Genomic DNA, 42442 nt, shown 5'->3' on the forward strand with positions numbered 1-42442 from the left:
ACGATCTGGCTGCACCCCGACGACCTGCCGCTGTGGAAGATGACCCACCGCGACCGGGACCCCGACGAACACCTGACGGACGGCCAGGTGATCGAGGCGGCCGGGGCCGACCTCACCGTCCTGCACACCCCCGGTCACGCGCCGGGCGCGGTCTGCCTCCACGACCCCGGGCTCGGCGTCGTCTTCACCGGCGACACCCTCTTCCAGGGCGGGCCGGGCGCCACCGGCCGTTCCTACTCCGACTTCCCGACGATCATCGACTCCATCCGCGACCGCCTTCTCACCCTGCCGCCGGAGACGAAGGTCCTCACCGGCCACGGCGACGCCACCACCATCGGCACGGAGGCCCCGCACCTTCAGGAGTGGATCGCCCGCGGTCACTGATCGGCGCCGGCAGAGGGACGTAGCCGACAGAAAGCCGACACAAAAGACGACAGAAGATGTCCGGCTTCCGCGCCACCCTCGACGAGGACACCGCGGGAAGACGCACAGGAGGCCGGGCATGTCACGTCCACGTCCACGTTCACGTTCACTGGAAGGCAAGGTCGCGCTGGTCGCGGGAGCGACACGCGGCGCCGGCCGCGGCATCGCCGTGGAGCTCGGCGCGGCCGGCGCCACCGTGTACGTCACCGGACGCAGCACACGCGCCCAGCGCTCCGAGTACGACCGCCCCGAGACCGTCGAGGACACCGCCGAGCTGGTGACCGAGGCCGGCGGCCACGGCATCGCCGTCCCCACCGACCATCTGGAGCCCGACCAGGTTCGCGCCCTCGTCGAGCGCATCGCACACGAACAGGACCGCCTGGACGTCCTCGTCAACGACATCTGGGGCGGCGAGAAACTCTTCGAGTGGGACACCCCCGTGTGGGAGCACGACCTGGCCGCCGGCCTCAGGCTGCTCCGCCTGGCCGTGGAGACACACGCCGTCACCAGCCACCACGCCCTGCCCCTGCTGCTGCGCCGGCCCGGCGGCCTGGTGGTGGAGATGACCGACGGCACCGCCGAGTACAACCGGAACACCTACCGCGTCAATCTCTTCTACGACCTCGCCAAGGCGTCCGTGCTGCGCATGGCCTTCGCCCTGGGCCACGAACTCGGCCCGCGCGGCGCCACCGCGGTCGCGCTCACCCCCGGCTGGCTGCGTTCGGAGATGATGCTCGACCACTTCGGGGTGCGGGAGGAGAACTGGCGGGACGCCCTGGAGCAGGTGCCTCATTTCGCCATCTCCGAGACTCCGCGCTACGTCGGCCGGGCCGTCGCCGCCCTCGCTGCCGACCCGGACGTGGCGCGCTGGAACGGGCAGTCGCTGTCCGGTGGCGGGCTCGCCCAGGTGTACGGCTTCACCGATGTGGACGGCAGCCGCCCCGACGCCTGGCGGTATCTGGTCGAGGTGCAGGACGCGGGCAAGCCGGCGGATGCGACCGGTTACCGGTGAGGAGACTCGGGCGGCCGGTACGGACGGCAGCGGCATGCACGCGGCCGGCACGGACAGCAGCGGCGCTCACGCAACCGGTACGGACGGCAGCGGCGCACGCGCCCCGTGGCCCGGCGGCAGCTCCAGGTCCGAGCGCACGGCGGCGTAGTAGCCCTCGCGCGCGGCGCGCTGCTGTGCCAGGAGCGTCTGCCAGGCCTCCGGCTCCCGCCGCCCCTCGCGCACGAACCGCTCCATCTCCAGCACCACGGCCACCCACACCCGGGCCTTCTCCACCGCCTCCTTGCTGCCCAGCATGATCAGCGTCTCGCCCGAGGGCTCCCGGGCGACGGCCGCCTCCGCCAGCAACGGCTGGGCCTCCGCCATCGGCAGGGGGTGCGGATGCGGGTCGGCGCCCAGATGGGAGGCCACCCGGTAGGTCAGCGCGACCGTCTTCTTCAGCGAGCGCGCGTAGTCGGAGTACACCGAGAGCCGCCGCTCCTCCCAACGTGCCGTCCGCTCCCGGAGGAACCGCGCCCGGTCGCTGCGCACGACCGCCGCATACGAACCCAGCGCGCCGATCACGACGCCGATGAGGGCGGGGAGTTGCTGTATGAACGCGGACATGACCGTACGGTATCTGCCCAAACGATCGCCGCGACGGTAGGTTCTGCCCATGACGGACACGAGGCGGTTCGAGGGACACGGAGTGCTCGTCACCGGCGCGGCCCGCGGCATCGGCGCGGCCATCGCCAGGCGACTGGCCGAGGAGGGGGCGCGGGTCCTGGTCACCGACGCCGACGCGACCGTGGCGGAGAAGACCGCGGCGATCCTGCGCGAGGGCGGACTGGCGACCTGGGCGTACCGCTGCGACGTGGCCGACGGGGACTCCGTGGAGGCGGCCGTCGCGCACGCGGTCGACGCGTTCGGCAGGCTCGACGTGCTCGTCAACAGCGCGGCCCACTGCACTCCCGACACCCCGCTCTTCGAGGACGGCACGGACGAGGACTGGGCGCGCGACCTCGACGTCACCCTCACCGGCGCCCACCGCTGCTGCCGCGCCGCCCTGCCCCACCTGGTGGCGTCCGGCCGGGGTGCGATCGTCAGCATCGGCTCCGTCAACGGCACCCAGGACTTCGGCAACCACGCCTACAGCGCCGCGAAGGCGGGCCTGGTCTCCCTCACCCGCACCCTCGCCGGGCACGCCGCCGCCCGGGGCGTCCGCGTCAACCTCGTGATGCCGGGCACGGTCCGCACCTCGGCGTGGGAGGGACGGGACGCCGAACTCGACCGGATCCGCGGGCTGTACCCCCTGGGGCGCATCGGAGAGCCGGACGACATCGCCGCCGCCGTCGCCTTCCTCGCCTCACGCGACGCGGCCTGGATCACCGGCACCACCCTCACCGTCGACGGCGGCCTCACAGCCGTCAACACCGGCTTCCGGACCGCCCTTCGCCCCTCCTGACAGCGACCCCCTGACGCCATGGCCGCGCGGGCATCCGGCCGGCGGCGCCGGGTGCCGAAGGTCACTGTTTCGTTTCGGCATGAAGCGGCTTACAACCGATCTCGCCCCATAGCTATCTATGTGTCCGAGAGCGCGGACACGCGAACGCACCACGGGGGAGAGAAGGACCACGATGAGGAACATCGGCAGGCGGGGAGCCGTCGTACTCGGCGTCACGGGGATGGTCGCGCCGCTCACGCTCGCGCTCGGCGCAGCACCGGCACAGGCGGCGAGCTGTACGACGAAGACCGGGCCGTACCAGAAGCAGGTGGAGAAGTTCCTCGGCCGGCCCGTCGACGGCCGGCAGTCGGCCGCCGACTGCACGGCCATACGCGCCTTCCAGACCAAGCACGGCATCACCCCGAACATCGGGTACGCGGGTCCGGTCACCTGGGGCGTGATGGATCTCATGAACAAGCAGAAGGCCGTGGGGAAAAAGCCCAACAAGGACGGCAAGTGCCCGACGAACAAGGGCCGCATCGCCTGCGTCAACCTCACCCTGCAGCTGAGCTGGATCCAGGACGGCGGCAAGCTCGTGTACGGGCCCGTGCCGGTGCGCACCGGCCGCAACGGCTACGAGACCCGCACGGGTCTGAAGAAGATCTACTGGCGTGACATCGACCACGTTTCGAGCCTCTACAACGTGCCGATGCCCTACAGCCAGTTCTTCGACGGCGGCCAGGCGTTCCACTCGGTGGGCCTCAGCATGTGGAACCCGCCCGGCTCCCATGGCTGTGTGAACATGACCACGAAGGACGCCAAGAAGTACTGGTCGCTGCTGAAGAAGGGCGACGACGTCATGGTGTACGGCCGCAAGCCCGGAACCTGAGGTCCGGGGCGGCGGGTTGCGCCGGTTTCACGTGATGAGCGACACGGTCCGGAATGTCCGTATGGCGTGCACTTACTCACAGCGCCTTCACGTCGAGCGGCATATGCTTCACAGCATGTCCACCACTGTTGAAGCCGCCTCCGAGCGATCGGCCGCGGAGGTCAACGAGGAGATCCGGGCCCTGTGGCGCCGGTCGGGCGGGACACTCACCACCGAGCAGCGCGAGCTGTACCAGCGCCTCGTCATGGAGTGGGCCGCGGCCGCTCCGCACGCGGACAGGGCCGCCTGACCGGCCTCGTGGGGCACCCCCGTCGAACGCGGAAAAGGGTGCCCCGACCTCAGCGCACCGACCTCTGTGACCCAGCGCACCGACCTCTGTTCGCACGGACCGCAGCCGGTCCGTTCCGGCGCCGCCTCCGGCATCGTCCCCGTCAGCCCCACGTGGCCGAGTAGTACCGCTGGTACGCCTTCCTGTCCTGCTCCGAGCGGATCCACCGGGTCGCCACCAGCGCGATCAGGCTGCCGGCGATGACCAGCAGCCCCGGGCCGACGTTCCTTGGGTCGGTGAGCCGGGTGAGCAGCGTCACCCCGGTCGTCGCGCCCGTCACCGGCGCCGACGCCCCGGGGGATACGGCGCCGGGCGCGATGGCGCTGTGGGTGGCCGGGGCGGACGGGGTGGACGGGGCGCCGGAGGAAGCGGCGCCCTGGCCGGCACCCTGCTGCGGCGCCGACACGATCAGTTTCACACCCAGCGCCGTCAGCGCCTTGGTCACCGGCTGGAAGAACGTCGTACCGCCCGTCGTGCAGTCGCCGCTGCCCCCCGAGGTCACCCCCAGAGCGATCCCCTCCGAGAACAGCGGGCCACCGCTGTCGCCGGGCTCGGCGCACACCGTGGTCTGGATCAGGCCGGTGACGGTGCCCTCCGGATAGTTCACCGTCGCGTTCAGCCCCGTCACCTCACCGTCGTGCAGCCCGCTGGTACTGCCGCTGCGGAACACCCGCTGCCCCACGGCCGGATCACCCGCGCCCGTGATCCGCACCCCGTTGCCCCCGCCGATCGCCACCACGTCCGCGCCCGGCCCGGCACGGCCGGAGTCGTACTTCACCAGCGAGAAGTCGCTGCCGGGGAAGCTGTCGCCGACCGTCGTGCCCAGCTGCCGGCTGCCCTGGCCGTCCGCGAACCAGATGGAGCCGGTGGGGCCGCAGTGACCGGCGGTGAGGATGAAGTCGCCGCGCCCGTCGGTCACATTGAAGCCGGCCGAGCAGCGCCCGCCGGTCGACAGAATGGGCTGCGCCCCGTTGAGGCGGGTGGTGAACCGGCCCCTGGCGCGCTGCATGTGCACGAACGAGCCGATGCCGTCGGCGACTTGGGACATTCGCGCCCAGTCGCCGGTGGAGACGGTGCTGTCCGCCTCGACCGTCACCCGGTTGGTCCGGTAGTCCGTCACCCACGCCGTGCCGGGCACCCGGGGCGCCGCGCGCAGGGCCGCCGTGGCCGACCTCAACTCGTCCATGCTGTGCCGCACGACCCTCGCCTCGGCCCCGGCCCGCCGGACCTCGGCCGCGGCACCGGTGTCCGTGACGGCCACGACCGGGCGGCCGTCGGCGCCGATCCAACTGCCCGCCGTGCGCGCCGTACCCAGCCGGGCCACCAGATCGGCGCCCGTCGAGGCGGCCGTGGCGGCACCTGTGGCGGCGGCTGACCGTACGGAGCCGGGCGCGGCACCGGCGGTGGCGGGGGCCTCGTCCGCCATCGCGGCCTGCGCGACCATCGCTCCTCCGAGGAGGAGTCCCGCCACGGCCGTCAGCCGTGTCACCCGCCTCACGACCCGTCGTCGTGCGTGCCTCATGCGTGGCTCCCGAACACCGAACACTCCCAACACAGCGCGGCGCACCGGTCCTTGGGCGCCCTCCCTCCATACGTGTCGCGGCCGGCCGGCGTTCAGCCCCGGAGGAGTCCCTGCCGTCGTGCGCCCGCGTCGTTCCAGGCGGCGGGCGAGGCCGCCTGTGCCGGGCGGACGAAGCCGCCTATCTTGGGCGCATGAACAGGATCCCGAACGACCCGACCGGTGAGCCGGATCCCCTCGGTGCCCAACTGGCACGGCTCGCGGCCGGCAAGTACCTGCTGCTCACCAGCTACCGGAAGAACGGCACCCCGGTCGCCACCCCGGTGTGGGTGGTGCGGGACGGCGACGCGCTCGGCGCGTGGACGGCGGCCGACTCCTGGAAGGTCAGGCGGATCCGCAACCGCGCCGACGTCCTCGTGGGCCCCTGCGACCTGCGCGGCCACCCGACGGGCGATCAGCTCCCGGCGACCGCCGAGATCTGCGACCCGGCCACCACCGCCCGCTACCGGGGCCTGATCGCCCGCAAGTACGGCCTCGTCGGCCGCCTCACCCTGCTCGGCAGCCGGCTGCGGCGGGGCGAGCGGGGGACCGTCGGGATCCGGGTGACCCTCACGCGCTGACCGGCGCGCGAGGGCCACCCGGGACGGCACGGCCCCGTCCCTGCGGGAGGCCCCGCCCTGGCAAGAGGCCATGGTCCGACGGGAGTCGCCCGACGGGACAGGCCCTACGACGCGTCCAGCACCGTGCCCGTCAGCAGCGCGCCGCCCTCCTGCGGTTCCCAGGAGTCGTCGGTCAGCTGGAAGCGCACCGACTCGGCCGGCTCCTTGACCCGGTCCTGAACCGTCGGGACCGTCACCTCGGTGCTCACCTCGCCCGGCCGGAAGCCCGCGACCAGATACAGGCCCTGCACCTGGGACAGCGGGCGCTCCGGGTCGGGCGACTCGCCGGAGACGTCCCGCAGCCACCCCGCGTCGACGTCCTTCGTGGACAGCTCCGGACCCTGGGCGACGGGCTGTACGAGGAAGGCCGCCACGATGTCGGTGTCGGCCGGCGCCGACAGGCCGATCCGCCACTTCAGAGGCTTCCCCTCGGTGACCCGGTCGGCCAGGGGCGTGACCGTGACGGTCGGCCGCGGGTCGTCGTTCTCGACCGTCACCCCGCCCCGGTGGGAGCCGACCACCGAGGTGTGCACCGCCTTCACCACCACGTCGTACGGCAGATCCTCACCGAAGCGGGTGTTGCCCGCCACCCGCACCGGCACGTCCACGGCGTGGCCGCCCGGCCGTACCGTCACCAGCCGGTCGCCGGCCTTGCCCGTCACCGGGTCCAGGACGTACAGCCGTATCTGCCCGGTGCCGTGGCCGGAGACCCGCACCGGCACCCGGTAGGTGCGCACGCCCGAATCGCCCTCCTTGACCGTGAGGCGGCCGATGTCGACGCGGGGCAGCGCGGCCGCCCGCACCGCCGGGGTGCCGGGGCGCCAGCCCCAGGCGTCCATCAGCCAGGCACGGCCCGAGCCGCTGCGCGGTGTCAGCTCCAGCGCCGCGATCCTGCGCAGGTCGAGCCCGGCGCGGGCGGCGGCGGTCAGCGGGACGCGCAGCTCGCGCGCCCAGTAGGAGGCGGTCCGTTCGGTGCCCGGCAGCCCGTCGACGCGCACCCGGCCGAGCACGGCCCGGCGGCCGGAGGCGTCGGTGAGGGCCACGTCCAGCCGGGTGCCGGAGCTGTTCGGCGGCACGAAGAGGCGCAGCGCCAGGCTCCCGGAGCCCTTCAGCGACACGGGCGCGGCGTACCGTATCCGTGCCGTCGATCCGGCGGCGGACCAGCGCAGCGCGACCGCGCGGCGGCCGGTCTCCCGGGCGGTGTCCCACTGGGCGAAGTGCGGTGACAGGCCGGTGGTGCCGGAGCCGAGGCAGGCGGCGGACGGGCTGGGGTCCACCGCCGAGCACAGCCGGCCCCCGGTCACCGAGACCGGCCCGTCCGGCAGTAGGCCGCCGGTGCGGCCGGCGCCGACGGCGTGGGTGAGCACGCGCGCCGGGTCCGCGGACGGCGCCCGGAAGCCGGAGCCGTCGAGCAGCGGGCGCACCCGGTCGTCGCCGGCGACGAACAGCCGGGCCGCCGCGGCGATGTAGGTGGCGCCGGCCCGGTGCTGCTGGTCGGCGGTCAGCCGGGTGCGGGTGCCCGGCGAGCAGACCGCGTCCCGGTGGTCGGGGTCGTCGTAGAAGTCGTCCTCGGCGGGCGCCTGCGCCCTGCCCGGGGTCCACTCGGTGTTGAAGAAGTTGTGGTCGGCGCCGATCACATACACCGCGCTGTGCAGGGCGGTGCCTCGGCTGACACCGCGGGTGCCGTCGACGTACACCTCGCCCTGCAGATCGGAGACGTCGCCGTCGCAGCCGGGCAGGATCGTCGTGGACGGCACGTCGGCGACCGGATTCTGGCCGAAGATCGTCGGGCCGATCAGCACGGTGCCGCTGATGTGCCAGCGGGCGGGTCCGTGGTAGCCGTCCTGGTCGGCGGGCGGCGGGTAGAGGCTGTCCATGGCCGCCCGGTTGACGCCCTCGCCGCCGCGCGAGTGCCCCACCAGCAGGACCCGCGACAGGTCCGCCGTCGGCGCGTGGCGCACGGCGTCGGGCGCGGAGGACAGGTGGGCGGCCCAGTCGGCCCACCGGGCCAGATGCTGTCTGACGAGCGAGGAACGGGCCTGGGCGCCGCCGTCCTCGGCCGCCCAGTCCTGTCCGTTGATGCCGTCGGCCGAGATCGACACCGTCACATAGCCCTGCGAGGCCAGGAGCCGCTGGTCCTGGAGATAGCCGCGGTAGCTGGGGATCGGCCGCGTGCCGGCCGGACAGGGCCAGTCGCCGGTGGCCTCCTCGCTGTGCGGCTTGTAGCAGGTGGCGTGGCGGCCGTGCAGGAACAGCGCGAGCGGCCGGCGGCCCGCTGCGCCCTGCGGCGCGACCACCACGCCCCGCATCTCGACCGGAGCCGAGAACCCGGGCAGCCGCACCGACTTGAGGCTGTACTCGCCCGTCACGGTGCGGTACGGGCCCGGTCTGCCCGGGTCGACGCCGTTCGCGGGGAGGGGCGCGGGCGGCTGCGCAGCCGTGAGAGAACTCCGGCCGGGTGCGTGCGCCGCGGCGCCGGGCGCGTCCAACCGCCGCCCGGCGGCGCGGACTTGCAGGCCGTGCAGGTCGGTGGTGCGGGCCTTGTCCAGGGCGAGGCGGAAGGTGCGGCCGTCCTCGCCGGGCCTCGGCCGCCCGATCAGCCGGTCGCCCGCGTAGAACTCGACACGCGCGTCACCCATGGGCACCGGAGTGGCCGAGTGCCACTCCAGCTGTCCGACGGCCCCATCGCCGGTGACGCGCCAGCCCGGCGGAAGCGCGCCGCCGTCGGTGCTCGACGCGAACGGCCGGTCGGCATGGGGTGGTTGAGGCTGTGCCGATGCGGGCGCCGTCCCCGCCATGGCGAGCAACGCCACGGCGGTGACACCTATGCACCGGGCACGGATCCGGGCACGGATCAATGGTCCCCTCCTTGGAATCCCCGGCAGGCGCGCACGTCCTGCCGCGCACGAGCTCAGGCGCCCCGTCGGTCCCGAGGGCCGCTCGCGTCCCGGAGGACGGGGTTGCAGTGCTGTGGGTTGCCTGTGAAGGGGAACGGGGCGGCGCGGGCGACACGATCACGCCAACCGGTCGCCAACCGGCGGTTCGGGCCCGGTGGTTGCGGTTGTCCGACGTGGGACGGGCGGGCAGGTGGAGCCCGGATGACACATATGTTCCGCGGGTTGTTTCTCCGCGTGGTGGCGTTTCGCGGGATGTGCGTCCGGCTACGTTGTGGGCGCCGCGGACAGGGCCGGCACCACCGGCCCGCCGGTGTCGCGGCGGGTGTGACGGCGTCGCGGACGTGACGGAGCTGGTGGAGTGAAGGCAATCCTGGCCCGGAGCCGGGGGATCGGCGAGTGGCTCATCGCTCGTGCCGGCTGGTGTCTGGCCGGCTCCCTGGCGCTGTACGCGCTGACCGTCGTCACGCATCCGTCCCACCCGCTGGACCTGCGTGTCTACCGCGAGGCCTCGCCGCACGTGCTCTCGGGCGGTCTGTACGACTACGTGGTGCGCACCGGTCCGCCCATCCCCGAGCTGCCGTTCACCTACCCGCCCTTCGCCGCGCTGCTGTTCCTCCCGCTGGCGCACCTGCCCTGGGCGGTGCTGGTCGCGCTGTGGCAGGCGGTGTCCCTGGCGGCTCTGCTCGTCATCACGGTGTGCGCCCTGCGACTGCTGTCCCCGGGCCCCGGCGCCCGCGTCCGGGACCTCGCCCTGCTCTGGGCCGCCGCCGGACCCTGGCTCGAACCCGTGCGGCACACCCTCGACCAGGGCCAGGTGAACCTGCTGTTGGGCGCCGTCGCCCTCGGGGGACTCGCCCTGTCCCGTACGGCGGCGGGGCGCGGCGCGGCCGTGGGTCTGGCGGCGTCGGTGAAACTGACGCCGGCCGTCGGCGGACTGTATCTGCTGGCCACCCGGCAGTGGCGCGCTGCGGCGTGGGCGGCCGCGACCGGCTGTGCGACCGTGGTCCTGGCCTGGTGCGTCGCCCCGGACGCGTCGGCACGGTACTGGTCGGACCTGGTGACGGACACAGGGCGGGTCGGCCCGGTGTGGTCGGTGCGCAACCAGTCCCTGCGCGGAGCACTCACCAGGCTGCTCGGCCCCGACGTGACGGACTCGGCCCTGTGGTGGGCGGCGCTGGCCCTGGTGACCCTCACGGCGGCCTGGGCCCTGCACCGCCGCGTCCGACGGCGCGACCTGCTCGGCGTCCTCGTCACCGTGGAGCTGTACGGGCTGCTGGTGTGCCCCATCTCCTGGAGCCACCACTGGATCTGGTGCGTGCCCGCCATGATCTGGCTGGCCCACGGCCCCGGCCGGCGGCGACCGCTCTGCCGGATCGCCCTCGCCCTGTGGGCGCTGGTCACCGTCACCCGCCTGGTGCCGCTGCTCATCGGTGCGGAGGACCGGCGGGCGCACCCCGGTCCGTACCCGGAGCTGCTCGCCTGGCCGGGCAGCGTCTACGCCGTCTGCGCGGTGCTGACGTTCCTGGCCCTGGCCCTCGGACCCGCTCAGGAGGAACGGCGTGCCGGCGTCCCCGGACCGGAACGGTCGCGGGACCTGCCGCACCCGAGGGTGCTGTTGTGACGGCGGCGGCCGCCGAGGGGCCGTCAGCTCCAGGCGCTGTACGGCTCGTCGACAAGCTGGAAGACGGGCTCGCCCCGTACCGGGTCCTTGGCGGTGGACAGCCGTACCCGGTCGCCGCCGTGGATGCCGATCAGCGGCCCCATGACCCGCCCCCGTACCACGAAGCCCTCGCTCATCTCTATCAGCGACACGTTGCGGGCGGCCGGGGTGTTGCGGTGCACCACCGTGGAGTGGCGGACCGTTCCCGTGCCCGCGCTGCGCTCGGTGCGCAGCTCACTGCCCCGGCACACCGGGCACAGCACCCGGTGGAACATGGCCGTCCCGCACCAGGTGCAGCGCTGGAAGTACAGGGCGTCCTGGTCACGGGCGCCGGGCTCGAGGAGGCCGGTCGCGGAGCCCGCCTTGGAGCCGGCATCTGCGTGAGCGACGCTGCCTGAGTAGTGGTACACCGCTGGTCAACTCCCTGCGCTCGGCCGGAATCCGGCGTGCCCGGACCACCCGTGCACACCCGTGCGCGGCAGCCGTGCCACCGTGCACGGCCAACAGGTTATGGCACTCAGTGCCAGACGTAAAGGTACTCCGTACCAAAATCTGGCTCGCTCGCGGTACGGAGTACCGCAGGACGGGGAGACGGGGGCGAGGCGGCCGGGGGACGGTGGGGGCAGGTCCGGGATCGCTGGCACTCAGTGCAGTGCGCGGAGGTGGCCCCGAGGGCCGGGCGAGCGCTCCGACCTGCCCGCAGTAACCTTTCCTCGCCTTCCTTCCACCGGACACACCACCCCGGGAGTCCCGCATGCCGTCCGCACGCCCACGCCTTCTGTACGTCACCGACCTGGCGTATCCGGCGCGCGGACGCCGCTACTGCGACGAGGACATACGGCTGACCGCCCGCCTCCGCGAGGAGTTCGACCTGGCGCTGTGCCACCCGCGGGACGCGGCGGCCCTGATGGACACCTTCGACGCCGTCGTCGTCCGCAACAGCGGACCCGTGCTGGAACACCAGGCCGCCTACGACGACTTCCGGACCCGGGCACTGGCCGGCGGGATCCGCGTCTACAACCCGCTCACGGGCCGGGCCGACATGGCCGGCAAGCAGTACCTCCTCGACCTGAGCGCCGCCGGGTACCCGGTCATCCCGACCGTCGACCGTCCCGAGGACCTGCACCGGCTGCCCGCCGCGGACCGGTACGTGGTCAAACCGAAACTGGGCGCCGACTCCATAGGGCTGCGCATCGTCACCGCCGACCGGCTGCCCGTCCTGGTCGACGGCACCGTCCTCGCCCAGCCGCACATCGACTTCGCCCACGAGATCTCCTTCTACTTCGTCGACCACGACTTCCAGTACGCCCTGTACGCCCCGGACCCCGGGCGGCGCTGGGAGTTGCGGCCCTACGAACCCACCCGGGACGACCTGGAGTTCGCCCGGCGCTTCATCGAGTGGAACTCCCTCGATCACGGCATCCAGCGTGTGGACGCCTGCCGCGCCCCGGACGGGGAACTGCTGCTGGTAGAACTGGAGGACCTCAACCCGTATCTGTCGCTGGACGCACTCGACGACACGGGCCAAGACGCCTTCGTGGCCGCGATGACGCGTTCCCTGCGTGGCTTTCTCGCAACCGCGGGAAAGGCGTAGCGAACGGGCGGGCGCGGCCGTGATGTGCTGAGCTGGTGCGGTCGGACGGGCGCGGAGATCGCACGGGCGCGGAGACCGGTACGCGGCGGACGGAGGGCTACGACATGACGGGCGTGGACGCGTTCCTGGGGCGGCTCGACCCCGAGGTGTACGTGGTGACGGCCGCGGCGGGCGGGGAGCGGGCGGGCTGCCTGGTCGGGTTCGCCTCGCAGTGCTCCATCGATCCGCTGCGCTTCGTGGTGTGGCTGTCCAAGGTGAACCGCACCTTCCGGGTGGCCGGGCGGGCGGACCGGCTCGCCGTGCATCTGCTGGCCCGGGATCAGTACGCCCTCGCCGAGCTCTTCGGCGGCGGCACCGGCGACGACGGCGTGGACAAGTTCGCTCACGTGCCCTGCACCCGGCGGCAGGACGGGGCCGTCGTCCTCGACGACGCTCCGGCCTGGTTCGTCGGCCGGATCGTTCTGCGCACCGACGGCGGGGACCATGTGGGTTTTGTACTGGAGCCGGTCGAGTCCGGGGGACGGGCCGGGCGCGACGAACAAGAGGAACCGGGCGAACAGGGCGAACGAGGTGAACCCCCCGAAGCAGGCGAACAGGGGGGACGCCGTGTCCCGTTGCTACGGCTGACGGACGCGGCCGCCATCTCGCCGGGCCACCCGGTGGGCTGACCCGGCCACCGGGCGGATCGGGAAAGCCCGGCCGGGCTACGCCGGTTCCGCCGGGACCCGGATGTCCAGGACGCAGACGTCGTCCCGCCGCTCGCCCTTGAGCATCGCGGTCAGCAGCGGGCCGAGGGAGCCGGGTGCGTCCGTGCGATGGACGGTGGTGGCCTCGGCGAGGCGTTGCAGGCCCTGGTGGATGCTCTCGCCGGGCCGCTCGACCAGGCCGTCGGTGTAGAACAGCAGCCGGTCGCCCGGCTCCAGCCGGCACTCGGCCTCCTCGAAGTGCGGAGTCTCGGCCGCTCCCAGCAGCACCCCGCGCGGGCGTTCCAGGTAGCGGGCCTCGCCCCCGCGCAGCAGCAGCGGCGGCAGATGGCCGGCCTGCGCCCACAGGAGCCGGTGCTCGTCCGGCTGGTACCGCGCCAGCACCATGGTCGCCGTGCCGTGTGCGTCGCGGGAGTGCAGCAGCAGAGTGTTCAGCCGGGCGAGCGCGCCGGTCAGCGAGGAGCCCGTGAAGATCATGCCCTTGGCGGTGAACCGCAGCTGGGCCATGGTGGCCACCGCGTCGATGCCGTGCCCGGCGACGTCCCCCACCACGAACAATGCGTCTCCGCCCGGGAGTTCGATGGCGCTGAACCAGTCGCCGCCGACGTGGATCCCGGACTCGGCGGGCAGATAGGCGAGGTCCACCCGCAGCCCGGCCAGGCGCACGGGCCGGCGCGGCAGCGGCAGCAGCGCGTGCTGGAGCCGGCCGGCCAGCATCCGCTCGGCCTGGAGGATCCCGTGCTGCGCCAGCATCGCCCGTTCGCTCTCCACCAGGGCCAGCTCCGCGCTGCGCTGCGCGGTGAGGTCCTGCACGAAGCCATGGACCTCGGCCGGTGTGCCCTCGGCGTCCGCCACGGCCTCGGCGACGGCCCGCAGGTGCCGTATGCCGGATGTCGCCCTGATACGGAACGGCACGTCGAACGGCTTGCCCTCGCCGAGGAGTTCCTCGACGGCCCGGACGAGCGCGGGCTCGTCCTCCGGCAGGGCCAGCTTCGGCAGTTCCTCCAGTCGCACCGGGCCGTCGACAGGGTCGCGGTCGCACAGGGCGTAGACCTGGGACGACCAGATGGCCTCGCGGGTGACCAGGTTCCAGGTGGCCCAGCCCAGACGGCCGAGGCGCTGGAGATCCGCCAGGCGCTGCTCCTGCCGGTCGGAGGAGTCCTGGCGCAGCCAGGTGACCAGCAGCCCGTCGCCCACGCGGGTGGCCCGCACCGAGTACGTGGACAGCTCCTGGGCGCCGGCCACAAGCTCCTGCTGCGCGTACGGCTCGCTCTCGTAGGGCTCACCGGTGTCCAGGACGCCCAGCCAGCCCTGCCACAGCGGCTCCTCGGCGACGGCCGGCCAGCACTCCAGGATCCGCCGCCCGGTGAGCTCGCGTCCGCCGCGCCCGGTCACATCGACGGTCTGCGGGGTGGCGGCGTCTATGCGGTAGTCCTCGACGTCACCCGAGGCCGAACGCAGCGGGGTGAGCAGCAGGGTGGTGCCGGGCAGCGCCTCGATCAGGGCGCGGACGGCGTCCGGGGCGCCCTCGGCGAGGTACTCGGGGCGGGCGTCGAAGGCGCGCAGCCGGCCGGCGCACAGCCGGGCGGCACCGCGCAGCAGTTCCCGGACGCGCGGGGTGAACGGCCCGTCCTGGGAGCGGAGTACGCCTATGGCCACGTGGGACGGGCTCCCGCCGACCACCGGCAGCCAGGCACGCGAACGCCACTGCTCGACGGGCTCGCCGATCAGCAGGTGCCGCTCGCTGTCCTCCGCGAGGTTCTCCAGCCAGCGCGGCTCACCGGCGTCGAGCGCGTCCAGCGCGGTGACCCCGCTGAGCGGCGGCACGTGCCGCCACTGGTCCGCCAGGGTCTCGTCGACGCCGGCGTGGCCGATCAACTCCAGCCCTCCGGCGGGCAGCCGCCGGTAGAGCATCACCGCATCCGCCCCGACGGGCTCGGCGAGATGCTCCCGCAGGCAGTGGGCGAGGTCCTGCGGGGTGCCGGCGCGGACCAGGGCCCGGCCGAGCACCGCGAGGACGGCGGAGTCGCCGCCGGGTCCGCCTGTCGCGGGCGCGACGACGGTGCCAGGGGACGGGGCCGGGCCCCGCGAGCTGCCGAGGTCGGGGTCGGCCGGGGCGGCGGAGACGGTCGCCGGGGAGCCGGGGGACGGTCCGTCACCGGCGTGGGTGAGCGGAGGCATCAGCGTGCCGAGCGTGATCCAGCACTCCTCCACCAGCGTGCGGCCCGCGGTCTTGGCACGCTGGAGCAGCTCCTCCTGCGCGGCCTCCGGGGAACAGCCGGTCAGCGCCATCAGCGCCCCCTTGGCCCGCTCGACCACGGCGGAGGTCGCCACCCGCTCCTGCAGTCGGTCCATCTCGGCCCGCTGCCTGGCCACCATCCTTGCCAGCGCCGCCGTGTCGGGTGCGGGGCCGGAGTCCGCGGAGAAGCCGGAATCGCTGGTCACGGGACGAGCATTGCACATCGGAACCGGTCCGATCGCAGGATTGTCGGTCCGTATTCGTGCGAGAAAACGGCGAGGAGGGATTCTCAGCGACCGCCGCCGCGCCCCACCAGCGCCTCCGACACGGCCCGGACGCTGCGGGCGATGTGCTGGAGCTGCAGCAGTTCCGCGGCGTACAGCTTGATCGTGTGCTCGATGACCGACTCCGGCATGCCGAGCCGGGGCAGGTCGGCGCGGGCGGTCTGCAGGGCGGTGCGGGCCACCCGGATCTCCTGCTCGACCTGGATCTGCGCGTGCCGGGCGAGCAGGACGGGGTGGCGCACCAGCGCGGGGTAGCTGCCGTAGCGTGCGGGCACCAGTTCGCGCAGCCACCTGGTCGCCGAACGCTCCCAGTCGTAGCTTCCGGGGGCCTTGACCTGGCAGGGCCAGTCCGGGCTGGTGCGCGTGGTCGTCACAGGCATGATCATCGCTTCCGGGTGTGCGGCGTCGTGGAGGGTGGTCCGACGAGGGCGAGGCGGCCCCGGCCTAGGGGATGACCGGGGCCGCCGCGGGCGCACGCGCAGGCGGTGCCCGACCGGACGCCCCGTGGAGCGCGCCCGGAGTGGGCCGGCCGCGATCCGTGAGCAGTATTTATATATGCCATCCGCTTTGCAAGACGTATGAAAACATTCATGCCTGCTTTGAACGGCATACTCCCCAAACGTTCCGATCAGTTCCGCGAACGATCACTCCGCGGAAAGCGAGAGACGTCCCGAGGAAGAGACGGGCGGCGGACGGGCGGCCCCCGTGACGGAGAACGGTCAGTCCTTGAGGAAGAACTGGTGCTGGTCCGCGAGCTGCTCGTACTCCTCCAGCCGGGCCTGGGTCCGCTCCGGATCGGCGTCGGTCATGGCCTGGAGCAGGGCCGCGCACATCACACCGGGCCCGGCGTAGGAGTCGAAGACCAGGCGGGAGCCCGTGCCGGTGGCGAAGGTGACGTCGGCCTCGTCGGCCACCGGGCCGAGCGCCAGGTCGGTGATCAGCGCCACCTTCAACCCGGCGCTGCGGGCGACCCGGACGGCGGTGAGGGTCTCGTGCGCGTGCCGGGGCATGGAGAAGGCCAGCACCCAGGTGCCGCCGGCCTCACGGGCCTGGAGCAGCGCGTCGTAGGCGACGCTCCCGCCGAGGGTGACCAGCCGTACGTCGGGGTGGATGCGCCGTGCGGCGTAGGCGAAGTACTCGGCGAGCGAGACGGAGATGCGCAGCCCGAGCACGGTCAGCGGGGTGGACCGCGACAGCTCGCGGCCGACGCTGATCACACGGTCGGGGTCGGCGAAGTCCCGGCGCAGGTTCTCCAGGTTCTCGATCTCGGCGTCGATAGCGGCCTGGAGTTCGTTGCCCCGGTCCTCCTCCGCCGCGCCCGGACCGCCCGCGAGCGTCCTGAGCGCGATGGACTGGAGCTTCTCGCGCAGGGCGGGGTAACCGCTGAAGCCGACCGCGCCGGCGAACCGCGTCACGGACGGCTGGCTGACGCCGACCCGGTCCGCGAGCTCGGTGATCGACAGAAAGGCCGCCTCGGCGATGTTCTCGATCAGGTACTGGGCGATGCGACGCTGCCCGGGAGACAGGTGGGGCCCGTCGAACAGCTCTCTGAGCTGGGACGCCGGGGCCGCCTCCGCCTGCGGCACCGACTTGCCCGCGGTGATCGCGGACGCCTGTGCCCGGGCCTGCTGCGGCGATGGCGCCTGGGCGCCTTCATTGTCTCCCACAGAGGTTCAACATAGCTCACTCACCGTCATGACCAGGGCTCACCGCCGGTAGAGCGTGATCGAGTGACCGACCTCGCCGACCGGGCTGGCGGACCGGATCAGCGCGGCCAGCCGCCCCTTCGCCTTGGCGGCCGCCGAGTCCGACACCACCAGCAGACCGTGCACCCGCTCCGGGGGCACCCCGCGCGGATCGGCCGCGTGGATGCCGTAGAAGGCGGGCACCCCGCTGCCCTTGTAGACGAGCCAGACCCGTTCCCCCGGGTACCGGGCGCGCAGCCGGTCGGCGAGCCGGCCCAGGTCCTGGCCCCAGTCCACGTTGGAGTCGTGCAGCCGCAGATGGGTCTTCGCCGGCCCGCCGAACGCCTCGTTGGAGTACGGCAGGTAGTACGGGAACGTCCGCAGCGAACTGACGGCGACGAACACCACCAGCGCCGCCACCACGGCGAGCTGTCCCCGCACGCGGCGGACGCTCGGCGCTCCGGCCGCGAAGGGGACCGCGCGGCTCGCGACGGAGAGCGCGCCGGCCGCGACGGTGACCGTCCCGGCCGTGGCGACGGCCAGGAACATGGGCAGGAACAGCGCGTACCGGGTGCCGAAGTCGCGCGAGGAGTGCATGGCCCCGGCCAGCAGCACCGCGGGCGGGGCCAGGACGTACGGCGCCGCGCGCCGCAGCCGTCGCACGGCCACCAGGGCCACGGTCCCGGCGGCCCACAGGGCCAGCGCGCCGAGCGGTGTCTTCACCAGCAGTGCGACCGGCAGGTAGTACCAGCGCGCCCCGGTGTACACGTGCCCGAACAGGAACCCCTGCCAGGCGTGGGCCTCCAGCCCGAACTGGATCCGCATCCCGTCGCGGTACGACCCGGGCAGCGGCAGCAGATCGACCAGCGCCCCGCGCAGCCCGTGAACGGCGGGCACCGTCTGCCGGGCGGGTGGGCGCAGGTGCGGGTCGACGACCAGATACGAGACCCATACGACGGCGACCGCGACCGCCCCGGCGACGGCGGCCCGTCCGGCACCGGCGGCCAGGACCCGGGCGGTCCCGGCCCGGGTGCCGCCGCCGGCGGCGGAACGGCGGCCTCCCGTCCAGGCCGTCAGCACCGCGAGCGCCAGCAGCACCGGCACGGCGGGCAGCGCGTTCATCTTGGTCGCCACGGCCGCGCCGAGCGCCGCCCCGGCCAGAGGGACGTACGGCCGTGGCCGCCGCCGTGCCCGCCACATCAGCCACGCCGAGAGGAGCACGAAGCCCGCCGCGGGCACGTCCAGCGTGGCCAGCGAGCCGTGCGCGATCAGATCGGGCGAGAACGCGTACAGGGCGAGGGCCACGAGCGCGCCCGCGGTGCCGGCGAGCTCCCGGGCGAACGCGAACACCACCAGCCCGAACAGCAGGGTCGCGACGATCACCGGCAACCGGGCCCACAGCATCAGCCGCCACGGGTCGTTGCCCGACTCGTACAGCAGATGCCGCCCGAGCAGCCCCTGGTCGCCCGTGAACGAGGCGTCGAAGTGCGGGCGGGCGACGGCCACCCCCGCCGCGATCAGCAGCTTGCCGAGCGGCGGGTGTTCGGGGTTGTACGCCAGGCTGTGCTCGTGGAGGTAGACCACCGCCGTGCCGACGTAGACGGGCTCGTCGATGGTGGGGGTCTGCTCGGCCGCCGCCGTGACCATCGCGACGGCCATCTGCGCCAGCAGCAGGACCGCGGCGAGCGGCACCAGCCACCGCCGGTGCCGCCGCAGCCCGGCGTACACGCGCGCCGCCCCGGCGCCCCCGGCCGCGCCCGGCGGCTCGGCGCACGTCTCACCGGCGGACGCCCGAGGGGACCCGTCGCCGAGGGGCCCTGAGGCCGGGGCCGGGTGCTGTTCGCCCACCGTCATTCGCCGCGTCACCGCTCCAGACTCGTACCGGCAGACCCTCTGCCGCACCCACCGGTACGGTCGCCGGCGGGCGGGGGTTCACCCGGCCGCTCAAGCGCGGGCGCCGGCGTCCGTGTCCGCGTCCGCGTCCGTGCCCGAACCGGGTGCCGGAGCGGCACACCCGCCCCGCACCAGCGCCTCCGGCACGACCAGGTCCGCCCGGTCGCGGGTCGCCGCCACCAGCTCCGCGTTGCGCTGGTCGGTGCCCAGGACCCAGGCGACCGCCTGCTCGTGGTCCTTGCCGAACTCCTCGTGCCGGGCGACCAGCCGGTGGATCCGCTCCCGCTCGTCGAGCTCGCAGAACCACACCTCGTCCAGCTGCGGCCGTACGCGCGCCCAGGCACCGGTGTCCAGCAGCAGGTAGTTGCCCTCCGTCACGACCAGCCGGACGGACGGCGGCACCGGGATCGCGCCCGCGAGCGGCTGCTCCAGGACGCGCTCGAAGCCGGGCGCGTACACCGTCTCGCCGCCGTCCGACGCCGCGCCCTCGTACTCCTCCCGCAGCCGGCGCAGCAGCGCCGCGTACCCGGCCGCGTCGAAGGTGTCCGGCGCGCCCTTGCGGTTCCGGCGGCCGAGCCGGTCCAGTTCGGCGTCGGCGAGGTGGAAGCCGTCCATGGGGACGTGCGCGACCCAGGGTTCGTGCGCGCCGTTCAGCGCCCGCACCAGTCGCTCGGCGAGGGTGGACTTGCCCGCGCCGGGGCCGCCCGCGATGCCGAGGATCGCGCGGTGCCCCTCGCGGACGAGGGACCGGGCCCGGATGAGGAGATCGTCGAAGGTCGAGGTCGTCGGCACAGGCCACAGTGTGTCACCCGGTCACCCGGTCGGCCCTCCATGCCGTCGCACCGGGAGCGCCTGATGGTCCGATAGTTGTCGGAAGGCATGCGGAAGGTATGCCGGAAAGTACGTCCTGTGTGGCGCGTGACACTCTCTCGGGCCCGCGATGTGGGGAAGGGTGCCTGTATGACAGAGCTCGGTCTGCCCCAGACAATCCTGGCCTGCCTCTTCGACCTCGACGGGGTCGTCACCAAGACGGCCGTGGTGCACGCGGCCGCCTGGAAGGAGACGTTCGACGCCTTCCTGCGCGAGCGGGAGGGCGCGGACTTCCGGCCGTTCGACGCCGTCGCCGACTACGACGAGTACGTCGACGGCCGCCCCCGCGCCGACGGGGTGCGCACCTTCCTCGCCTCCCGGGGCATCGAACTGCCCGAGGGCGGCCCGGACGACCCGCCCGGCGCGCAGACGGTCAACGGAGTCGGCAACCGGAAGAACGAACTCGTCCTGCGGAAGATCCGCACCGAAGGCGTCGAGGCCTACGACGGCACCCTGCGCTACATCGAGGCGGTCCGGGCCGCGGGCCTGAAGACGGCGATCGTCTCCTCCAGTGCCAACACCCTGGACGTGCTGCGCTCCATCGACGCCGAACGCCTCTTCGACGTCCGGATCGACGGCGTGGTCGCCCGCGAGCGGAAACTGCCCGGCAAGCCGCACCCGGACACCTTCCTCGCCGCCGCCCACGAGCTGGGGGTCGAGGCGAAGCAGGCCACCGTCTTCGAGGACGCCCTGGCCGGCATGGACGCCGGCCGCTCCGGCCACTTCGGGTACGTCGTCGGCGTCGACCGCGTCGGCCAGAGCGACGCCCTCTACGCGCACGGCGCCGACGTGGTCGTCAAGGACCTCGCCGAGCTCCTCACCGGCAAGGGAGGTGCCGCATGATCACCCACGGCGCGTACGCGGTGGAGCCGTGGACGGTGCGCGAGACGGAACTCAGCCTGGACGTGCTGGCCCAGAGCGAGTCCGTCTTCGCGCTGTCCAACGGCCATGTCGGCTGGCGCGGCAACCTCGACGAGGGCGAACCGCACGGCCTGCCCGGCTCCTACCTCAACGGTGTCTACGAGGCCCACCCGCTGCCGTACGCCGAGGCCGGCTACGGCTACCCGGAGTCGGGCCAGACGGTCATCAACATCACCAACGGCAAGATCCTGCGGCTGCTGGTCGACGACGAGCCGTTCGACCTGCGCTACGGCCGGCTCGTCTCCCACGAGCGCGTGCTCGACCTGCGCCGCGGCGTGATGGAGCGGACCTGCGAGTGGTGCTCGCCGGCCGGCACCCGCATCCGGGTGCGCTCCACCCGCATGATCTCCCTGACCCAGCGGTCCCTCGGCGCGGTGTCCTACGAGGTGGAGGCGGTCGACTGCCACACGCGGGTGGTCATCCAGTCCGAACTCGTCGCCAACGAGCAGCTGCCGCAGACCAAGGGCGACCCGCGCGCGGCGATGGCCCTCCAGGCGCCGCTGGAGCCGGAGGAGCACTTCACCTCAGGTCACCGGCTGCGCCTGGTGCACCGCACGCGCACCAGCGGACTGCGCGTGGCCGTGGCCGCCGACCACGTCGTCTCCGGCCCCGAGCGCACCACGACCAGCTGCGAGAGCCGCCCGGACCTGGCCCGGCTCACGGTCGCCGCCGTCCTGGAGCCGGGGCAGAAACTGCGCGTGGACAAGCTCGTCGCCCACGGCTGGTCCGGCACCCGCTCCCTGCCGGCGATGAGCGACCAGGTCGACGCGGCCCTGGCGGCCGCCGCGCACGACGGATGGGACGGCCTGGCCGCGGAACAGCGGGCGTACCTGGACGACTTCTGGGCGTGCGCGGACGTCGAGGTGGAAGGCGACGAGGAGATCCAGCAGGCGGTGCGCTTCGGCCTGTTCCATGTGCTGCAGGCCGGGGCCCGTGCCGAGGAGCGGGCGATCCCGGCCAAGGGGCTCACCGGATCGGGCTACGACGGGCACGCCTTCTGGGACACGGAGATGTTCGTGCTGCCCGTGCTGACGTACACCGCGCCCGGCGCCGTGGCCGAGGCGCTGCGCTGGCGGCAGAACACGCTGCCCGCCGCCCGGGAGCGCGCCGCCCAACTGGGGCTGCGCGGCGCGGCGTTCCCCTGGCGGACCATCGGTGGCGAGGAGGGGTCGGCGTACTGGCCCGCCGGCACGGCCGCCTTCCATGTGAATGCCGACATCGCGCACGCCCTGGTGCGCTACGTCTCCGCCACCGGCGACGAGGACTTCGAGCGTGACACGGGGATGGAACTGCTGGTGGAGACCGCCCGGCTGTGGCGCTCGCTCGGACACCACGACCACCGCGGCACCTTCCACATCGACGGCGTCACCGGTCCCGACGAGTACAGCGCGATCGCAGACGACAACCTGTACACCAACCTGATGGCCCGGGCGAACCTGCTCGCCGCCGCCGACGTCGTCGAGCGCTACCCGAAGGAGGCTGAGCGGTTGGGCGCCGACGACGAGGAGAGCGCCTCCTGGCGGGACGCCGCCGAGAGCATGAACATCCCCTACAACGCCGAACTGCGGGTGCACGAGCAGCACGCGGGCTTCACCCGCCTCCAGCGCTGGGACTTCGAGGGCACCCGCGCCGACCAGTACCCGCTGATGCTGCACTTCCCCTACTTCGACATCTACCGCAAGCAGGTGATCAAGCAGGCGGACCTGGTGCTTGCGCTGTACACCTGCGGCACCGAGTTCGACGAGGAGCACGTCGCCCGGAACTTCGCCTACTACGAGCCGCTGACCGTACGGGACTCCTCGCTGTCGGCGTGCATCCAGGCCGTCATCGCCGCGCAGGCGGGCTATTTGCGCCTCGCCTACGACTACACGGTCGAAGCGGCCCTGATGGACCTGGAGGACCTGGAGCACAACACCCGCGACGGGCTGCACATCGCCTCGCTGGCCGGTACCTGGCTGGCGCTGGTGACGGGCTTCGGCGGCGCCCGCCGGGCCGGCGAGACGCTGGAGTTCTCGCCGCGGCTGCCGGAGAAGTTCGGCCGTCTGGCCTTCGTCATGCTCTACCGGGGCCGCCGGCTGCGCCTGGAGTTCACCCAGGAGACCGCCACGTACACGCTGCTGTCCGGACCGGCACTGACGGTCCGCCACCACGGCGAGGCCCTCCGCCTCCAGCCGGACACCCCCGCATCCCGCCCGGTCCCCCCGCCGAAACACCTTCCGTCCCCGGAACAGCCCCCGCACCGACGCCCTAACGTCCGCTGAGGACGTGGACCGTCAGCGGACCGTCATGCGGGGCCCCTGGTGAGCAGCTCGCGCAGGGCCCGCTCCTCCTCGGGGCTCAGTCCGGTCACGAACTGCCGCAGGGCGGCGATCGGATCGGGGCCCCGGTCCAGGGCCTCGTGCATGGCCTGGGCGGTCAGCTCCGCGGCGTTCTTCGCGGGCCGGTAGGCACCCCGCCGCCCGTCGACCTCGCGGAGCACCAGGCCCTTGTCGTAGAGCCGTTTGAGGATGGTGTGCACGGTGTTGTAGGCCAGGTCGCCGCCTATCTCCAGCTGGATCTCGGCCGGTGTCAGCGGCCGCTCCGTCGACCACAGCGTCGCGAGGACCTCACTCTCCAGCTCACCCGAGCTGCGCCGTTCCGTCCTGCCATGAGGCCCTCTACCAGCCATGCCCTCAACCTTACAGCGCGTAGTGATGTCAGCCGTCCGGCGGTGTCCCGCCCGGCGGGGCGGCCCGGCGCGGGTTAGGTTGTCCCTGATTTCGCCGTTTGATCCGCTTCCTTGCCTTGCCTGATTGTTTTTTGCTTTTTGTCGATCCGTACGATGCTCGCCGAGTTCGCGGACATGTACGCGACGCTTTCCCGACGATTCCCCGACGTCTTACCCGGCTCCTACACCGATCCCGCAGACTGGGGAGCCAGAACCCTACAACGCGTAGGGGTGAGGGGTGGAGATGGCCGACAGTACGCACGCCTTACTCACCGGGACCCGGAGGGCCGGACCGGCGCCCGGCCTCGGCCGCGTCCTGCCTTCCCGCCGCGACGTGCCCCTGGCGGCCGTGGCCGCCGCCTTCACCCTGGCCCAGCTCCTCCTCGTCCGCCCCGGCATGGGCCTGGGCTGGGACGAGACCGTCTACGTCAGCCAGGTCAGCCCGCACGCCCCGGCGGCCTTCTTCAGTGCCCCGCGCGCCCGCGGCGTCCCGCTGCTGGTGGCCCCGGTCGCCTCCTGGTCGTCGTCCACCGCCCTGCTGCGCGTCTACCTCGCCGTCCTGTCCGGCCTCGCCCTGTACCTGGCCCTGCGGGTGTGGCGGCATCTGTTCCCCGCCGGGGTCCTGGCGCTGGCCGGCGCCCTGTTCGCCTCCCTGTGGGTGACGCTGTTCTACGGCCCCCAGGCCATGCCCAACTACTGGGTCGCCATCGGCGCCCTGGCCTGCGCGGGCTGCTTCCTGCGCGTCCGCGCGGACCCGCACGACCGCGCGGCGCTGTGGGGTCTCGTCGGCGGCTCCGCCCTCATGGCGTGGATGCGGCCGATGGACGCCGTCTGGGCGGTGCTCCCGCTGCTCGCCCTCGCCCTGCTCCGGCGCCGCTGGAGACCGCTCGCCGCCCTGCTCGCCGGACTCGTCGCCGGCTCCGCCGAGTGGGTGGTCGAGGCCTACGTCAGCTACGGCGGCCTGCTGCAGCGGCTCTCCGACGGCTCCGCCATACAGGGCGGCCTCGGCTGGCACGTCGCCGTGGCCGACCAGCTGCGCAGCCTGGGCGGCCGGACCCTGTGCCGCCCCTGCACGGGCGGGCTGCCGAACCCGCTGATCACGGCCTGGTGGTACGTCGTGCCGCTGCTCGCCCTGCTGGGCCTCGCCCTGGCCCGTCGGGCCCGGCGCACCCCGCCCACACTCATCGCGCTGGCCTGCGGCGCCTCGGCCGCCTTCCCCTACCTGTTCATGATCGGGTACGCGGCGCCGCGCTTCCTGCTGCCCGCCTACGCCCTGCTCGCGATCCCGGTCGCCGACGCCCTGGTCCACCTCGTGCGCGCCCCGGGCGGCACCTGGCGGCCGGTGGCGCTGAGCCTCGTCGGCCTCGGACTGGCCCTCCACCTGGGGGTCCAGTACGCCGTCCTCGCGCACACCGTCGACCGGACCACCGCCGACCGCCGGGAGTGGGACCGTGTCGCCGCCGCGCTGCACCGCCTCGGCGTACGCCCACCCTGCCTGCTCACCGGAGAGGAGGCCATCCCGATCGCCTTCTACACCGGCTGCGACTCCGCCGCGACCGACGGGCACAACGCCAACTCCACCCGGGCGATCATCGAGGAGACCGCCCGGCGGATCCCGGTCGCCACCCTCGTCACCGCGAGCGGCTCCCCGCCCGCCTACGCCCGCACATGGCCCTTCCAGCAGATGGGCGACCTGCGCCTGTACGTCGCGCCGCCGGCGCAGAAGGGTGGCGCCGCATGACCTCCCCGCTCCTCACCGCCACGGCCGGCCTGCGGGGCCGCGCCTGGTGGCACACCGGGGCCACGCTCACCGTGCTGCTGTGCGCGGCCTACCTCGGCCGGCGTCACTGGCCGGTGCTCGAGACCGGCGCCGGCCGGCTCGCCTCCGCCGACCAGGGGTGGCTGCTGGTGGCCGCGACGGCCGCCGTCGCCACCTGGGCGTGCTCGGCCCTCGCCCAGCAGGGCGCGGTGGCCGAGCCGCTGCCCGGCGGCCGGCTCGTCGCCGCGCAGTTCGCCGCCTCCGCCGCCAACCACGTCCTGCCCGCCGGCCTCGGGGCCGGCGCGGTCAACCTGCGCTTCCTGATGCGCTGCGGGCTGTCCGCCGGCCGCTCGGCGAGCGCGCTCGCGGTCAAGGCGGCCGCCGGCGTCCTCGCCCGCGCCGCCCTGATCGCCGTCCTGGCCGCCGCCTGCCCCGGCGTCCTGCGGATCCCGCACGTCCCGGGCACCGCCGTGGCCGCCGTCCTGGCAGCCACGGTGCTGGTGACCGTGCTGCTGCGCGGGCCGCTGCGGTCACGCTGCGGGCCCGCGGTGGCGTCGGTGGTGACCGACATCCGGGCCGTGCACTCCCGGCCGCACCGGGCCGCCGCCCTGTGGGGCGGCTCGCTCGCCTTCGCCTCGGCGCACTCGCTGGTGCTGGTCGCCGTCACCCAGGCCGTCGGACTGCCGCTGTCCCCGGCCCGGGTCGCCCTGCTCTACCTCGCCGCGAGCAGCGCCGCCGCCCTGCTGCCCACCCCCGGCGGCCTCGGCTCCCTGGACGCCGCGCTCGCCTTCGCCCTGACCACCGGCGGCGCCCCCGCCACCGCGGCCGCCTCCGCCGTCCTCGGCTACCGCCTCCTGACGGTCTGGCTCCCCCTCGTCCCCGGCCTGCTGGTCCTGACGGCCCTGATCCGCCGCAGGGCGGTGTGAGGGGCCGGGGGAGCGAGGAACAGGGCCGGGCCCTTCACGTCACCCGGAGTCCGGTCGTCTCGGGTCCCCGGGAGATTCGCGGGGCGTGGGCCGCTCCGGGGGGCCACCGGGTGGCGTTGTCATGTCGGCCCTGACACGTGCGGGGAGCCACCGGGCCGCTGCGCACAGCCACATCCCGAGCCAGCCCGCGGCGAAGAGCCAGCCGCCGAGCACGTCGGTGAACCAGTGCACCCCGAGATAGACGCGGGTCAGCCCCACCAGCATGCCCCAGCAACCGGCGACGACACAGAGCGCCGTACGGCCGCGCGGGGCGCGCAGGACGATCGCGAGGATCAGCAGTCCGGCGGTCAGCGCCGAGGTGGTGGTGTGCCCCGAGGGGAACGCCCAGCCCGAGGCGTACGCCTCCCAGTCCTGCCGCGGCGGCCGCGGACGGGCCACCAGCTCCATCACGCCGTGCCGCACGACCTGCCCGAGGGCCAGGCAGGAGACGCCCAGGGCCGCCGCGACCGTACGCTGCCGTGTCGTGCGGCCGACGGCGATCCCGGCCAGCACGACCAGGACGTACGGCACGACACCCGTCCCGGTGGCGGTCAGCCCGCGCGCCGCCGCCACCGCCACCTCCGGGCGGTGGCCCACGGACCAGGACAGCAGGTCCTCGTCCACGGACAGCGGGGTGCCACGACCGCCGACGACCAGGCTGACCACCGCGAACGCCGCCCACGCGCCGATCCCGAGGCTGCCCGCCACCTCCGCGGTGTCCGTCGGCCGTACGGGCCGTATGCAGCGCATCTGCCGTGTCTGCCGCGTCATGACACCGGCGGCTGACCGGGCCGGCCGAGGATCATCCGCGCGCCTCCTTCGCCTTCGCGGCGCGGCGGGAGCGCAGGACCTCGGCGACGAGCGGGGTCAGCGACGCGAGGACGATCAGCGCGATCACGGGCAGCAGGTATCTGTCGATGTCGGGGACCGACGAGCCGAGCGCGTATCCCGCCAGGGTGAGCCCGGCACTCCAGACGAGACCGCCCGCCACCTGCCACACCGTGAACGTCCGCACCGGCACCCCCAGGGCGCCGGCCATCGGATTGAGCACCGTACGCACGACCGGGACGAAGCGCGCCAGTACGATCGCCTTCGCGAAGCCGTACCGCTCCAGGAGCTCCTCGGCACGTCCCGCCCCCTCGCGCAGCCTGCGGGAGCGGCTGCGGGCGAGCAGCGCGCCGCCCGCCTTGCGGCCCAGCAGATAACCGCACTGCGAACCGGCGAGCGCCCCCACCACGGCGGCGAGCAGCAGCGGGGCCAGTGACAGCTTCACACCCCGGTCGGCCGTGCCCGTGCACAGCAGGCCCGCGGTGAACAGCAGCGAGTCGCCGGGCAGGAAGAAGCCGATCAGCAGCCCGGTCTCGGCGAACATCACCACGCCGACGCCGAGCACGCCGAAGGCGGCCAGCAGCGACCGCGCGTCCAGCACGTTCACCGCGAGCTGCGACGACAGGTACGAGGCAGCGATCATCGTCGCGGGCCCTTTCCGTCGGGTCGGCGGACGCGCGCGATCGCGCCCGAGGAGTGACTACACATCTGTAGACCGTCTACTGAACTGTAGACGAAAACCACTCCGGCGGCGTTCCCGAGCTCGCCCCCTCGGGTGAAACGTGGGCGCGGACGGGTGAATCCGCCGCCGGTGGAGATGATGCGTCACCGGGTGATTGGTCCGGCCGCGGCGGGAAACGCGAGTCAGGGCACTCCGACACCGAGCCCGCCGCGAAGGAGGACCCGTGAGCAGCGATCCGATGGCCGACGACGCCTACCAGCCCACCGGGAGCAACGAGGAGCAGGAGGACGCCGCGCCGCTGGACATGCAGGACGCGGTGGACGAGCGGACCTACGACGACACCCTGGACGAGGGGTACTCCCCGCCCGAGCGGCCGCTCGGCGTCGACAAGCACGGCACGACGGCCGCCGAACAGCACGACGGCGAGAGCCTGGACCAGCGGCTGGCCCAGGAGCGGCCCGACGTGGCGGAGCAGGAGGGCGACGACATCGGCGACCTGCCCGGCGGTGAGGGCGAGCCCGTCGACCCGGAGGCGGGCACGGACCGCGCCGGCCGCCTGGTGGCCCCGGACGAGGGCGCGCACGCCGACACCACCAAGGACGAGATCGCCGCCGACAAGGGCGTCGACGCGGGAGCCGCCGGAGCCGAGGAGGCCGCCGTGCACATCGTCGACGACGACAGCACCCTCCCCGACGACACCGGGCGCTGAGCCGCCGCGGTGCCCGCCGGCTCAGCCCCCGCGCACCGGCCGGCTCAGTCCCCGAGCCGGTCGATCTGCCGCAGCTTGTTCGTCGCGTCCAGGGCGGCCACCTTGTACGACTCCGCCAGCGTCGGGTAGTTGAACACCGCGTCGACCAGGTAGTCCACCGTGCCGCCGCAGCCCATCACCGTCTGCCCGATGTGGATGAGCTCCGTGGCCCCGGTGCCGAAGCAGTGCACCCCGAGCAGCGTGCGGTCCTCCGGTGAGACCAGCAGCTTCAGCATGCCGTGCGAGTCGCCGATGATCTGCCCGCGGGCCAGCTCCCGGTAGCGGGACACGCCCACCTCGAACGGCACCCGGTCCTCGGTGAGCTGGTCCTCGGTCCGCCCGACGAAGCTGATCTCCGGAATGGTGTAGATCCCGATGGGCTGCAGACCGTGCATGCGGCCGACGGGTTCTCCGCAGGCGTGGTACGCCGCCGCCCGGCCCTGCTCCATGGAGGTCGCCGCGAGCGCGGGGAAGCCGATCACGTCGCCGACCGCGTAGATGTGCGGCACCTGCGTGCGGTAGTGCTCGTCCACCGCGATCCGGCCGCGCGCGTCGGCGGCCAGCCCGGCCTTGTGCAGGTCCAGCCCGTCGGTGAGCCCCTGCCGGCCCGCCGAGTACATCACCGCGTCCGCCGGTATCTTCTTGCCGCTCTCCAGGACGGTCAGCGTGCCGTTCTGGTGCCGCTCGACGGCGGCCACCGTCTCCCCGAACCGGAAGGTGACGGCGAGGTCCCGCAGGTGGTAGCGGAGCGACTCGACGATCTCGACGTCGCACATGTCGAGCATCCCCGCCCGCTTCTCGACCACGGTGACCTTGCTGCCGAGCGCGGCGAACATGGAGGCGTACTCCATGCCGATCACCCCGGCGCCGACGATGACCATGGACCGCGGCACCCGCTCCAGCGCGAGAACGTTGTCGGAGTCCATGATGGTGCGCCCGTCGAACTCGACGCTGTCCGGGCGGGCCGGGCGCGTACCGGTGGCGATGACGATGTGGTCGGCGGTCAACAGCCGTTCTTCACCGGTCACTTCGCGCAGGGCGACGGTGTGGTCGTCGACGAAGCGGCCGGTCCCGGCGAACAGGGAGACGTGGTTGCGGGAGAGCTGGCTGCGGATGACGTCCACCTCGCGGCCGACCACGTGCCGGGTGCGCGCGGTCAGGTCGGCGACGGTGATGTCCTCCTTCAGCCGGTAGCTCTGCCCGTACAGATCGCGCTGGGTGAGTCCGGTGAGGTACAGCACCGCCTCGCGCAGGGTCTTGGAGGGGATGGTGCCGGTGTGGATGGAGACACCGCCGACCATGTCGGGGCTGTCGACGACGGCGACCCGGCGGCCCAGCTTGGCCGCGGCGATGGCGGCCTTCTGGCCGCCCGGTCCGGATCCGATCACGAGCATGTCGAAGTCGGGCACGCACCGGAGTCTGACAGCACAACGCCCCCCGCGGAAAGAGCCCGGAGGGACCGGGGCGGCATCCCCGGTCCCTCAGTCCCTCCCGGCTCCCTTCCCGACGGCCGGCGGACCCGCACGGTCCGCCGGTCGCTAGGGGGTGTCTCGTCGATCAGGGCGGATCAGGGAGCGGTGCCGGCCACCGCGAGCCCGGCATGATCGGCGAGACACCCCCTAGGGCAGCAGCTTGTCCAGGGCGGCCGGGCCCTCCGTTTCGATCTTGCGCTTGGCCCATTCCAGGTTGCGCGGGGTGATGTCCCGGCCCGCGGCCAGCACGATGTCCTCGGGCGAGACGTCGGTACCGGTACGGGCGTGGAGCACGTTGTCCGGGGTGCAGCCCCCGGCCCAACGGGATGCATCGGGTTGTGACGTCGACATGTGTCCTCCTCGGCTCCGGCCGGGTCCCCGCCCGGGTCCGGACTGCGCCGCCCGTGCTGCGGGACCGGGACCTTCTCCCACCATTGCCCGGCGCGCCGCACCCTGCATCCGGAAGGGCGCGCCGTACCGGCCGGGACGACCCCGGCCGGTTGTGGGGCACCTGCCCGCCGTCTCCGAAAACATCCCTCCCGGCCGTCCGCTCCTAAGCTGGAAGGGCCCGAGAAGGCCGGACAGCGACTCGCTCCGGAAGCTGTCCGCGTGCCCAGACAGGGAGGCCGCCGCGATGGCCGACACCCCGAGCCCCCACCCCGCGTCCGGCGCGCCGTCCCGGCCCGGCGCGTCCGGCTATGTGCCGATCGCCGAGCACGGGCTGATCGGCGATCTGCGCACCGTCGCCCTCGTCGGCAGCGACGGCACGATCGACTGGTACTGCTGCCCCGCCTTCGACGCCCCCAGCGTCTTCGCCTCGGTGCTGGACGCCGAGCGTGGTGGCTGCTTCGAGCTCGCCGCGGTCCAGGCGGCACGCACCAAGCAGTTCTACTTCCCCGACACCAACGTGCTGATCACCCGGTTCTTCACCGAGGACGGCGTCGGCGAGGTGCAGGACTTCATGCCGGTGACCGGGGCCTCGGGCGGTGGGGAGGCCGAGAGGCACCGGCTCATCCGGCGGGTGCTGTGCGTGCGCGGCACCCTCCCGTTCCGTGCGCGAGTCGCTCCACGCTTCAACTACGGTGCCGACCCGCACACGCTCCAGGCCCAGGGCTGCATGGTCCTGTTCGAGTCGGCGACCCTGTCCCTCGCCCTGACGGCCACCGTGCCCCTGGAGATCGACGGCCCGGACGTACGCGCGGACTTCAAGCTCGACGAGGGCGAGTCGGCGGTCTTCGCCCTCGATCAGGTGGGCGGCGAGGTGGCGCCGCGCCGGTGCGCGCACCTGGAGGCCGAGGAACACTTCTCGGCCACCGTGGCGTACTGGCGGCGCTGGCTGGCGCAGTCCCGCTACCGCGGCCGCTGGCGGGAGCGGGTGCACCGCTCCGCGCTCACCCTGAAGCTGCTCACCTACGCCCCGACCGGCGCCATCATCGCCGCGCCCACCACGAGCCTGCCCGAACGGATCGGCGGCGAGCGCAACTGGGACTACCGCTACGTCTGGGTCCGCGACGCCGCGTTCGCCGTCTACGCGCTGCTTCGCCTCGGCTTCACCGGCGAGGCCGAGGCCTTCATGCGGTTCCTGACCCAGCACATCAGCCCGGGCGACGGGAAGGCCAACGGCCCGCTGCAGATCATGTACGGCATCGACGGCCGCTCTGAGCTGCCCGAAAGCGTGCTCGACCACCTGGAGGGGCACCATGGCTCGGCCCCGGTCCGGGTCGGCAATGCCGCCGCCGACCAGCTCCAGCTCGACATCTACGGCGCCCTGATCGACTCGATCTACCTCTACGACAAGTGGGCCCAGCCGATCTCCAGCTCCCAGTGGGACGACGTCTGCGCCCTGGTGGACTGGGTGTGCGACAACTGGGACCAGCCCGACGAAGGGGTCTGGGAGACCCGCGGCGGCCGGAAGAACTTCCTGTACTCGCGTCTGATGTGCTGGGTGGCCATCGAACGCGCCATCCGGCTGGCCAACCGCCGCGGGCTGCCCGCCGACCTGCCCCGCTGGCGGCAGACCCGGGACGCGATCTACCGCCGCATCATGGACCGCGGCTGGTCGGCAGGGCGCCAGGCCTTCGTCCAGTACGAGGACGGCGACGTGCTGGACGCCGCCATGCTCATGATGCCGCTGGCCAAGTTCATCGCGCCTACCGACCCCAAGTGGCTGTCCACCCTGGACGCGCTGACGGAGGACCTGGTCTCCGACTCCCTCGTCTACCGCTACGACCCGCGCTCCAGTCCCGACGGGCTGCGCGGCGACGAGGGCACGTTCTCCATCTGCTCGTTCTGGTACGTGGAGGCCCTCACCCGGGCCGGCCGGCTCGACGAGGCACGGCTCGCCTTCGAGAAGATGCTCACCTACGCCAACCACCTCGGCCTGTACGCCGAGGAGATCGGCCGCACCGGCGAGCAGCAGGGCAACTTCCCGCAGGCGTTCACCCACCTGTCCCTGATCAGCGCCGCCTACAACCTCGACCGCGCCCTCGGCTGACGCCGTGGCGCCCGCCCCGCCGATGCGCGGGCGCCACGGCCGTACGGCTGCGTCAGCCGGTGCCGCGCGTCAGCCGATGGGGCGGGTCAGCCGATGTGGTACGGGTCCCCGTACACCTTCCAGTCCAGCGGCGGGTTGAGGTCGAGGTTGCGCCGGCGCAGGAACACCCGCTGCTCGGTGTCGACCCTGCTGGTGTCGCTGTGCGCCTCCTCCTGCTTCATGGCCCACACCCGCGCGTCCAGGAACGCGTCGAGGTACGTCACCTCGTCGCCGCCCTGCGCCGGCGGCTTCGCGGCGCGCAGGGCCCGCTTGCGTATGTTGCGGAAGCTGGTCGGGTCGTCGCCGTCACCGTGCATCACGATCGCGTCGTAGTAGGCGAACTGGCCGAGCGCGCGCAGCCCGTCCGCCTTGCCCTGCCGGACGGCCGGGTCGAAGTAGACGCGGTCCCGCTCGTCGTTCTGCGCCTGCTGGAAGGCCGTGTCCCGGGCCGCCTTGCGCCAGTCCCCGGGGAAGTCCGGGTCCAGCCCCTCGTGCGAGTCGGTGCCGTTCACCCGGCGCAGCGCCGGGAGGTACCTGGCCAGGACATTGCCGGGCTTGCGGTCCGTGTAGAGCTGGACCAGGTCGAGCATGTCGCCGGTGCCGGAGCAGAAGCCGATGATGCCGGCGGTGTAGCCGCGGCCGTCGCCGATGTCCTCGATGTACTGGTACTGCGCCTTCCAGTCCAGCGAGGAGTTCTCCGCGCTCGACACCAGCTGCATGGCGATCTCCTTCTTCGCCGGGTCGTCCAGGCCCGGTGCCGCCGCCGGTGCCGCCGCGACGCGCGGGGCGTCGAGCAGGGGGACGGCGGCCAGGGACACGCCCACGAGGGCGAGGACGGTACGGCGGGAGACGGCGGCCGGTACGGCCGTGCCGGGGTTCGGATGCACCACGGGGGCTCCAAGTGTGAGTGGGGGGTGGAGAGTTGGCGTCCGGAGCCAACTGATAGGAAGGTTTACTATCAGAGTCTCGAACATGTGGTCACCCGTCGAGCATGAAATTCGTAGAAATGAACGAGAGCGAGGTGCCGGGCCGTCAGGGCAGCGGCTGCTCCGCCCAGATGACCTTGCCGGTCGGCGTGTACCGGGTGCCCCAGCGTTCGGCAAGCTGTGCCACCAGGAACAGTCCGCGGCCGCCCTCGTCCGTCGTGGTGGCGTAGCGCAGATGCGGCGAGGTGCTGCTGCTGTCGAAGACCTCGCAGATCAGGGCGCGCTCACGCATCACCCGCACAAGGATGGGTGTGCTGCCGTATCGGATGGCGTTGGTGACCAGCTCGCTCAGGATCAGCTCCGTGGTGAACGTCAGGTCCTCGAGCCCCCACGCGGCCAGCCGCCGGCCCACCGCGGCCCGCACGTCCGCGACGGCCGCCGGGTCCGCGGGCACGTCCCACTCGGCGACCCGGTTCTCGCCCAGGGCCCGGGTGCGCGCGACGAGCAGCGCGATGTCGTCGCCCGGCCGGAACGGCTGCCGGGTGTCGAGCACCGTCCGGCACGTCTCCTCGGGCGACTCGCCCGCCGTGGCGAGCGCGTCGCGCAGCTCCTCCAGGCCGGTGTCGATGTCCCGCTCCCGGTCCTCCACCAGCCCGTCGGTGTACAGCACGAGCCGACTGCCCTCCGCGAGCTCGAGTTCGGCCGTCTCGAACGGCAGCCCGCCCAGTCCGAGCGGGGGACCGGCGGGCACGTCCGCGAACACGACCTCGCCCCCGGGCCGGATCACGGCGGGCGGCGGATGGCCCGCGCGGGCCATGGCACAGCGCCGGGAGACCGGGTCGTAGATCGCGTACAGGCAGGTCGCGCCGATGACGGGGGCGCCGGCGCCGTCCTCCGTCTCGTCCTGGTCGATGCGGCCGACCAGTTCGTCCAGCAGCACGAGCAGTTCGTCCGGCGGCAGATCCAGCGCGGAGAAGTTGTGCACCGCGGTCCGCAGCCGGCCCATGGTGGCCGCGGCGTGCAGCCCGTGCCCCACCACGTCCCCGACCACCAGCGCGACCCGTGCCCCGGACAACGGCAGGACGTCGAACCAGTCACCGCCCACACCCGCCTGCGCCGGCAGATAGCGGTAGGCGATGTCCAGGGCGCTCTGCTCGGGCAGGCTCCGTGGCAGCAGACTGCGCTGCAAGGTGACCGCCATGCCGTGCTCGCGCGTGTAGCGGCGGGCGTTGTCGATCGAGACCGCGGCCCGCGCCACCAGCTCCTCTGCCAGGGCCAGCTCCTCGGTGTCGAAGGGCTCCGCCTTCTCGGACCGCCAGAAGTTGACCAGGCCCAGCACCACGGACCCGGCCCGCACCGGAACCGTGATCAGCGAGTGGATGCCGTACTGGACCACCTGCCCGGTGCGCTCCGGGTCCTGCGCCAGCCAGCCCGGGGCCGCCTCCAGCCGCGGCTCCAGCACCGGCCGCCGGGTGCGCAGGCTGTCCGCCTGCGGAGAGGAGGCGACGAAACGAATCTGCCGCCCCACCGGGTACAGCGGGGCGTCGTCGCGGATCCCGCCGTACGCCGTACGCCGCAGGGCGTCCCCGGGATCCGGCTCCTCGCCGCGCAGCACGGCGTCGTACAGGTCCACGGTGACGAAGTCCGCGAACCGCCCCACCGCCACCTGGGCCAGTTCCTCGGCGGTCCGGGTCACGTCCAGGGTGGTCCCGACACCCACACCGGCGTCGTAGAGCAGGCTCAGGCGCTCACGGGCCACCTCGGCACGGCCTGAGAGCGCGCGCAGCTCGGTGGAGTCGCGCAGGGTGGCCACGCTCCCCGACGGGCCGCCCTCCAGATCGGTGGGGCGCTGGTTGATCGCCAGCAGCCGGTCGCCGACCAGGTGCACCTCGTCGGTGGCGACCCGCCCGGACGCCAGCAGGTCGGCGATGTCGGGGGCGAGACCGAGATCGGGCACGCGCCGCTTCTCCGCGTCCGGCGGCAGGTCGAGCAGGCGGTGCGCCTCGTCGTTGGCGAGCAGCAGTTCGCCGTCGTCACCGACGATGATCACACCCTCGCGCACCGAGTGCAGCACCGCGTCGTGGTGCTCGTACATCCGGGTCATCTCACCCGGCCCCAGCCCATGGGTCTGACGCCGCAACCGCCGGCTGACCAGCGCCGTACCCGCCGTGGCCAGGGCCAGACCCGCCGCCGCGGCGCCCAGTACCACGGGCAGCTGCCGCTCCGCGAGGCCGCCCACGCTCTGGGTGGTGATGCCGGCCGACACCAGGCCCACCACCGTGCCGTCCGGCGCCTTGACCGGCACCACGGCCTGCACCAGCTCCCCGATGGTCCCGTGGATCTCCTCGACGACGGTGCCGCCGCGCACCGCGGGCTCGATGGTGCCCACGAACTTCTGGCCGATGCGGCTCGACATGGGGTGGGTGTAGCGGATCCCGTCGGTGTTCATGACGACGATGAAGTCGACTTGCGCCGCCGTGCGGGCGGCTTCGGCCCGCGGCTGAAGGATCGCCGTCGGGTCAGGGGCGGCCAGCGCCGCGCGGGTCCCCGGCGCGTTGGCGAAGGTCTCGGCGACGGCGAGCGACCGGTTGCGGGCCTCCTGGGTGCTGTCGTGCTGCACCTGCAGCACCAGTGCCGCCACCGCCGCCAGGACCAGCAGCAGCACGATGACGACCTGAAGGACGAACACCTGTCCGGCGACAGTGTGTCCGCGCAGCGCCGCCCACACACCCGTGGACCGTCCGTCCGCAGCCCGGTTCCGCTGGGCGCGCTCACGGGCTCGCCGAGCGGGGCCAGGCGTCTGCTCGAGACGCTGACCGCGGGGACGGGTCGACCGGGTGCCGGTTCGACCCGGGAGTCGGACCATGAGCCGACTCTATCCGGCGGCCGGTACGTCCATGACGTCCTGCGTACGGCATTGGGGTCCGCGGCCGGGGCATCGCGGCCGCCGTCTCACGCCAGGTTTGTGAGATGTCCGTGAGACGCGGCCGCCGGCGGCAGCCCAGGTGACGCAATACCGCCCCGGCCGATGGAGGGTTCCGGTCCTCTGTCAGCCGTGGCCGTGACACGAGATGCCAACTGCAATCGAACGGAAGTTCTACAAGATCTTTGGTATATGAAGCCGTGCTCGAGCCTGCCTCTAGGGAAAGACCCGCCCCGCCAGAGGTTTCCGGTTCCAGCGGGGCGGGCGTCTCATGGGGTGTCGGCCGAGTGCCCGCAAGAGCAGGTCACTCGTCCAGGTTGGCGACGGCGGTGATGGACGCGGCGGCCACAGGCGGCGCCCCGCGGCGGGCACTCTTGGGCTGGCTAGGCAGGATCTGCACCGGTACGGGTCGAGGTGTCATGAGGTGACGGTCTCCTTCTTTTCTCCGTGCTGGCAGTAGCTGTGCAGCGGCGCCTTCGCCTCTTGGTAGTGCTTGGCCAGGGGGCGGCAGACCCGGCAGGTGCCGGACAAGGCGCAGCCCTCGCACCCTCCGGTGCGAAGCATCAGGCGGTCGGCGATCGCCCCGAGCCGCAGCAGTCCGTCCACTCCTTCGGCCATGAGGTCGATCTGGTCGTCCCGGCCGACCTTGCAGATCGACACCAGGCCGTGCGGATCGGCGTGGAAGAAGGTGTGGCCGGCGTTGCACCCGGCGAACGGCTTGCGCTGGCGCAGGTGGGCCCCGGACTGGGCGAGCAGCGGTTCCCCGCCGCCGCTGATCGTCGGGGTCATGTTCGTGTACGCGTGGTGCTCAATGCCCCAGTCCTCGGCGAGGGCGGCCATCGCGTCGGCCTCGTTCGCGCTGGCTTCGGTGACCACGAGGTTGAGGCGCAGCGGCAGGCCAGCGGCGCGGGCGGCGGTCATGCCGCGCTGGAACGCCTTCCGGGAGCCGCGGCGCTGGGTCACCTTCTCGTAGCTGGCCTCACTGGCGCCATAGAGGCTGATGACGAGCCGGTAGGGCGGGCAGTCCCGGAACAGTCGCAGCAGGTCGGCGCGCCACAGCAGGGAGCCGTTCGTGGAGATCGTAAGCATCATCCCCGCGAGCCAGGCGTACCGGTAGGCGCCCTCGAAGTCGCGGTCCATGGTGGGTTCGCCGCCGGTGATCTGTAGCCACAGGACGCCGACCTGGCGCATGCTGTCGCAGCTGGACCTTGTCTTCCCAGCAGAGGCCGGCGACTGGCCGTTCGCCGAGGTAGCAGTGGGGGCAGCCGTAGTTGCAGCCGAGGTTGATCTCCCAGGAGGCCCGGCAGTAGCCGTACGGGGACGGCTCGCGGACGAGCACGGTGTCGTGCAGGGGAAGCCTTGTGATGTCGAGGCCCCACGTGCTGGCGGCGGTGTCGGCCACCCACTGCGGGATGGTCTGCCCGGCGGATGCGGTCCGGAGCTCCTCGTAGTGGTCGGCCGGGATGCGTGCGCCCGACCTGGCGCCGGGGCGGAGCAGCAGGTGGCCGTCAAGGAACGGACTGGCGATCAGCTTGTGCGGCATGACGGCACCTCCCGTTCTGAGCGGCGGGGGCGCGACGTGCGTGGGGCAGGGACGGGCTGGGGAGCGGCGCAGTAGATTTCGCCGAGCCCGTTGCACGTGCCGCAGCTCTCGCCGGTCTTGGGGTTGGCGCCGCTGCCGCTACAGTCCGGGCATACCTCGGCGCATGGCGGGTCGGGGCGCCCGGTCGTCAATGGAGGTGCGGAAGTTGACACGCGAACTCCTTTGACGTGTCGGTGCGACGGGGTCAGAAGGCAGGTCAGCTCACGGCTCAGGTCGTAGGAGGGCAAGCCGTGGCGGTTCGCCGTCGGTCCCCTCTGGGATGTCCGCCAGCTGGTGTACGGCGGCGGCGATGAGCCGGGCGACGGTCAGCGGCGGGCAGAGCACCGCGGCGGACGGCATCGGGACGGACCAGTACGTTCCCAGTGGCCGGTACTCCACGGCGTCGACGCGGGGTACGCCGAGGTAGGTGCCGCATCCGAGGACTTCTACGTTCTGGGTGCTCCAGTCGTCGACGGCGGCGCGCCAGGTGCGGGGCACGCTGGCCGGGACGAGGGCGTAGTAGCGGTTTCCGCCCGGGTCGCTGATGACCGGGCCGCCGTCCAGTGCGTCCTCGAGGAACGTGTCGAGCTCGCGGGGGTCCGTGGTGGCGGCGACGGCTTGGATGAGCCTGCCGGGGATTCGTACCGCGGAGAACAGGGTGCCGAGCCGCAGTAACGCCACCCCGTGCTCGGCCCATTCGGCTCGGGCTTGCTTCGGCTCCGGGTGCGCGGCGAGGAGCCAGTGCTCGACGGCCAGGCGCCGGTCGGCGGCGGTGTGCACGCGCACGCCCGGCCTCGGTTCCATGGGCTCCGGGGCCGGAAAGCTGTTGCCCCCGCTCATGCTGACACCGTCCGTGGAACGCTGTCAGTGCCGACGGCGAGGACGCGTGCAATGCGTTCCGCGCACTGCTGCTCGTGCCCGTGCTCGCCGATGGCGTAGGCGAACGAGGTGACCCACTGGTCGCCGTCCGCGACAATGTCCTCGGTGAGGCGGCTGTTGAGGGGACTGGTTACCGTCAGCCGCATCTCGGCGCTGTTCACGGCGACCTGGAGGCCGTGTGCCTCCAGGTGACCGGCGAGGTTTTGCAGGTCTTTGGTGTCCACACGCAGACGATCCCAACCGCGCCGCCGGTGTGGGATATGACAACCTATGACACGGAGTTGATCTTGAGTCGTACGGTGACCATCACAGGCACCCGCAGCACCGGCCACAAGAGCCTCACCGAGTACGCCCAGCTCTTCAGCGCCTACCTTGGCCCCTTCGCCACCGGCGCCCACTTCTACATCGGCGGCGCGAAAGGCATCGACAGCCTCAGCCTGGTCTGGCTCGCCGGGAACACACAGGCCGCACTCACCGTGGTCGTCCCTGGAACCGTCGAACAGCAGCCGGCCGAAGCCCGACAAGCCATCGCCCGCGTCCGCGAACGCATCTCCGAGATGGTCGAACTCGCCGCACCCGACCTGAACTCAGCGTCCTACCACGCCCGGAACCGGTGGATGGTCGACCGCAGCAGCATGACGATCGGCTTCCCCCTCGCCGGCCAGCTGCAGTCCGGCACATGGCAAACCCTCAACTACACACGCGGTCAGGGGAAACCTCACCTAGTGGTCCCCATCTGACCGGTGTCTGCTGCACCATGGGCGGCATGGACGACAGGGCCGCGGGGGCGGAAGCGCTCAAGAGGTTACGTAAGCGCCGCGGCCTGTCCCTCGCCGGCCTCGCCCGCGCCCTCACCGGCATCGCGCAATCACTCCACCATCCGCCGCTTCCGGCCATCGCCAGCGTGCAGCGATCCGTCGCCCGCTGGGAGGCCGAGAAGCCGATGCTGCCCGACGAGCGCTACCAGCTACTCCTCGCCCACCTCTACGCCCGCACCCCGGCCGGCGAACTCCAGCTGGGCGTGGGCAGCGACTTCACCGAGTGCCTCCAAGCCCTCGGGCTTCTCGGCGAGAGCGAACGGCGTACGGCCGAACTACGCACCACCGTGCTGCGAGCGGCCACCGAGTCCGGCGGCGGCATGCTCGCGCTCCTCGCCCCCGGAATCCAGGCCAGCCTCGCCACCGCTCTCGCAGATCCGTCACAGGCGGACGACCACACCGTCACCGGCCTCGCATCGGTCGTAACGGACGTCAACGTGCAAGTCGGCTCACTCCCCATGGTCCGGCTGCAGCTGTTGCTCGCGCCGGTCGTGGAAGCGTCGCGACGTCTGCTGGCCGGCCCCATCCCAGAGCCCCTGGCGCCGCAGTTGCGCGAAGCCGCGGTCGCCGCATCAACGCTGGCCGGACGGCTTGCGTTCGAAACCCGGGACGATGCCGCCTCCCGCGCCTTCTACACAGAGGCCACCCGAGAGGCGACCCTACTCGGCACACCGTGGCGGCAGGCTGGCGTCCACATGAGCCACGCCCTCACCACCCTCTACTCCACCCAAGGCCTCGACAGTGCCCGGCACCTCGTCGATCAGGCGGTCCGGACCGCACGCACCGGTGAGAGCAACCTCGTCCGGGCCCGCGCCCATGCCCTCCAGGCGGAGCTCGCTGCTCGGGCCGGGCACGACAGGCAAGCGCAGACCGCGCTGGGACTCGCCTGGTACGACATGGACACGGACCACGCCAGCGACCCGGCACCCACCTCCTTCACCGCCGGGCACCTGGCCGGCTTCGAAGGCGTCTGCGAGCTGCACGTCGGCGACCCCGTGAAGGCACACACGCAGTTCGCCCGTTCGGCAGCGGCGCTGACGGCGCCCCGAGAGCAGGTGCAGCGGGCGATCGTCACCACGGACCAGGCTCTGGCGCGGATCCGGCTCGGCGAGCCCTGGGCAGCGGCCGAGCTGCTCCACCAGTGCGTGGCGGCCGCGTCCAGCACCGGCGGCCGCGTACCGGCCCTGCGGCTGCGGCGAGCGCGGCAGGAGCTGCGGCCGTGGCGGCGGGAGGACTGGGTGGCCAACCTCGACGACCACCTCATGGACGTTCTCGGAGCCTGATGTCAGTGGCCGCCCGTAGGCTTGAACCATGTCCCTAGAATCCGACGGCCGTGGTTCCGTGCGGTCTGCCGCTGCCGTGAACGAGGACATCCGCGCACTCCTGGTCCGTACGGGCGGCTGGCTGTCGGCAGAGGATCGCGCCGTGTACGAGCGACTCGTCGCGGAGTGGTCGGCAGCTGTGCGCGGCGAGGTCATCGAGGCGGCATAAGTCAGGGACCGGCGGGCCACACGGCCAGCGTCTCCTCGCTCTGCTCGTCGACGAGGGTGATGCGGGCGTCGTGCAGGCCGCTGTACTGCCCGACCCAGCCGCTGAACTTGTAGTGGGCGGTCGCCTCGCTCGCCCACCAGCCCTGCTGTAGCAGCCTGCCGCCTGCGGTCAGGGTGAGGTGGTAGCGCTGCGGGTCCACGGTATCCACGCTATGGCTGCTCGAGCTCGAATCCGGCGATCATGCGGTCGCGGCACGAGTCCAGCCAGCGCAGCCCGAACCCTGGCAGGTCGAGGCGGCAGGTGGCGACGGCTGGCGCGGCGCATGACGAGCAGCGCTTGTGATCCGGTGAGAGCGGGTGGATGCGCGCCCGGGAGCTGGGGTGGCGCAGCGGCCCGTCAGGCGCCGGGTCGAGGGAGGCAGGGTCGATGCCCAGGGCCGCGAGAGTTCGCAAGTCGTCGCGCATGGCCGCCTCCGTTCGCCTCTGATCTCTCGCAGTGAAGGTTGAGCATTCTCACCGAACATTGAGCGCGGGTCCGCCGCAGGTCAGAAGTCTGTTCAACCCTCAGTGGGCGTACTCACGGGCGAGCCAGCACGCGGTGCGAGACACGCTCCCTCTCCCGCTGCTCGGCGCAACGCTCTGACCAGCGCGCTTAACCACCGGTGAGAAGGAACGCCGGTCACCAGCCTTCGCTGAGAATCGCTCAGCCTTTGTTGCAAGGGGTCAGCCTTGTCCCCTCCTGGTGCTGGTGGTCAGCGTAGTGCCTAGAATCGAACACGTGAACGACTCCCTGCCGTCCTCCCGTCTCGAGATGCTGCGTTTCCTCGAGCGTGTCCAGGTCGCGGACCTGGAACGGACGCGGCGGTGGATCGCAGAGGAGGAGCGGAGGGCGGCCGAGCGGCAGCGGGGCGAGCAGGCCCGGCCGCCCGTGCCGGACTGGGTTATCGAGCGCGGCATCGGCCGGGACGGCCCGCCCGTCGCGGTCCACCTCGGTGGGTGCCACATGGCGAAGAAGCGGTGGAAAGGCGTGCCGCGGGATGTCGCACGGCGGGCGCTCGCCTAGGTGTGCTGGCCGGACAGGTTGGTGACGCGGCTGGCTGGTGTTTGGCCGCTGATGCCGGTGTGGGGTCGGT

The 42442-nt window shown here is 72.7% G+C and carries 39 protein-coding genes and 1 pseudogene; 19 read left to right on the forward strand and 21 right to left on the reverse strand.

The window, feature by feature from the left end; all coding sequences use genetic code 11:
• A partial coding sequence (locus IE318_RS39890) for an MBL fold metallo-hydrolase (protein ID WP_189907779.1) occupies positions 1-384 on the forward strand: 384 nt, incomplete at its 5' end.
• Between the two features lie 118 nt (positions 385-502).
• Positions 503-1435 carry an SDR family oxidoreductase gene (locus IE318_RS39895; protein ID WP_189907780.1) on the forward strand — a complete coding sequence of 311 codons (933 nt, stop codon included), beginning with the start codon at positions 503-505 and terminating at the stop codon, positions 1433-1435.
• Between the two features lie 66 nt (positions 1436-1501).
• On the opposite strand, the gene IE318_RS39900 is transcribed toward IE318_RS39895, so the two are convergent.
• Positions 1502-2038 (reverse strand): hypothetical protein, encoded by a 537-nt coding sequence (locus IE318_RS39900; RefSeq protein WP_189907781.1) that lies wholly within the window; start codon positions 2036-2038, stop codon positions 1502-1504.
• A gap of 49 nt (positions 2039-2087) precedes the next feature.
• Here IE318_RS39900 and IE318_RS39905 point away from each other — a divergent pair, with 49 nt between their 5' ends.
• The 3 genes from IE318_RS39905 to IE318_RS39915 all read left to right on the forward strand — a co-directional run bounded on the left by IE318_RS39905 (position 2088) and on the right by IE318_RS39915 (position 4033).
• Positions 2088-2876: an SDR family NAD(P)-dependent oxidoreductase gene (locus tag IE318_RS39905; protein ID WP_189907782.1), complete on the forward strand. Its 789-nt coding sequence runs from the start codon at positions 2088-2090 to the stop codon at positions 2874-2876.
• A gap of 172 nt (positions 2877-3048) precedes the next feature.
• Positions 3049-3744 (forward strand): L,D-transpeptidase family protein, encoded by a 696-nt coding sequence (locus tag IE318_RS39910; RefSeq protein ID WP_030172623.1) that lies wholly within the window; start codon positions 3049-3051, stop codon positions 3742-3744.
• A 103-nt stretch (positions 3745-3847) separates the two neighbouring features.
• Complete coding sequence (locus tag IE318_RS39915; protein WP_189907783.1) at positions 3848-4033, forward strand: hypothetical protein; 186 nt, start codon at positions 3848-3850, stop codon at positions 4031-4033.
• A 142-nt stretch (positions 4034-4175) separates the two neighbouring features.
• Here IE318_RS39915 and IE318_RS39920 read toward each other — a convergent pair whose 3' ends face one another.
• Positions 4176-5594, reverse strand: a complete 1419-nt coding sequence (locus IE318_RS39920) for a S1 family peptidase (protein WP_189907784.1) — start codon at positions 5592-5594, stop codon at positions 4176-4178.
• 191 nt (positions 5595-5785) lie between these two features.
• Between IE318_RS39920 and IE318_RS39925 the strand changes: the two genes are divergently transcribed.
• Entirely contained in the window at positions 5786-6211 is a 426-nt protein-coding gene (locus IE318_RS39925; protein ID WP_051844172.1) for a PPOX class F420-dependent oxidoreductase, read from the forward strand.
• Between the two features lie 104 nt (positions 6212-6315).
• Here IE318_RS39925 and IE318_RS39930 read toward each other — a convergent pair whose 3' ends face one another.
• Positions 6316-9048 (reverse strand): alpha/beta hydrolase, encoded by a 2733-nt coding sequence (locus IE318_RS39930; protein ID WP_189907809.1) that lies wholly within the window; start codon positions 9046-9048, stop codon positions 6316-6318.
• A 457-nt stretch (positions 9049-9505) separates the two neighbouring features.
• Here IE318_RS39930 and IE318_RS39935 point away from each other — a divergent pair, with 457 nt between their 5' ends.
• Positions 9506-10768 (forward strand): glycosyltransferase 87 family protein, encoded by a 1263-nt coding sequence (locus tag IE318_RS39935; RefSeq protein ID WP_189907785.1) that lies wholly within the window; start codon positions 9506-9508, stop codon positions 10766-10768.
• Positions 10769-10791: 23 nt separating this feature from the next.
• Here IE318_RS39935 and IE318_RS39940 read toward each other — a convergent pair whose 3' ends face one another.
• A complete protein-coding gene (locus IE318_RS39940) occupies positions 10792-11217 on the reverse strand; it encodes a Zn-ribbon domain-containing OB-fold protein (protein WP_189907786.1) in 426 nt (141 codons plus the stop codon).
• A 344-nt stretch (positions 11218-11561) separates the two neighbouring features.
• Between IE318_RS39940 and IE318_RS39945 the strand changes: the two genes are divergently transcribed.
• The gene (locus IE318_RS39945) at positions 11562-12401 is read left to right on the forward strand and encodes an ATP-grasp domain-containing protein (RefSeq protein WP_189907787.1); all 840 of its coding nucleotides are present in this window, start codon (positions 11562-11564) and stop codon (positions 12399-12401) included.
• Positions 12402-12505: 104 nt separating this feature from the next.
• A complete protein-coding gene (locus IE318_RS39950; protein WP_189907788.1) occupies positions 12506-13069 on the forward strand; it encodes a flavin reductase family protein in 564 nt (187 codons plus the stop codon).
• Positions 13070-13105: 36 nt separating this feature from the next.
• On the opposite strand, the gene IE318_RS39955 is transcribed toward IE318_RS39950, so the two are convergent.
• From IE318_RS39955 to IE318_RS39975, 5 genes are all read right to left on the reverse strand, one after another.
• The gene (locus tag IE318_RS39955) at positions 13106-15568 is read right to left on the reverse strand and encodes a SpoIIE family protein phosphatase (RefSeq protein WP_373311423.1); all 2463 of its coding nucleotides are present in this window, start codon (positions 15566-15568) and stop codon (positions 13106-13108) included.
• Between the two features lie 65 nt (positions 15569-15633).
• On the reverse strand, positions 15634-16014 hold the full coding sequence (locus tag IE318_RS39960; protein ID WP_189907789.1) for a hypothetical protein: 381 nt from the start codon (positions 16012-16014) through the stop codon (positions 15634-15636).
• A 333-nt stretch (positions 16015-16347) separates the two neighbouring features.
• The gene (locus IE318_RS39965) at positions 16348-17295 is read right to left on the reverse strand and encodes a MurR/RpiR family transcriptional regulator (protein WP_189907790.1); all 948 of its coding nucleotides are present in this window, start codon (positions 17293-17295) and stop codon (positions 16348-16350) included.
• A 39-nt stretch (positions 17296-17334) separates the two neighbouring features.
• Complete coding sequence (locus IE318_RS39970) at positions 17335-18960, reverse strand: glycosyltransferase family 39 protein (protein WP_229904081.1); 1626 nt, start codon at positions 18958-18960, stop codon at positions 17335-17337.
• A gap of 297 nt (positions 18961-19257) precedes the next feature.
• On the reverse strand, positions 19258-19998 hold the full coding sequence (locus tag IE318_RS39975; RefSeq protein ID WP_189907791.1) for a nucleoside/nucleotide kinase family protein: 741 nt from the start codon (positions 19996-19998) through the stop codon (positions 19258-19260).
• Positions 19999-20166: 168 nt separating this feature from the next.
• On the opposite strand from IE318_RS39975, the gene IE318_RS39980 reads away from it, so the two are divergent.
• Positions 20167-20919 carry a beta-phosphoglucomutase family hydrolase gene (locus IE318_RS39980; RefSeq protein ID WP_030172661.1) on the forward strand — a complete coding sequence of 251 codons (753 nt, stop codon included), beginning with the start codon at positions 20167-20169 and terminating at the stop codon, positions 20917-20919.
• Positions 20916-23258: a glycoside hydrolase family 65 protein gene (locus IE318_RS39985; RefSeq protein WP_189907792.1), complete on the forward strand. Its 2343-nt coding sequence runs from the start codon at positions 20916-20918 to the stop codon at positions 23256-23258. The genes IE318_RS39980 and IE318_RS39985 overlap by 4 nt, the downstream gene beginning before the upstream one ends.
• Before the next feature lie 23 nt (positions 23259-23281).
• Here IE318_RS39985 and IE318_RS39990 read toward each other — a convergent pair whose 3' ends face one another.
• Positions 23282-23665 carry a BlaI/MecI/CopY family transcriptional regulator gene (locus IE318_RS39990; protein WP_030172663.1) on the reverse strand — a complete coding sequence of 128 codons (384 nt, stop codon included), beginning with the start codon at positions 23663-23665 and terminating at the stop codon, positions 23282-23284.
• A gap of 283 nt (positions 23666-23948) precedes the next feature.
• Between IE318_RS39990 and IE318_RS39995 the strand changes: the two genes are divergently transcribed.
• The gene (locus IE318_RS39995) at positions 23949-25445 is read left to right on the forward strand and encodes a hypothetical protein (protein WP_189907793.1); all 1497 of its coding nucleotides are present in this window, start codon (positions 23949-23951) and stop codon (positions 25443-25445) included.
• Positions 25442-26389, forward strand: coding sequence for a lysylphosphatidylglycerol synthase domain-containing protein (locus IE318_RS40000; protein WP_189907794.1), 948 nt, complete (start codon positions 25442-25444; stop codon positions 26387-26389). Before IE318_RS39995 ends, IE318_RS40000 begins: the two co-directional genes overlap by 4 nt.
• Positions 26390-26428: 39 nt before the next feature.
• Here the strand turns inward: IE318_RS40000 and IE318_RS40005 are convergent, their stop codons facing one another.
• Together IE318_RS40005 and IE318_RS40010 are read right to left on the reverse strand one after the other, a co-directional pair.
• Positions 26429-27199: a phosphatase PAP2 family protein gene (locus IE318_RS40005; RefSeq protein ID WP_229904078.1), complete on the reverse strand. Its 771-nt coding sequence runs from the start codon at positions 27197-27199 to the stop codon at positions 26429-26431.
• A gap of 31 nt (positions 27200-27230) precedes the next feature.
• A complete protein-coding gene (locus IE318_RS40010; protein ID WP_189907795.1) occupies positions 27231-27899 on the reverse strand; it encodes a DedA family protein in 669 nt (222 codons plus the stop codon).
• Between the two features lie 262 nt (positions 27900-28161).
• Between IE318_RS40010 and IE318_RS40015 the strand changes: the two genes are divergently transcribed.
• Positions 28162-28647 (forward strand): DUF5709 domain-containing protein, encoded by a 486-nt coding sequence (locus IE318_RS40015; RefSeq protein WP_189907796.1) that lies wholly within the window; start codon positions 28162-28164, stop codon positions 28645-28647.
• Positions 28648-28691: 44 nt separating this feature from the next.
• Here the strand turns inward: IE318_RS40015 and sthA are convergent, their stop codons facing one another.
• Together sthA and IE318_RS40025 are read right to left on the reverse strand one after the other, a co-directional pair.
• Positions 28692-30095 (reverse strand): Si-specific NAD(P)(+) transhydrogenase, encoded by a 1404-nt coding sequence (gene sthA / locus IE318_RS40020; protein ID WP_189907797.1) that lies wholly within the window; start codon positions 30093-30095, stop codon positions 28692-28694.
• Positions 30096-30305: 210 nt separating this feature from the next.
• The gene (locus IE318_RS40025) at positions 30306-30509 is read right to left on the reverse strand and encodes a hypothetical protein (protein WP_189907798.1); all 204 of its coding nucleotides are present in this window, start codon (positions 30507-30509) and stop codon (positions 30306-30308) included.
• Between the two features lie 283 nt (positions 30510-30792).
• Here IE318_RS40025 and IE318_RS40030 point away from each other — a divergent pair, with 283 nt between their 5' ends.
• On the forward strand, positions 30793-32652 hold the full coding sequence (locus IE318_RS40030) for a glycoside hydrolase family 15 protein (RefSeq protein WP_189907799.1): 1860 nt from the start codon (positions 30793-30795) through the stop codon (positions 32650-32652).
• Positions 32653-32738: 86 nt separating this feature from the next.
• Here the strand turns inward: IE318_RS40030 and IE318_RS40035 are convergent, their stop codons facing one another.
• The 5 genes and pseudogenes from IE318_RS40035 to IE318_RS40055 form a co-directional block, all read right to left on the reverse strand.
• Entirely contained in the window at positions 32739-33581 is an 843-nt protein-coding gene (locus tag IE318_RS40035) for a chitosanase (RefSeq protein WP_229904079.1), read from the reverse strand.
• Positions 33582-33723: 142 nt separating this feature from the next.
• Positions 33724-36483 (reverse strand): SpoIIE family protein phosphatase, encoded by a 2760-nt coding sequence (locus IE318_RS40040; RefSeq protein ID WP_189907801.1) that lies wholly within the window; start codon positions 36481-36483, stop codon positions 33724-33726.
• Positions 36484-36957: 474 nt separating this feature from the next.
• A pseudogene (locus tag IE318_RS40045) lies at positions 36958-38083 on the reverse strand (radical SAM protein).
• Between the two features lie 261 nt (positions 38084-38344).
• Positions 38345-38962 (reverse strand): hypothetical protein, encoded by a 618-nt coding sequence (locus IE318_RS40050; protein WP_189907802.1) that lies wholly within the window; start codon positions 38960-38962, stop codon positions 38345-38347.
• Complete coding sequence (locus IE318_RS40055; protein WP_189907803.1) at positions 38959-39225, reverse strand: hypothetical protein; 267 nt, start codon at positions 39223-39225, stop codon at positions 38959-38961. The genes IE318_RS40050 and IE318_RS40055 overlap by 4 nt, the downstream gene beginning before the upstream one ends.
• Before the next feature lie 36 nt (positions 39226-39261).
• Here IE318_RS40055 and IE318_RS40060 point away from each other — a divergent pair, with 36 nt between their 5' ends.
• The 3 genes from IE318_RS40060 to IE318_RS40070 are packed head-to-tail and all read left to right on the forward strand — an operon-like array spanning position 39262 to position 41310.
• A complete protein-coding gene (locus IE318_RS40060) occupies positions 39262-39741 on the forward strand; it encodes a DNA-processing protein DprA (RefSeq protein WP_189907804.1) in 480 nt (159 codons plus the stop codon).
• A gap of 26 nt (positions 39742-39767) precedes the next feature.
• Positions 39768-41102 (forward strand): NsdA family TPR-like regulatory protein, encoded by a 1335-nt coding sequence (locus tag IE318_RS40065; RefSeq protein WP_189907805.1) that lies wholly within the window; start codon positions 39768-39770, stop codon positions 41100-41102.
• A 28-nt stretch (positions 41103-41130) separates the two neighbouring features.
• A complete protein-coding gene (locus IE318_RS40070; RefSeq protein ID WP_189907806.1) occupies positions 41131-41310 on the forward strand; it encodes a hypothetical protein in 180 nt (59 codons plus the stop codon).
• A 1-nt stretch (position 41311) separates the two neighbouring features.
• On the opposite strand, the gene IE318_RS40075 is transcribed toward IE318_RS40070, so the two are convergent.
• A complete protein-coding gene (locus tag IE318_RS40075) occupies positions 41312-41509 on the reverse strand; it encodes a hypothetical protein (RefSeq protein WP_189907807.1) in 198 nt (65 codons plus the stop codon).
• Between the two features lie 10 nt (positions 41510-41519).
• The gene (locus tag IE318_RS40080; protein WP_189907808.1) at positions 41520-41774 is read right to left on the reverse strand and encodes a hypothetical protein; all 255 of its coding nucleotides are present in this window, start codon (positions 41772-41774) and stop codon (positions 41520-41522) included.
• 313 nt (positions 41775-42087) lie between these two features.
• Here IE318_RS40080 and IE318_RS40085 point away from each other — a divergent pair, with 313 nt between their 5' ends.
• Positions 42088-42372, forward strand: coding sequence for a DUF6233 domain-containing protein (locus tag IE318_RS40085; RefSeq protein WP_229904080.1), 285 nt, complete (start codon positions 42088-42090; stop codon positions 42370-42372).
• Positions 42373-42442 lie beyond the last annotated feature (70 nt).

It is taken from the genome of Streptomyces spiralis (assembly GCF_014654675.1).
Classification (GTDB): Bacteria; Actinomycetota; Actinomycetes; order Streptomycetales; family Streptomycetaceae; genus Streptomyces; species Streptomyces spiralis.

What these genes read in the sequence shown, in the direction of transcription:
- IE318_RS39930 (WP_189907809.1), bottom strand. Translation starts at nt 9,048, where the DNA reads ATGGCGGGGACGGCGCCCGCATCGGCACAGCCTCAACCACCCCATGCC.
- IE318_RS39960 (WP_189907789.1), bottom strand. Translation starts at nt 16,014, where the DNA reads ATGATCATGCCTGTGACGACCACGCGCACCAGCCCGGACTGGCCCTGC.
- IE318_RS40060 (WP_189907804.1), top strand. Translation starts at nt 39,262, where the DNA reads ATGACAACCTATGACACGGAGTTGATCTTGAGTCGTACGGTGACCATC.
- IE318_RS39910 (WP_030172623.1), top strand. Translation starts at nt 3,049, where the DNA reads ATGAGGAACATCGGCAGGCGGGGAGCCGTCGTACTCGGCGTCACGGGG.
- IE318_RS40005 (WP_229904078.1), bottom strand. Translation starts at nt 27,199, where the DNA reads ATGACGCGGCAGACACGGCAGATGCGCTGCATACGGCCCGTACGGCCG.
- IE318_RS39915 (WP_189907783.1), top strand. Translation starts at nt 3,848, where the DNA reads ATGCTTCACAGCATGTCCACCACTGTTGAAGCCGCCTCCGAGCGATCG.
- IE318_RS39985 (WP_189907792.1), top strand. Translation starts at nt 20,916, where the DNA reads ATGATCACCCACGGCGCGTACGCGGTGGAGCCGTGGACGGTGCGCGAG.
- IE318_RS39970 (WP_229904081.1), bottom strand. Translation starts at nt 18,960, where the DNA reads ATGGTCACGGCGGCGGCCGAGCAGACCCCCACCATCGACGAGCCCGTC.
- IE318_RS40030 (WP_189907799.1), top strand. Translation starts at nt 30,793, where the DNA reads ATGGCCGACACCCCGAGCCCCCACCCCGCGTCCGGCGCGCCGTCCCGG.
- IE318_RS40000 (WP_189907794.1), top strand. Translation starts at nt 25,442, where the DNA reads ATGACCTCCCCGCTCCTCACCGCCACGGCCGGCCTGCGGGGCCGCGCC.
- IE318_RS39925 (WP_051844172.1), top strand. Translation starts at nt 5,786, where the DNA reads ATGAACAGGATCCCGAACGACCCGACCGGTGAGCCGGATCCCCTCGGT.
- IE318_RS39955 (WP_373311423.1), bottom strand. Translation starts at nt 15,568, where the DNA reads ATGTGCAATGCTCGTCCCGTGACCAGCGATTCCGGCTTCTCCGCGGAC.
- IE318_RS39905 (WP_189907782.1), top strand. Translation starts at nt 2,088, where the DNA reads ATGACGGACACGAGGCGGTTCGAGGGACACGGAGTGCTCGTCACCGGC.
- IE318_RS39900 (WP_189907781.1), bottom strand. Translation starts at nt 2,038, where the DNA reads ATGTCCGCGTTCATACAGCAACTCCCCGCCCTCATCGGCGTCGTGATC.
- IE318_RS39990 (WP_030172663.1), bottom strand. Translation starts at nt 23,665, where the DNA reads ATGGCTGGTAGAGGGCCTCATGGCAGGACGGAACGGCGCAGCTCGGGT.
- IE318_RS40025 (WP_189907798.1), bottom strand. Translation starts at nt 30,509, where the DNA reads ATGTCGACGTCACAACCCGATGCATCCCGTTGGGCCGGGGGCTGCACC.
- IE318_RS40040 (WP_189907801.1), bottom strand. Translation starts at nt 36,483, where the DNA reads ATGGTCCGACTCCCGGGTCGAACCGGCACCCGGTCGACCCGTCCCCGC.
- IE318_RS39950 (WP_189907788.1), top strand. Translation starts at nt 12,506, where the DNA reads ATGACGGGCGTGGACGCGTTCCTGGGGCGGCTCGACCCCGAGGTGTAC.
- IE318_RS40070 (WP_189907806.1), top strand. Translation starts at nt 41,131, where the DNA reads ATGTCCCTAGAATCCGACGGCCGTGGTTCCGTGCGGTCTGCCGCTGCC.
- IE318_RS39945 (WP_189907787.1), top strand. Translation starts at nt 11,562, where the DNA reads ATGCCGTCCGCACGCCCACGCCTTCTGTACGTCACCGACCTGGCGTAT.
- IE318_RS40010 (WP_189907795.1), bottom strand. Translation starts at nt 27,899, where the DNA reads ATGATCGCTGCCTCGTACCTGTCGTCGCAGCTCGCGGTGAACGTGCTG.
- IE318_RS39895 (WP_189907780.1), top strand. Translation starts at nt 503, where the DNA reads ATGTCACGTCCACGTCCACGTTCACGTTCACTGGAAGGCAAGGTCGCG.
- IE318_RS39980 (WP_030172661.1), top strand. Translation starts at nt 20,167, where the DNA reads ATGACAGAGCTCGGTCTGCCCCAGACAATCCTGGCCTGCCTCTTCGAC.
- IE318_RS40080 (WP_189907808.1), bottom strand. Translation starts at nt 41,774, where the DNA reads ATGCGCGACGACTTGCGAACTCTCGCGGCCCTGGGCATCGACCCTGCC.
- IE318_RS39920 (WP_189907784.1), bottom strand. Translation starts at nt 5,594, where the DNA reads ATGAGGCACGCACGACGACGGGTCGTGAGGCGGGTGACACGGCTGACG.
- IE318_RS40065 (WP_189907805.1), top strand. Translation starts at nt 39,768, where the DNA reads ATGGACGACAGGGCCGCGGGGGCGGAAGCGCTCAAGAGGTTACGTAAG.
- IE318_RS39995 (WP_189907793.1), top strand. Translation starts at nt 23,949, where the DNA reads ATGGCCGACAGTACGCACGCCTTACTCACCGGGACCCGGAGGGCCGGA.
- IE318_RS40050 (WP_189907802.1), bottom strand. Translation starts at nt 38,962, where the DNA reads ATGAGCGGGGGCAACAGCTTTCCGGCCCCGGAGCCCATGGAACCGAGG.